The organism is Magnetospirillum gryphiswaldense MSR-1 v2 (assembly GCF_000513295.1).
GTDB lineage: Bacteria > Pseudomonadota > Alphaproteobacteria > Rhodospirillales > Magnetospirillaceae > Magnetospirillum > Magnetospirillum gryphiswaldense.
This window is the reverse complement of the sequence record NC_023065.1, coordinates 3,426,111-3,483,322: the sequence shown is the minus strand read 5'-3', so window position 1 is coordinate 3,483,322 and position 57,212 is coordinate 3,426,111. Positions and strand designations below refer to the sequence as shown.

Genomic DNA, 57,212 nt, shown 5'->3' with positions numbered 1-57,212 from the left:
GTGATCACCACACTGGCATCGGGAAAGCGGCTCAACGCGGTCACCAATTCTCGCATGCCTGCGGCGGGATCCGCCACCCCCACCGTCACCGGATGGTAGGTAACAAGCAAGTTCGTCGGACGCAAAGCCATGCCCAAACGGGCCTCCACTTCGGCCCGCGACAAGGGCGTCAACTTGCGGATGACTTCGACGCCAGGTGACCCGACATTCCAAACTTTGGCCGCATTCTCGCCCATCTGGACAATACGGTCAGCATGGTCTTGGGTTGTGGCGAAGTGCAAATGACTCATCTTGGTGACGGCATGCCGGATCGCGTCATCGATGGCGCCCTCGGTGACCTCTCCCCCATGGATATGAGCCACGGGCAGCCCCAGAAGCATAGCCCCTTGGGCCGCTGGCAGAATTTCGTAACGATCACCCAGCAACACCACCAGATCCGGTTCCAGGCGCTCAAACGCCTCGGTGATGCCGATGCCGGCAAGGGCCAGGGATTTGGCGATGGCCACCGGAGTGTCGGCGGCAAGCAGCATATCGACACGAGCATCGACGGTAAAACCATCGGCCTCGATCATGTCCACCGTCATGCCAAAAACCGGGCTGAGATGTGCGCCAGTCACCACTAATTGCAATTGCGCGCGGGGATCAGCCGCCAAGCGGCGCAGAGTCCAGTACAGCAGACCGTATTCTGCGCGAGTGCCGGTGACGGCACAGATTTTTCGCTTGGGGGCAGTCATCGTGGATCAACCAGAAAAGGGCTGCTGGGAATGTTGATCAGGCGGTCATAGATATCTTCGGCGACCGACACATCCATCCGCGGTCCTTCGGCATAGGGCGGCAGGCGAGACATCAATACCCAGGCGGGTCGGCTCATGTAGCCGGCATCGTTCAACATTTCCAATAGCGTATCGCGTTTGTCGGCCTGAGCCCGATCCAGCAGGATGACATTCAGCCAATAATTGCTGCGGGCGAAACCGGGTTCGGTAAAGAAGCGGACGCCGCCCAGACCGGCAAATGCCTGGTCATATCGCGCCGCCAAAAGGCGTTTAGCCTCTACGATCTCGGGCAAACGTTCTAATTGCGCGCAGCCCAGGGCCGCGTTGATGTTCGGCATACGATAATTGTAGCCGACCATGTCGTGGCTGAATTCCCATCGATGCGGCAGCTTGGCCGTAGTTGTCAAATGTTTGGCTCGCCGCGCCAAATCGGGGTCGTTGGTGAGGATCACCCCCCCCCCACCGGTCGTGACGATTTTATTGCCATTAAAGCTGACGGCCGAGACCACACCGTAATTGCCGGTATGGCGTCCCTTGTAAGTTGTTCCTAAGGATTCTGCGGCATCTTCGACCAACGGCAGACCATGACGATTGCACACTTCAACCAAGGCATCCAGGTCCACCGGATGCCCATAGGTGTGCATACACACCACGGCAGCAATACGGCGTTCGGTTAACCGGTTGACTAGCTTACCGTCTTGGCGTCGACCGACATCGCTCAGCCAAGCGTCCAGTTTCGCCGGATCGAGGCCTAGAGTGTTGGGGCAAGAATCGGCAAAATGGGGAATGGCGCCGCAATAGGCGACCGCAGCGGCGGTCGCAGCGAAAGTCAGAGCCGGGATCACCACCTCATCGTCCTGTCCCACACCGACCAGCATCAGGCAGGAATGCAAAGCGGCCGTGCCGTTGACGACCGCGATCGCATGGCCTACGCCGGTCTGCTCCACCAGCATGTCCTCGAAACGCTCGACGAACTTGCCGGCGGTGGAAATCCAGCCGGTGTCGATGCATTCCTTAACGTAATCCCACTCGCGACCAACAAAACGTGGCTCGTGCAGGGCGGCGGGACCACCGACCACCCGGCTGATGGCATCGACGACGCATCGAGGATCAAAGGCTTGGATCAAACCCGTGGCTCCCAATTACCGTAATAGCTGGTGGGTTGAGCGATGTCGTGGAAGAGACCTTGGCGGATGGCCGCAATCAGCTCCCGCACGCCGTCGGCGACAGTGAAGCGCGGCTGGAAGTGCAAGACTCGAAACACCTTGCCGAAATCGACCCGGTAGTTACGCGGATCGGCGCCATGTTCTTGATAGCGGACTTTGGCATCCGGCAGTTGTTCGAGAATCTGGTCAACGATCATCTGCTTGGTGTTGTTGTTGGAATCACCTCCGGCGTTAAACACCTGGAAGGCGACGCGGGCCTTCGGGGCTTCGATGGCGCAGCGGATCAATTCGGAAAAATCCCGGACATGGCAATAAGGACGCCAAGTATGGGCATCGAATACCAGCAGGTCCTCACCCAAGGCCAGGGCGCGGGTGAATTCGCTGACCGTCAAGTCGAAACGCATGCGCGGGCTGAGACCGAAGGCGGTGGCGAAGCGCAAGACCACTGGCGTGTAATCCACGTCCTTTTGCGACAGTAGCGCCTTTTCCACTGCCACCTTCGACTTGGCGTACAGGGACAACGGCTTCAGCTCGAAGTTCTCGTCGGCAAATTGATCGCCTTCGATCAAGCCGTAATTGGAGCAGGTGGAAACGAAAATAACCCGATTCAATCCCCGCCCATTGAGCAGCTTCAACATGGTTTCATGGCCGGCATCGTTGATGCGGGCTGCCGCCTCGGAAAAGTTCTTGGTGACCGGGTCACCCACCAGACCGGCCAGCAGAACCACATCGGTGATTCCCTCCAGTAAGGATACGAACTGCGCCTCGTCGCTTAGGTCGGCATGCACGAACTCGTAGCCGGGACGGGACAGATAAGGCACCACGGTCAGGCCGTTGCCGTATACCAGCAAGTCGGCGCAGCGAACCTGATAGCCGCTGTCCAACAAATGTCCGGTCAACACCGAACCGATATAGCCCGCCCCGCCCACGATCAGCACCTTTCGCTGCTGGAGACCGTGCTTTTCCAGAATCTCCGAGGTCATGCGCAAAGCTTCATCGAAGATTTCGGTCTGATACGAGTCCGGCAAATGGGCGTTCACGCTGAAAGCGACATGATGGGCGGTCTGGTATTGATGGGAATCAGCCATATCCTGTTGGTTTCCCTAGGTATTCATCCTTACGGATGAGGTTGGCATTGGAATTGGAAGGTTATCGAAGAGAATCCACTACTTTAACCCGGCTTGCCGCACAATCGAGTTCGAGCACTTTGCCTGAAGCCAGGACGGAATACAGTCGTTCACCACAGCCGATGGCAGCGGGCAAGCCGAATTCCGCCGAACGAATAGCCATATGGGAATTGGCCCCGCCGTACTTGGTCACCAATCCCACAATATCGTGCGAGAAAATCCAGTCGTAACCAGGATCCGCCGCCTCGATCAAGACAATATGCCCGTCAATGTCCACGTTGGACGCCACCCCTAATTGGATAGTCGGGGCGGTAACGCTTTTCCCGGTGATGAAGGTGGGGCGCCCTAGCGGTATTCGTACCACGTCGATATCGTCGGGTTCACACAGCAGGTGGGGCAATCGAATCATCTTCGTCAGTTCATAGAACTCACGCCCCCGCGCCACTTTGTCGCGCAACAGACCCAGGTCGGCGGAATTCAGGATATCCGATATTTCCAGGAACGACAGGTCGTCACGCGACAGCCCCAGACCAGCCCCCCATCGGTCGATGGCGGCTAGACCGTTGCTGACATTGCGAGTGAAGTTGAATTTCGCTTCCTCGCGCGCGGCAACGCCCGCCGTCACATAGTGCAGAAGGTGACCGCAATCCACCTGATAGCCGGCCTCGGACAAAAGCTGGTCGATGGCCTTGCGTTCTTCGCCGGTGGGTTGGAATGGCTCGACCTGCTCGGGGGCGTGGCTGTGACGCCCCAGATAAAGGTCTGGCGATTCGTCATAGCGAGCTGACAGAATATCGTAGGTTCCAGGCCGCAGATGACCGTAACGGGTCAGGAAATCGCCGCGCGATTTCTCGCCGATACTGACTTGATGGAGATCCGCGACGAACTCGCCGGCAACGGTCTCAATGTTGTGCATGAAAAGGTCGGCCCGATACTGGCTTAACGCGCCACGGGCAACCAAACTTTTCAAAAACGTCATCCCGATGAATGCGTGTCGCGCCAATTCCGAGAACGGGATCGTCCCCTCATTGCGGCAATCGTCCAACATCTGGGCCAAGTCACCGTGACCCGCCAACCCCCGTGTCCGCTCCAGCAAGTGCGCCATCCGCGGAACCGATGTCAGGGCGCGGGCGGTGAGACCCTTAAGGTGATACTCAAATTCCGCGATTTGGCCGTGGGAAAGCCCGTCCTCAGCCAGACGATCGGTCGGAAATGCCAAATCACGGCAGGTGACCGCCACCTCGAATTCGATCTTGTCATGGCTTTCCGGTTTGGCGGCTAGGCGCGCTAATTGACCGTTCACCAGCATTTCCGCAAGCTCATCCGACACCGACTGAGGCAGAAAGGAATTGAGCGACAGGCGCACGTCGATATAGGGGCGGCCATGCAGATCAAGCAGCAGTGGATGAGGAACCGCGCGGTAGCCCATGTTGACTCGGGCCCGCCACCAAGCACCGTCGGTGATCAAGTTCTTGTAAAGGGACAAGGACAACGGCCGTGGAGCATTACCGATCATCTCGGCGGGGTTCCAGTCCGGCATCTCACCCAAAACGGTGGTGCTTCCGCAAACCCCCGCGGCCGGCTTCATCAGATCGGTCAGCCGTATCCGCACTTCGTCAAGGCTTGCCGAGACCTTGGACGTGTCGATGTTCTGCCATTGCTTGCTGGCGGCCAAAGGTCGCGCCTGCAAAATATAAAGCTGACCGCCATGGGTCATGCAAAACTCTACATCCAGGTCGTCGCATCCAGTGGCGACAACAAGTTCAGAGACAGTGGCGATAATCCTGCGAATACGCGGGCTGTGGACTGCTTGCGGACGAGCATGGTGCACCAGGACGGTCTTGCTCTCCCCACCGCCGGTAACCGTATCGGTTCGCCCGGTGAGGTCGTCGTAATTGACGACGTAATATGGCCCCCCCGCTTCGATATCGCGGCTCAACGCCACGCCGGACAAAGCCACATCTTGGACCATCGGCTGAACCAGAACTTGGTCGCCGGACCGCCCCCCACCATAGCTACCGAAAACCTCAGTGATCGCCTGATGTACTCCCTGATGTTCGGCGGCGACGTTGGCGATACTTTTAAAGGCGCCGGCCATTGAGTTGTCCCAACCGTCCTCGCAAGCCGCACTGGAACGAACAACCAGCAGAACACCGGGAAACTGCTCAATAATTAAATCAATTAACTTCTTTGGATTCGCCTGCCATTCAGAAAAATTAACAATAATCTGTGGACAAAATAGTGCGTCCTTAAATGGCATGACCTGAAGTCGCGCCAAAGTCTCGGCTTTTGTCCCAAATTCGAAGACTATATTCTGTATATCCATATTATATTTTTTGTATACCTCAGGTTAATAATTCGATAATTTGGCATCATCGAAGGCATTTGACACAAGCAATACTTATCCGTGACGACGCCTATCCCAGGCCACCCTGTCCGCACAAGTCATCTTCCGACATACCCAGCATCTTCGGCACATGGATCCGACTGGCTTCAAACCGTCGTTGAAGCGCCTCATAGGCCAGAAGCGGCGCCTTCAGATCGGTCAACACCACCGCATCGATATCGACCGCGTCATCCAAAGACGAAACCCGCGGTCGTCCATGAAAACGTCCGGGCTCCATAGATTCATCCACCAAGCAGATAACCGAAACGTCCAAATCGTGGATGCAAAGCATGAATACGTCAGCTAATTCACTTGCCCCAAACAACGCCAGACGGCGATGACCCGCGACTTGGCAATTTTCCACCACCACTTCGCATTGCCGCCGAGCTGCACGGAAAAATCCGAATGACTGCGTGAGATACTCGATACTCAGGCGGCTTTTTTCAGCGAAGCCGGTGAGAGTCAGATAATACATATACCGGTTGGCGGGAACCTGCTCGATCTTGATCAAACCCTTGGTGACGCAGCGGCGCAAATATGCGTTGGCCATGCCAACGGCAATCCCCAACTCGTTGGCAATTCGTCTTTGCGTCAAGGCGCTGTTGGAATGCACAAGCCTCAACAAGCGCAAGATGACCTCTGCCTCCGAATTGATACCAGAAGTCTGGTCAGGATGAGCGTTCATACCGCGAACACTACCCCCCTCACTGACTAGTGTCAATTGGCGGCTTGACCGGTAAAGACCCCAGTCAAACCGACACCTCAAGGACCCGGCGCAGCGCGTCGATCACCTTGGACACCGTCTCGCCATCCATTCTTGGCAGCAGCGGCAAAGTCAGGCTTTGACGTTGCGCCCGCCACGAATGGGGCAACGCCCCGGCGGCGTATCCAAATCGGATAAATGCCGGATGAGCATGCTGGGCATAGGTACCTAAAGTCGTTTCGACGCCAGCCTGCCGCATGTCGCCGACCACCCGGTCACGGTCGATGTTGTCGCCCAGCATAACGACGAAGGATTGGAACGTGCCGCTGCCCACGACGTCGAATTGCGGCAAGGCCACATCTGCCCACCCCGCCAAACCCTGCCGGTACAAAGCGGCGGTCCGGCGACGATCGGCCAGGATGGCGTCCAGCCGCTTCATCTGGGCGATGCCCAGGACCGCCTGAATTTCCGACAGACGGTAATTGTAGCCGTTCTCGACGAACTCCAGCCCGACCTTGGGACCGGCTTGGCCGCCATGGCTCCGCAACAGACGCAGCCGCGCCGCCAAAGCGTCGTCATTGGTGGTCACCATTCCGCCTTCGCCGGTGGTGATCAGCTTGCGCGGATGGAAGCTGAAGCACCCCACACCAGGACCACCACCACAGCGGATCTCGTCGCGTTCGGCACCGATAGCACAGGCGGCGTCTTCCACCACGAACAAGCCATGCCGATCGGCCATGGCGGCGATGGCCTTGACGTCGGCGGGCATGCCGAAGGGATGGACCGGCATGATCGCCTTGGTCCGCGCCGTCACTTTGCCGACCGCGTCGTCTACATCCAGATCGAAACCTCCGGGGCGACAATCGACGAAGACCGGAACCGCACCGGTCTGGATGATGGCGTTGGCGCTGGCCGGAAACGAGAAATCGGACACCAGCACCTCGTCTCCCGCGCCGATGCCTTTGGCGGCCAGAGCCAAGTGCAAGGCGGTGGTCGCTGAAGTGGTGGCGACGGCATGTTTCACCCCGACGGTCCGAGCGACCAGCGATTCGAATTCAGCGACCATGCGACCGCAGGTCAGCTGTCCCGACTCAATCACGGCCCGCAGATTCTCGGTGACCTCATCGTAGCTCAGATCAGGGCGGATGATGGGAATCACGATGCATGGCTCCGATACCAAGCGATGGTCTGCTTCAGCCCCTGTTCCAGACTGGTGGTGGCAATGGGACCGATCAAGGCGGTGGCGGCTTTGACATCGCCGCAATGACGGCGCACGTCGGCGACGCGCGACGGTTGCCAGTCGATGCCGCCTTGGTAGCCCACTTCGGCGCAGATGCCGTCGACGATGGCCTTGATGGTGGTTTCACAGCCCGAACCCAAATTCAGCACCCGACCCTTGATGTCGTCGTGCTGGGACAGTTTCAAGGTGGCTTCCACCGTGTCGCCCACATAGATAAAATCGCGGGTCTGCAGGCCGTCACCCTGGATCATCGGCTGGCCGCCTTCGCGAATCTTGCGTAGCGTCAAGGGGATGATGGCAGCCAACTGGCCGTCGTTTTGACGCGGGCCGTAATTGTTGAACGACCGGATCATGGTGATGTCGGCACCAAACATCTTGACATAGGATGACAACAGTAAGTCGCCCGCCGCCTTGCCGGCGGCATAAGAGGTTTCCGCCAACAACGGATGATTTTCATCCATGGGCACGTACTGGGCGGTACCGTAAACCTCGGATGACGAGAAATGCACCAAACGGCCAAAGGCACCTTGGCGCTGCAACTCGGCCAGTGCGATCGCGATGTCCAGATTGACCCGACAGGCACCAGCCGGATTGAAGAAGGAATAAAGCAGCGCCTTGGTGGCCAAGTTGAACACCAAGTCAGGCTTAACCTTGTCCATCACTGCCGCCATAGCGGTCAGCTCGCCGGCATCTTCGCGCAGCACCGTCAGCCGGTCGCCGTGCAGGCGGCAGGCCTGGTCCAGATTCTCCTCCTTGCCCAGGAAGAAGCTATCGACCACTGCCACATGGGCGGCATTCTCGGCCAACAATGCGTCCACCAGATGACTGCCGATGAAGCCGGCGCCGCCGGTGACGACAACCCGCTTGCCTGCGAAACGTCCCGCCATAATCAGGCCCCCGCCTTCAACGCGTCCTGAATGGCCCAGGCCAGCCGCAACGAGCGCAGAGCACTGGCGCCGTCGGTCTTGGGCTTGCCGCCATTCTTGACCACCTCGACGAAATGGCTGATCTCGCGCACCAGCGGTTCGGAATGGCGCACATAGACACGATCCATGGCCAAGTCCATGACGTAGCCCCCAGCCGAGCCCGACGGCAGATCGGACGCCCGGCTCTGGCGGTAGATCATCATTTCCTGGCGCAGGTAATCGGCCTCGACGAAGCCAATGTCGGCGGTGATGTGCAATTGGCGGATTTTGTTCTGAGTGATACGGCTGGCGGTGAAGCTGGCCACCATGCCGCCGGCGTAGCGCACCAAGGCGGTGACGAAATCGTGGCCAAAACCCTGCACATCGATGCCCTGGGCCTGGACGCTGACGACGTCGTCGGTGATCAACCCGTTGGCGACATCGAGATCATGGATCATCAGATCCATCACCACATCCACGTCGGTGATACGCGACGACACCGCGCTCATCCGGCGGGCGTCCAGAGCATATATCTTGTGGCTGCCGGCCAGGAACTGCCCCAACTGCTCGACCGCCGGATTGAATCGTTCAATATGACCGACCATCAGCACGGCACCGCTTTTTTCCGCGGCGCTGATCAACGACTGGCATTGTTCCTCGGTAACCGCCAACGGCTTTTCCACCAAACAGTGAATGCCGTTCTGCAGCAGCAGAGTTCCGATCTCGCCATGGGTCACCGATGGGCTGGCAATGGTCACAGCGTCAACCTTGCCCACCAGATCTTCCGCGCGCTCGAACACCTGGCAGCCATATTGCTTGGCTAAAGCCTCGGCCCGGTTGCGGTCGGGATCGACCAAACCAACCAGTTCCGGCCCCTGCAGTTGACTGTAAACCCGTAAATGGTTAGAGCCCATGTTCCCGGAACCGACCACGGCGACGCGCATCAGATTACCCTCCGAATTAAGATCGGACTTTGTTCCACGCTAGGCGCATGCGGGTCAAGGACGATGGTTGGTCGAAAAGGCCGCGCAGGCCGGCGGCGCCGCATCGGCGGGACGCCTCGGGACCAGCAGAACAACCTTACCATAGACGATTTTGTGCTCGATCCAGTCCGCATCGTGCAAGCCTAACACCTCGGTCGCGAATCGCGACCAGATCTCGGGGTAATAGCGGCTGTAAAGACCAGGATCGGGAAAGCTGAAATAAATGCTGGGGTAACCCAAGCGTGCGACCACTTCGCGCAAGGACGAGACCTCGGCCATGGCCTGATGCACTGTCGGGCCCCAGAAATCCAGGTCGCAAATCAGATGACCACCGATGAAATTCCGCAAGGCCAGACCCGGTTCGTAGTGCAGGTACAGGATCGGGCGATCGACCACCTCGTCGAACTGTTCCGGTGTCAGCTCAACACGCATTCTTTCGGCGATATTCAGATCAACGTTGTGTTGGCGGTAACGATCGAAAGCCGCCTCCAGCACCGCATTCGGTCCCTTCCCGAAGTCCAGGCCGGCCTTTTGCCCCTGACGGACCAGGACCACCCCCCCCACGCCTGCCATCACCAGCAACACCGTCAGCGCTGCCCGACACCGACCCGTGCGCCAAGGCGGCGACCACCTCGTATGGGCCAGCACATAGGCCGGGTACCAGCTGAACATGTGCAAGCTGATAAGAGCCGCCTTGCTGTAAGGCGGGCTTGAGCGATAAAGCGTAAGGTATTGAAGCAATTGCGGGAGCAGCACCAGACCGAACGGCGCCAAACCCAATGCCAACCATGCCTTCCCCAGATACCGGTTCCGGAGCCAAAAGACGATCAAGCCAATCCCGGCGAGCAGGTAAATATTGCGCCAATCAACCCAAAATCTGGCCAGAACTCCGTCGGTCAAGATACCAAGGTCGTTCAAGGTTCCCTGCAATAACAGGTTTTTGGGTGGCGCAGCCACGTCGATCAGTTTGGAGCCGGGGTAATAAGGACTGGGCGGAACCAGGAAGCACGCGATGTCGCGCACCGAAAGCACTACCAACAACAGCCCTATAACCACCCACGGCGTTAAATCCCACCGCTTTTGATGCGACCAAACCAAGCCGTACCCGACCAGCATGATCATACCTGCGTAGAAAGCGCCATAATGCCGACCGACAACCATGAAGATGGCAGCAGCAGCCGTCCACAGCGCCCGGGTGCGCAAATCGTCTTCACGGGTCATGGTCACCAGCATGACCGCGCCAGGCAGGAACAGCAGGGCGTCGCCCCAATTGCGCGCCAACGTCGTCCGGTACAAGAAATCAAAGGCCAATAAGGCCAGAACCAGCCCCGCATACGCCAGCAAAGCGGGCCGTGAGCGGGCCAAGCCCTCGGCGAGCACGCCAATACTGAGAATGGCCGCAAGGATGGACGCCGCGCTATAGGCCTGCCAGGCGGAGAACACGCCCAAGCTCTTACCCAGAACCGATAGCCCCATGAGATCGAGGTTGAAAAAGATACTCGCCAGATAGCCGTTTCCGAAGGCGAAATCTTCGATCCGAGCGAAGCGGCCTAATTGGAACGAATCCTCGATATATAAGGGATACCAGCCATGATGCGACGATAGGCTGGCGGACGGATCCAGTTGGATCATGCGCAGGACCCAAATCACCAAGGCCAGCATGATGACGATCAGCATCGCCGAGTATCGACCGCCAAACTGCGGCTGGGGCGCGGGCAAAGCCAGCCTCAATACGCCGCCGCCAATAACGGCGATCAACGCCGACAAGGGGATAAACCAATTTATCGAGGCGCCGAACTGGCGCAGAACCAATAAGGCCAGAGTACTGGCTGCGGCCCAAACCATAAAGCCGAACGCCGTGCCCAGAACACCACGTTGGCGCAAAATCAAGCCGGAAAGCCAACACAATCCTGACAACAGAACAATATACCCTAAAAAAGCCCGTTGCGGTGGGGCGACAAACAGGATGTCTAACAAAGGCATGATACGATCCACCGGCAGAGGAGGCGTCTATTGTCGTGCGTTAGGTTTCCGTTTCCCTGCTCCGACGAGCGGCACTATGGGACGTGGTCATGGCATAGCTGTCTGGTGGACGCAATAGAGTTATAGTGCGGCTCCGCCACGCCCATAATTGACAAACACTAGCCGGGACCGCTAGGTTCGTGTGCTTTCCAAAAGGCTAGGTGCTCCAAAGTGAAAGTCGTCATTCTTTGCGGCGGTCAGGGCACGCGTATCCGCGACGTCGCCGACAACATCCCAAAGCCGATGATCCCCGTGGGGCCGGCACCCATCCTGTGGCATGTGATGAAATCCTATGCCGCCCACGGCTTCACCGAGTTCGTGCTGTGCCTGGGCTATAAAAGCCACACCATCAAGGAATTCTTCCTGAACTATCAGGCCTTCACCAGCGACTTCACCCTGACGCTGGGGCGCGAGAAGGCCATCGACTATCATGGCGATCACGACGAAAGCGGTTGGAAGATCACCCTGGCCGAAACCGGTCTCGATTCCCTGACCGGTACCCGGGTCAAGCGCATCGCCAAATATCTGGGCGACGACCAGGACTTCCTGCTCACCTACGCCGACGGCGTCGCCGATATCGACATCAATGCCCTGGTCGATTTTCATCGCGGCCACGGCAAGCTGGTCACCGTCACCGGCGTACGTCCGCCCGGCCGCTTCGGCGAATTGGGGGTCGAGGCCGACGGCAGCGTGCGCGAGTTCAACGAAAAGCCCCAGGCCACCGGCGGCTGCATCTCCGGCGGCTACTTCGTCTGCAACCGCAAAATGCTGGATTACATCGGCGACGACAATGTCATGCTGGAACAAGATCCTATGCGCAAGGTGGTGGCCGACGGCCAGTTGATGGTCTATCGCCATGACGGTTTCTGGCAATGCATGGACACCTATCGCGACTATACGCTGCTGAATGATCTGTGGAACGCGGACCGGGCTCCGTGGAGATGCTGGTGATGGAAAAACTGTTCGCCGCCTTCAAGGGCAAGCGGGTGCTGGTCACCGGCGACACCGGCTTCAAGGGGTCGTGGCTGTGTCTGTGGCTGACCGAACTGGGAGCCGAGGTCACCGGCTATGCCCTGCCGCCCGAAGGTGAGCGTCCGCTGTTCGACCTGCTGGGCTTGCGCCAGTACATGCGTCATGTGGATGGCGACGTCCGTGATCTCGATCATATGTCCCAGGTCTTCGCCGAAACCCAGCCCGAAGTGGTCATCCATCTGGCCGCCCAGGCCCTGGTGCGGCTGTCCTATGAACAGCCCAAGCAGACCATCGACACCAATGTGGGCGGATCGCTGAACCTGCTGGAATGCCTGCGTGCCAGCGATTCGGTGCGGGCGGCGGTCTACATCACCTCGGACAAGTGCTACGAAAACAAGGAATGGGTGTGGGGCTACCGCGAAACCGACGAACTGGGCGGACGTGACCCCTATTCGGCATCGAAAGCGGCGGCGGAAATCATTTTTTCCGCCTATTGCTCCAGCTATTTCGACTCCCGCCCCGGCTTCGGCATCGCCAGCACCCGTGCCGGCAACGTCATCGGCGGCGGCGATTGGGCCCGCGACCGCATCATCCCCGATTGCATCCGCGCCCTGGAAGCCGGACAGCCGGTACCGGTGCGCAACCCCCATGCCACCCGCCCATGGCAGCATGTGTTGGAGCCGCTGTCGGGCTATCTGTCCGTCGCCGCCCAGCTGCTGCACCAGCCGAAGAAATTCGGCGGCGCCTGGAATTTCGGCCCGCCCGTCGGTTCGGTCCGTACCGTCGGCGAATTGGTGGCCGAGGCGGTCAAGGTCTGGGGCGAAGGGTCGTTCCAGGTCTCGCCCGAGGCCAACGCCCCGCACGAAGCCCGGCTGTTGCAGTTGAACACCGACCGCGCCGCCGTGGATCTGGCCTGGCGGTCACGCTGGGGAGTGGATGAAACCATCGACCGCACCATCGGCTGGTATCGTCAGGTCATCCGTGAAAACGCCTCGCCCCGCGCCGTCTGCCAGAACCAGATCAACGATTACATGGGCACAAGCCGGTGATCGACGGTGTCGTCCTCACCCCGTTGCGCCGTATCGCCGACGACCGGGGCGCGGTGATGCATATGTTGCGCGTTGATTCTCCGGTTTTCCAGCAATTCGGCGAGATTTACTTTTCCTCGGTCCATCCTGGCAAGATCAAGGCCTGGCACTACCACCACCGCATGAGCCTGAACTACGCGGTACCGGTGGGCCGCATCAATTTCGTCCTGTTCGATCCTCGCCCACACAGCCTTACCCATGGTCAGGTGCAGGAAATCGCTTTGGGCGATGATGATTATGCCCTGGTCAGCGTACCGCCGGGCTTATGGACCGGCTTTCAATGCGTCGGCGGAGAAACCGCCCTGGTCGCCAATTGCGCCACCCTTGCCCATGACCCGAGCGAGGGTGAACGCAAGGATCATGACGACCCGTCCATCCCCTATGTCTGGCGGGAGAGGCCATGACCGCCATCCTGATCACCGGCGGCAGCGGCTATGTGGGTGGGCGTCTGGCCCGCCATCTGCTGACGCGGGGCCATGATATCCGCTTGGCCAGCCGTCGCCCGCTTTCACCCATCTGGGCCAAGGATGCCCGAACCATCGTGCTGGATTGGGACGATCCGGCCAGTGTGGCGGCGGCGTGCGCCGGCTGCCGGACCGTGGTGCATCTGGCCGGCCTGTCCGATGCCGAATGCGCCCGTGATCCGATACAAGCCCTGCGCATCAACGGTGAATACACCATCCGCCTGCTGGAAGCGGCCATCACCGCCGGCTGCCGGCGCTTCGTCCTGTTTTCCACCGCCCATGTCTACGGCGCCCGCCTGAACGGCGTGGTGGACGAAACCACGCTGCCGCTGCCCCGCCATCCTTACGGCATCAGCAACCGGGTAGCCGAGGATTTCGTCTTGGCCGCCCACGCCCAGGGCCGTATCGGCGCATTGGCCCTGCGCCTGTCCAACGCCATCGGCGCCCCGGTCCATGCCGATATCGATCGCTGGGGCTTGCTGGTCAACGATTTATGCCGGGCGGCGGCGGCGGGCGGACCGTTGGTGATGCGAAGCAGCGGTCTGGTCAGCCGCGATTTCATCCCACTGGCCGATGTGGAAAACGCCTTGGCCCATCTGCTGACGCTTCCGCCGGACGCCTGGGGCGACGGCTTGATGAATTTGGGCAGCGGACACAGCACGAGTGCGGCGGCCATGGCCGATCTGGTGCTGGCCCGCGCCCGTGCCAAGGGTCTGATCGTCGCCTTGCAGCGCCCCGCCCCCGCCCCCGGTGAAACGGCGGCACCGTTGGAATACCGGATCGACAGGCTGCGTGCCTGCGGTTTCACCCCGCAAGCCGATCTGGCGGCGGCCATCGACGAAACCCTTGATTTCTGTCTGGCCCAGGCCAAGGCTACGCCATGACCCATGTTCCCCTGATCACGATCATCATCCCCACCTACAATCAGGCCGACTGGCTGCGCGAGGCCTTGCACTCCGTCCTGGCTCAACGGGTGACCGATTGGGAAGCCATCGTCATCAACAATCACTCCGCCGACCATACCGAAAGTGTGGTGGCGGAAATCAACGATCCGCGCATCCGTCTGATCACCTTCGCCAATCACGGCATCATCGCCGCCTCGCGCAATATCGGCATCACCGAAGCCCGGGGACAATGGGTGGCCTTCCTTGATTCCGACGATGTCTGGCACGCCGACAAGCTGGAAACCTGTCTGCCGCATCTGACCGACGACACCGATATCGTCACCCACGGGGTGCATTTCTGGGACGGCAGCCGCATCCTGCGCGATTGGCTGCCGGGGCCGGAACGGCAGGCACAATTGCGCAATCTGTTGTTCGAGGGCTCGGCCATGTCGCCATCGGCGACCATCATCCGCCGCTCGCTGCTGCAACAGGTCGGCGGTGTCAGCGAGGATGCCGCCCTGCGCAGCGCCGAGGATTATGAATTGCAGCTCAAGCTGGTCAAGGCCGGGGCGCGCATCCGCTTTCTCCCCCTGATGCTCAGCAAGTACCGCATCCATCCCGGCCAGCAAAGCAAATCGGCGGAACGTCATATGCAGGCATCGCTGCTGGCGGTGCGAATGCATTATGATTCCCTGACGGACCGTTCGTGGCGCGACGCCCTGCGCTTTCGCCGCCGCCTGGCCAGCCTGCATTATGGGGCCGGGCGGCTTTATCAGGAAGCCGGCGACCAGATCAGCGCCCGCCGGTTCTTTACCCGATCCCTGCGCCAATGGCCGCTGCTGCCGCGAAACTGGGTCGCCTTGGTCTTGAGCCTGATCCCGCGTGGCCCCACCAAGGCGCCCCATGACCGTCTGCCGGTACTGATCAACGGCCTGCATGCCAAAAGCGGCGGCGGCGTCACCTATCTGCGCAACATCCTGGGCGATCTGGCCGATGACCACCGGCTTGAGATCCATCTGCTGCTGCACGAAGACCAATACACTTTGTTCGGCGAACCGCCAGAAGGCGTGCGCCTGCATCTGTTACAGTTCAAGACCGGTTTCCTGCGACTTTTATTGTGGGAACAGTTCGCCTTGCCGATCCTGGCCCGCGAAATGCTGGCGGTGGTGACCTTTTCCCCCGCCAATTATGGTCCCTTCGCCGCCCCCAATCCGGTGATCCTGTTGCGCAATTCGCTGGCCGTGGTGCAGCGGGACAAGCGTCTGAGCAAGCGGGTCTATTGGGGCATGCTGGCCTTGGCCACCGCCCTGTCGCTGATCACCTGCCGCCGGGCCATCGCCGTGTCCGATTACGCCCGCCGCTCCCTCAGTTTCGGCCTGCCGGATTCCATCGTCAAACGCGTCGAGATCATCCACCACGGCATCGCCCCGGCCTTCACCCCCGATGCTTCGGTGCGCCGCGAGCAAAGCACCTTGCTGGCGGTCTGCGACATCTATGTGCAGAAAAACCTGCACACCCTGATCAAGGCCATGGCCTTGCTGCAAGCCCATCAGCCTTCGGCCCGCCTGCTGATCGCCGGCCGCATCATCGACCCCGATTATCATGGCGAATTGCTGCGACAGATCGAACACTTGAACATGGGGGCCATGATCACCTTCCTGGGCGGCTGTTCGCAGGAACGCCTGATCGAGCTTTATCGAAGCTGCACCGTGTTCGTCTTCCCCTCGACCATCGAAACCTTCGGCAATCCGCTGGTCGAGGCCATGGCCTGCGGCGCCCCCATCGCCAGTTCCAACACCTCGGCCATGCCGGAAGTGGTGGGCGACGCCGCCCGCCTGTTCGACCCGCTCGATACCCAGGCCATGGCCGAGGCCATCAGCGGCCTGCTGGACGACCCGGCGGCCCGGGCCGAACTCAGCCGCCGCGGCGTGGAGCGGGCACAACAGTATTCCTGGAAACAGACGGCCGCCAAGACCGCCGATGTTCTGGTCGATGCCGCACGGCGAGATTGATCCACCGTCATGGCCCAGCGCACCCTGATCATCACCCTGCCCCCGTTCGAGGGCGGCGTTCCGGCCAAGACCCGGTTGCTGGCGCAGGAGCTGGCCGCGCGCGGACATCAAATCACCATCGCCTATTACGCACCGCTATCCAGCCACCGCCATCTCAGCCCGCCGCCCTGGAGCCTGCGCTGCCCACGGACGGAGGCCGGGCGGTGCTTCGACGACGAATGCGCCGCAATCGCCGTGGGCTGCCGCTGGGCCGAGCTGGAATTTCCCTATTATCTGGATTCGCCGCGCTGGCGGGCATTGATCGACGCCCATGACCGTCATGTGGCGGTGGGCGGTACCGTTTTGGTATCCAATCCCCTGCGGACCGCCGAAGTGCCGCATCTGGTGTGGTGCGCCAGCGACATGCTGGGCGACCGATTGGACCGCCGTCGGGCCATGGCCTGGCCGCGCCGCCTGATCGACCGCACAATCGTCGGCCCGGTGCAGGCGGCCATGGAGCGGCGCATCCTGGCCGGAACCGGCCACATCGTCACCGTCGGCCATCATGCGCTTGGCATATTCCGCCGCCTGGGCTTCCCCATGGACCGGGCCGGGATCATGCCCATCCCCACCGATCCCGATCTGTATCGCCCCGCCACCACCGAGGCGGAAGCCGGCATCATCGGTTTCGCCGGGCGAGCCAACGATCCGCGCAAGAATCTGGGGCTGCTGGTCCGCGCCATCGTCATCGCCCATGGCCGTGACCCGCGCATCCGTCTGCGCCTGACCGGACAGCCCGATCCCTCCACCGCCGCCATGATCCGGTCCCTGGGCGCCCACGCGCTGGTGCAATGGCAAGGGGTGCTGCCGCGCCGGGATCTGCCCGGCTTTTACGCGGGACTGGACGTTTTCGCCCTGCCATCGGCGCAGGAAGGATTCGGCATCGTCGGCATCGAAGCCATGGCCTGCGGCGTGCCGGTGGTTTCCACCCGTTGCGGCGGCCCGCAGGATTATGTGCAAGACGGCGAGACCGGCGTGCTGGTGGATTCCACCGCCCAGGCCATGGCCGAAGCCCTGTTGCGTCTGGTCGCCGACCGTGCCTTGCGCCACCGCCTGGGGCGCGCCGCCCGGCACTTGGCGGAAACCCGTTATTCTCCCGCCTGCTTCCGCAAGGCTCTCGAGGAAAACTGGCACGCCGTCTGGGGGGAACAGCCATGATCCCGCGCCTGCTCTATCTGGTCAGTCACCCCATCCAATACCAAGCGCCGCTGTTGCGCCTGATCGCCGCCGATTCCGGCCTGCATTTACGGGTCTTGTTCGAACGGGTCGACACCGTGGCCGGCTATCATGATCCCGGGTTCGGCACCCATGTGCGCTGGGACGTGCCCTTGCGCGATGGTTACGACAACATCGCCCTGGCGGAAACCGACCTAGCCGCCGAAATCGCCGCCGCCGATGTGATCTGGCTGCACGGCTGGGCCAGCCCGGTCATGCGCCGGACCTTGCGGCTGGCAGCGCGCTTGGGCAAGCCGGTGCTGATGCGGGCAGAGAACTGGGATGGCGCCATGCCCGACGGCATCGGCCCGCGCGGCTGGCTGAAGCGGCTTTACCTGCGCTGGATCTTCGCCCGTTGCCGGGGATTCCTGGCCATCGGATCGGCCAATGGCGCCTATTACCGACGTTTCGGCATCAATGACGACCGTATCATCACCATGCCCTACGCGGTGGACAACGCTTTCTTCGCCGCCCACGCCGCCCAGGCCGACACCGCCTCCTTGCGCCATGAGCTGGGCATCGAACCGGAGCAACAGGTCATTCTGTATGCGGGCAAGTTCCAGCGGCGCAAGCACCCCGAACAGGTGGTCGCCGCCTGGAAATCCCTGCGCCAACCGCGCCCGGCACTGCTGATGGTCGGTGACGGCGAGATGCGCGCCGAACTGGAAGCCATGGCCGAACCGGGGATGATCTTCGCCGGTTTTCGCAATCAGACCCAGTTGCCGGCCTTTTATGCCCTGGCCGACGTCTTCGTGCTGCCGTCGGAACACGAGCCCTGGGGATTGGCGGTGAACGAGGCCATGGCCTGCGGCACCGCCGTGGTGGTCAGCGATCAGGTCGGCGCCGCCTTCGATCTGGTCGATGACAGCACCGGCGCGGTGTTCGCCGCTGGCGATATCGCCGCCCTGACCGTCGGCTTGGCCCATGTTCTCGATCAAAGCGAAATCCGTGGGCAAGCGGCGGCATCCCGCATCGCCACCTGGGACTTCCGTGCCGATCTGGCCGGATTGCACAAGGCGGTGGCCCATGTCCTTGGATAGGCCGCTTTCCATCGTCGTCGTCGGCCAGACCATCGCCGGCAGCCGGACCCCGCAACGGGTAGCGGCATTGCGGCGGCTGGGCCACCGGGTCGGGGTGGTGCCCATCAACCGCGACGGTGCCACCTATGAGGATCGGCCCAGCCTGATGGACCGGCTGCGCTATCGCCTGCGCCTGCCCGCCGATCCGGCCAGTTGCAACGACGCGGTCTTGACGGCTGTCGCCCGGGATTGCGATCTGGTGTGGATCGAAGCGGTGCCGATGATCCGTGCCGCCACCCTGAACCGATTGCGCCAAGTGGCGCCCAAGGCGCTGCTGGCCTGGTATTCCGAAGACGACATGATGAACCCCATCCATCGGTCGCGTTGGCTGGAGCGGGCCATGCCCGTTTTCGACTGGTGGCTGACCACCAAATCGTTCAACCTCGACGCTGACGAGGTGCCGTCCTGGGGCGTACGCCGCATGCTGTTCGTCAACAACAGCTTTGATCCCGATTTGCACCATCCGACAGCATTGAGCGAAACCGAACGCCGGGAAGTCCAGGCCGACATCACCTTCATCGGCACCTTCGAAGCGCCGCGTGCCGCCAGCCTGTTGCGGCTGGCCGAAGCCGGCATGGCCGTCAGGGTGTGGGGCAATGGCTGGGGCGGCTGGATCGACCGCCACCCCAATCTGCGCATCGAGAACCGCCCGGTCTATGACCGCGATTACGCCAAGGTGGTCGGCGCCGCCAAGATCAGCCTGGGCTTTCTGCGCAAGGGCAACCGCGACCGCCAAACCTGCCGCACGGTGGAGATTCCGGCCTGCGGCGGCTTCATGCTGCACGAATATTCCGACGAAGCCGCCGCTTTGGTCCACCCCGACAGCGAGGCCGGTTTTTTCCGCGATGACGATGATCTGGTGACCCAGGCGAAACGCTGGCTGGCCGACGACACGGCGCGAATCAAGGCGGCTCAGACGGCGGCACGGGCAATGATTGAACGCGGCCATAGCCACGATGCCCGCCTGCATGGCATCCTGAACCGGCTGTTCGGGGAATCTAAGACACCATGAAAATCCTGATCAACGCCATTTCCGCCCGTATGGGCGGTATCGTCACCTATACGCGCAATCTCATGGACAGTCTGGCAGAGCGTAGCGGCACCGCTGAATTCGCCGTGTCCCAGCGCTTTCCCGGTACCGACCGACCCAACATGCTGCGGGTCGCCGCCAGCGATTTGCGCCCCGCCCTGCGCCTAGTCTGGGAACAGACGCAATGGCGCCGGATCGTCAGCCGCCGTAAACCAGACGTATTGTTTTCATCGGCCAATTTCGGCCTGTTGGCCTGTCCGGTGCCGCAAGTTCTGCTGGTGCGCGAAGGCGGCCTGTTCGATCCATTCTATCTGGCCAATGTCTCCCCCGAACAAGGGGTGTGGTCGGCGCTGCAGCGCAAGGCCCGCCGCCGCCTGATCATCGCCTCGGCCCGCAGCGCCGATCAGGTGATGACACCGACGGCGGCCATGCGCGATCTGCTGTCACTGTGGGCCCCCGACCTGGAATCCAAGATCACCGTCAATCCCTATGGCACCATGAGCCATTCCTTCGTCCCGGCGACGGAAGCGCCCCGGCACTGGAGGGCCGACGGTATCCTGCGGCTGCTTTACGTGTCGGTATATTATCCGCATAAGCGCCCCGGCCTGGTCTGCCAGGCGGTCGAGGCGCTGATCGCCCGGGGCAGCCAAGCCCATGCCACCATCACTATGACCCGGCGGGAACTGGACGACTTCCAGGGCAGCGCCCATGATCGCATCTTGGTCGACAAGGCCATCGCCGCCCAGACCGTGACCTTGGGCCGCCAGCCTTATGAATCCCTGCCGGCCCTGTACCAGAACCACGATATCTTCATCTTCCCGTCCATTTCAGAAACCTTCGGCCACCCCATGGCCGAGGCCATGAGCAGCGGCATTCCCGTTCTCGCCGCCGACACCCCGGTCAACCGCGAAGTTTGCGGCGACGCCGCACTTTATTTCGATCCGCTGTCGCTGTCGTCGCTGCTGGACGGCATCGACCGGCTGGAGGGCGACCCGCATTTGCGGGCCGAACTGGTGGATAGGGGCCGCAAACGGGTGCTGTCCTCCTACACCTGGGAGCAGCATGTGGAGCGATTGATGGAAATCCTTTCCGACACCGCCCAGCGCAAGCCGGGCTGAGTTCCCATGCCGAGAACCCCACGCTTCGCCATCTCCAGCCTGATCCTGGTGGCCAGTGCCGTGGCCCAAGCGGTCGTCGCTTTTGGCGCCAATCTGATCATGGTCCGCCACCTCGATCCGGCCCAGTTCGGTCACTTCGCCGTGGTCCAGGCCTCGGCGGCGTTGGTGCTGTCGGTTCTGTCCATCCGAGCCAACACCTTGATTATCCGTACCCTTGAAGCCGAACTCGATGCACCGCGTCGCGATCTGCTGTTTTCGGTCATCGGCTGGGAAACCATTTTAGCATCGCTGCTGATCACGGTGCTGATGGTGAGCGCCGGCAACACCCAGTGGACCGATTGGTGCCTGGTCCTGGCCCTGGTGATCGGTCATTGGACCAACCAGAACCGGGCTTTCTTCGAACGCGGCTTGCGTTTTGGCGCCTTGGCCGTCATTGAAACCGCGGTCCAGATCAGCGGGCACGGCTTGGCCGTGATCCTGGTCCTGACCGGAATCGGGGCGGGAAGTCTGTATTTGCGCGAATTGTTTTTCACCCTCGGCGGTTTGGCCGCCTTGATCGGCATCGGTGCCATTTCATTTTATCGATTCCACTGGGTCGGTTGGTCGCAATGGCGCGCGGTATTGCGGGACGGACGCGGCGTCTGGCTGGACGCCATGCTGGAAAACAGCTTTTCCCGCCTGACTCTGTTGCTGGTCAATGCCAATACCGGCCTGAGCGGCGCCGGACTGTTCTTCCAGGCACAACGTCTGGCTATGGTACCGCAACAAGTGCTACAACCGATCAGTGGACGGGTGGCGGGTGCTTGGTTCGGGCAAACCGAATGCCATGGTCAACGCCGCCTGATGCGCCGTCGCCTCCTGCTGGTCACCGCCCCACCTTTGGCCTTGGCCGCAATCCTTGCTTGGGCATTGGCCGATCCGGTGGTGCCGTGGATCTTCGGCGCACCTTGGGCGCCGGCGGCGCCGATCCTGGCGGCACTGGCCGGCATGATCCTGTTTCTGCCTTTGTTTGAAACCTTGCGCTCGGAGGTGGTGGCTTCCAAACGGGTCCGTTGGCTGCTGGTCGCCCGTCTGGCCCAGTATGGCGGCTTGCTGATCCCGCTATGGCCCGTGCTCATGGGGGAAAGCGTCGATGCCACCCATCTGGGTCTGGCCCTGTCGGCGGCCTATGCCGGGGCTTTCGTCGTGCTGGCGGCCTTGGTGCTGCGCTTCGACGCCAGGGCATAGGGGTTGCACCCGCCGCCAAGCGGACCGATGATGCCGCCATGATCACCACAGCCCCCCTACCCACATGGCAAAGCTTGCTTGGCCGGCACCGAACTACCGATGCCGCCGCCCTTTGGCGGCGCGCGGGTCAACAGGCCATGGTGACCCCCAGATCCAGTTGGTCGCTGGCCTGGCTGGCCAGCCTGCGCGGGACCACGCCCACGGTCGCCCTGCCGTCCTGGTTCTGCAACGCATCCCTGGCTCCGCTGCGGGCCATGGGGGCGCGGCTGATTTTCGTCCCGGTGGATGGTAACGGGTTGGCGGATTGGGATCATCTGACCCAAGCCGATCTGGTGGTGGCCGTCCACACCTTTGGTCGCGCCGTGTCGCTGGACGGCGCCCGCGTCGCCTGCGCCCGCACCGGCGCCCTGCTGGTCGAGGATGCCGCTCATGTCCTGGCCCCGACGTCAGGCATTGGCCAAGAGGGGGATTACATTCTTTACAGCCCACACAAGGTGCTGGCCCTGCCCGATGGCGCGGTGCTGGTGTCCAACGGCGCACCGCTGCCGCCATGCCCGTCCATGGTTCAATCCTCACCCTGGCCGTGGGTGTGGCGACGCCTGCTTCAGCGGAGTCTTCCCGATATTGTGCGCCCCCGCTTGCCCCAGGGCGGCCAAGCCGATTTCCTGACGGATCCGACGGACGGGGACGTACCCGCCCCGCTCTACCCATCCCCCCTGGCCCAGGGCCTTATGGGCGACGCCGATCTGGCCGCCGAGGCAAGCAGGCGCCGCATGAATGCCGCCGCCTTGCGCCATGCGGTGGGGGGACTGGCCGGCTGGCATCCCTTGTTCGCCGATGACGGCCCGGCTCCTTACCGTCTGACCCTACGCTGCGACGACACCGACATCGCCATTGCCCGCTATGCCGCCTTGCGACAGGCCCATCTGCCGGTGGAAAGCTGGCCCGACCTGCCACCGGAAGTCAGCGATAGCAATGCCATCGGCCTGCGCCGGTCGGTGATCCTGCTGCCGGTGCATGGCGCGCTGCCACCAGGATATGAACAGCTTTACGCCAAGGCCCTGGTCCATGTTTGACTTCACTTTCGACAGCCTGACCCGCTCCCAGTGGGAAGATTTGTTCACCCAGGCCGGCCAATCCGCCCTGGTGCAGAGCTGGGCCTACGGCGAGGCCAAGCGGGCCGAAGGCTGGAGCCCCCGTCGTCTGCTGATCAGCCAAGACGGCCAGCCGCTGGCCCTGGCCCAGGTGCTGGAAAAGCGCGTGGCCGGATTGGCCCGTATCGCCCGGCTCAATCGCGGCCCGGTGTGGCTTGGCCCGCTTGCGCTCGAAGACCAACTGGAGATCATCACCGCCTTACGCCGTCCGTGGCGGCTGTGGCGGGCGGCGGCCTTGTTCATCGCCCCTGAACTGGGGCAGGACCATGCCCCCCGCCTTGGCCTGATCCGCCGCAAGGCACCGTGTTGGGGCTCGGCCTGGATCGATCTGGCGCAACCGTTGGACGTCTTGCGCAAGCGGCTGGACGGCAAATGGCGCAACATGCTGGTGGGGGCGGAAAAAGCCGGCCTGTCGGCGGATGTCTCGGCCAGCGCCGAATCCCGGCTGTGGCTGATGGGGCATTATGCGGCGCTGATGCGCGACAAGCATTTCACCGGCATGCCGCCGGCCCAGATCGCCGCCCTGGCCCAATCGCTGTATCGGCCCGAAGACCTGCTGGTCATCCGTGCCCTCGCCCCCGACGGCGAACCCGTGGGCGGCATCCTGCTGGCCCGCCATGGCGCCAGCGCCACCTATCTGGTCGGCTGGAACGGCGATATGGGCCGCAAGCTGAAAGCCAACAACTTCCTGCTGTGGCAAGCGGTGGTGACGCTGAAGGCGCAAGGCTGCCTGTGGCTCGACTTGGGCGGCATCGACGCCGACCTGACCCCCGGCATCGCTGCCTTCAAGCGCGGCATGAAAGGCGAGGAATACTGTCTGGCCGGCGAGTTCCTAAGCCTTTAGGCCGGCGGCCAGCCCGTCCAGATGGGCACGGGCCTTGCGGTACAGCGGGTCAAGTCCCCCTTCCACCGCCAGCCGGCGCCAGGCATCACCACCGCCCAACTCCACATGATCGGCGCGCAGGGCAAAGGGGCTGACAGCAGCGTGATTGGCCCCGCGTACACCACTGCGGCAAAACCGGTGCAAGGCGGCGATGGCGGCCAGGGACGGCGCGTCTACCGACCAGGCATCGCCGAAAGTATAAGCGAACCAGTCGGGCACCGCCCCCAAACGCTGGCGAAACGCCTGCGCCGCCCCCTCGATCTGTTCTGCCCGCGCATCGGGACTTAAGGCCGTCAGGCGCTTGTGGTCCAGGGTATGGCTGCCGATTTCCTGGCCCAAGGCCTTCAACCGCTCGACCCCATCCCAGTCCAGGATGCGCAAATCCCCCGCCGCCCGCTTGCCGTCGAAGACATTGGCGGCGATGGCGGCGCTTTGGGCCGCGCCCGACAATTGGGTCAGACCGGGGCAGATGAAGAACAGCGCCTGGATACCCAAAGGGGCAAGGATGGTCTCGGCCACCTCCAGATTGGACTGAAAGCCGTCATCGAAGCTGAGAAGGATGCCACCGGGTCGAGGCGAGGCGGCGGCCTGGGCCGGGGTGATCAGCCGGCCATCGGCAAGCAGGCGCCGCACCAGCGCGGCGAAGACCGGACGCTGCGGCGACGGCACGTCATGAAACAAAAGCGTGCGATAGCCCCTGGGCGGAACCACGGCGCACACGCCGCGCCATGCGGCCAACCAGACGGGAGCGATCAGGGAGCGAAGGTCGGACATGGCCTTTCCATAGCACAAGCACCGACAGCGACGCACGGATGTTGTATCCCGGACCCGCTTCGGCTATTGCTGCCGCATCCGATTGCATGGGCTGGGCCGATGACTTTTCCGTTTCACAAATACGACGACATCGCCGCTTTCTACCGTGACTACCGCCAGCAGATCGCCGAGGCCATGGCCTCGGTCGATGAAGCGGCATTGGCCGCCGCCGGCGCCTTGATCACCCGCACGGTGGCTGCCGATGGCGTCGTCTATTCCTGCGGCAACGGCGGATCGGCGGCCATCGCCAACCATCTGGTGTGCGACCATGCCCGCGGCGTATCCGCCGACACCGGCCTGCGTCCGCGTATCCACAGCCTGTCCTGCAATGTCGAGATCATGACCGCCATCGCCAACGACGTGAACTACGCCGAGGTGTTCGCCCACCAACTGGCTCTGGCTGGTCGCCCCGGCGACTTGCTGATCACCATTTCGTCGTCGGGCGATTCGGAAAACGTGGTACACGCCATCGCGCACGCCAAGGAAAACGGCATCGCCAGCATCGCCATCACCGGCTTCGCCGGCGGGCGGTCCGCTGCCCTGGCCGACATCAACCTGCATGTGCGGGGCGACAATTACGGTGTCATCGAGGACGTGCACCAAAGCCTGATGCATGTGTTGGCCCAATATCTGCGCCAGGCCCGCATGGACCCGGCACTGGTGGCGGCCCGCAAGTTCTAGCCATCCTGGCCCGCGACGATCTGGCCGACCTTATCGCGGATAGCCGCTCCCAAGGCCTGGTAACCCCAAGGCGTAGTGTGTGAACCCAAGCCCCAAAACACCGGTTGACGGGCTTCGGCCGAGCGCAGGATGGCTAAACCATCCACATAGGGCAGGTCGAGTTGGGCCACCGTCCGGGCAAAGTCCTTTTGCAACATGTCGCTGATGCCATCGAAGCGATTGAAGCCGATAAAGGAGTAGGACGAGGGCTGGAAAACCACGATCATTCGCCCGCCCCAAGATTCAGTCAGCACCTTGGCCTTGGATAAGACGTCGCCAACGCCTTGATAGTCGCGTACCGGCCATGAAAAGTATACACCGAGTAATCTCCGCAGAGATGCCAGTGAAAAGAAGTCTCGTATGCTGCCTATTTGAGTATCTATATGTACTGCCTTGGCCGGAGATACAGGTTGAGCTTGAGAAATCAGGCGCTCTACCATAACCTTACGGAAATAGCTCTTCAGACCATCGTCGATCTCTGCTTGGCGAGACAGCAATTTCTGGCTGAATTCTCCATCGAGATAAGCACGCAGGACCGAATTCTGGCTTTCCCGCTCGAAATCGCTGAAATCGTTGTCGATGGTGAAAACCCAGACCACCACCTTGGGCCGGAGCGTCGGCCCGTATTCGCGCAATCCTGCCAATTCCAGGATCGGGCCGTTACCTCCAATACCGATGCTGATCGTTTTTGGATAAACTTGCCGGATGGTGGCGGCAAAAGTGTCTTCGCGTTCGACACAAGCGCCGTGGGTGTACGAATCACCCACCAACAACACATCCAACGGGGCTTGCGACCACAAACCCTGCGGATTGTTGAAACCATGCTCGTCAGCGTCGTAAACGATCAGGCCCGATCCTTCATTGCAAAAGACCGTGCGGACACCCGAAATCCCCCCCAGTGGAACGACACGGCCAGACCGGACCGGAAGCAGCGCTGGATGGTCGGATGGACCCGGCTCCACGTAATTACATCGCGGATGGGCAAAGGAACAGCCTGCGGTATAGGGCCACTCCTCACCCTGACTTCGATATGCCATTCCCTGTTGAGCGAGAAGAGTGGAGCGTTGGTTCACCAGCTCGCGTAGTTCGGCTTGCTGCCGTGGCAGGAACATGAAATCGAGGAACGCCTCCGCTGCCACCACGGCAACAGCCGTGGCAATCATGGACAAGGCATAAGCCAGCTGCCAGTCCCTGCCCGCCCGCAGGGCGACAAATCCTGCCACCGCCATCGTCACCGGCACGACCACCGTGACCACGATGGCACTGGGAGAAGGCGGCAATCCCTTCCATATGATCAGCACTGCGGCGGCGGCGGCCAAAGCGGCGGATGCCAAAGTAATGGCCGAAAAGCGAATCAAACGTGTTGTCATTCTGGTGTCCATTTTCCGCTGACATCATGCTGTATCCGCCTGGCCCAGCCGCGCAAATGCGGCTGGCCCATCCATTGGGCGATGGGGACGAAAAAGCCAGTCTTACGCCGGGCTAGTACCGCGTCGGGTAAGGCCGGGCGGGCACAGGTGGCCATATCCAGTTTTGACGCTGGCTTGCCGGCTTTGACCAGCCCTACCACCTGCGACAGCAACACGGTATCGACCAGCGGCACCCGGATTTCCAACGAATGGGCCATGCCCGCCCAATCGGCGTCACGCAGAAGCTGATTGCGCATATAGAACGCGCTTTCCAAGGCGCTGATCGCCAGACGCGGATCATGAATACCCTGGATGGTCTCGGCCAAGGCCAGACGCGGCTGCAAATCGCGCCAGCCGGTCCGCGCCATCTCGGGGTCCATCACCCGGGGCAGTTCCCATGGCATGAACAGACCGCGCCGCAACAGATAGGCGTCGGAGAGATTGGTACCGTATTCCAGCAATCCCGCCCATTTGGGCGAGGTGAAACGGGACAGCCACGGCGCACTGACCGCGCGGAAGCCTCGTCCCAGGACCGGCGCCCAACCGAAGACCCGCAATCGCTCGACCAGACGCGGTAATTGGCGGAAGGAATCGTAGCCGGCGAAGATTTCATCACCGCCCAAGCCCGACAGGGCCACCTTCAGCCCGCGCTGGTGGGCGGCGCGGGCGACGAACCAGACATTGACGCCATCAATGGACGGCTGGTCCATGTCGGCCAGGATTTGCCCGCGCGCGGCGGCGAAATCACCGGCGGGAATGCGGCAGGTGGCGTGGTCGGCTCCGTAATGGGCGGCGACCTGTTCGGCCAGCGGCGCTTCGTCGCCATCGGTCCCGGCCAGTTCGTCGAAAGCCAGGGTGATGGTCTTCAGCCGTTCCGACGGCATGGCCTGGGCCGCCAGGGCAGCAATGGTGGTGGAATCCAGCCCCGCCGACAGAAACACTCCCACCGGCACGTCGGCGATCAGATGATGGCGCACCGAATCGGCCAAGGCGGCCCCCAGATCGATGCCGGCATCGGCGGGGGCGGAAGCGATGGTCCGGGCCACGTCGAAGAACCGGCCCTGGGTGTGGTTGCCGTCTTCCCCCCACCACATCCAGCCGCCGGGAGCGACCGCGCGGATATGGCGGTACAGGGTATGCGGTTCAGGGACATGGCCCCACAGCAGAAAGCCCACATGGCCGGCGGGATCGGCGGTGGTATCGATGGCGCCACCGGCCAGCAATGCCTTGACCTGCGAGGCGGCGCGGACGCAGCCGCCCTGGTCGGCGTAATAAAGCGGCTTGATGCCATAGCCGTCGCGGGCCAACAGCAATCCGTGGCGGGCGTGATCCCACAGGGCGATGGCGAACATGCCGCGCAGCCGCGACAATCCCTCGACCCCATGGCGGGCATAAAGCTCCAGCACCACCTCGGTGTCGCCGTGAGAGCGGAACACCGCCCCCGCCAGCTCCAACTGATGGCGCAATGCCTGGAAATTATAGATTTCACCGTTGAAGACGATGGTCAGACGGCCATCGGCACTGGTCATGGGCTGAGCGCCGGCCTCGGACAAATCCAGAATGGACAGACGACGATGGGCCAGCCCGACCCGCCCCGACGGCGCCAGCCATTGTCCGGCGCCATCGGGGCCGCGTGCGGTCATGTGGTCGCGAATGCGCTGCAATTCGGCGGCATCGACCGGCTTGGCATCGGCGTGATGGGCGAAAATGGCGGCAAGACCGCACATGGTACTGGCCCCCTCGGGGATTGGCTGTGGCGGCGAGACATACCCGATTTTCACCCCTGGCGCCAGCCGCGGCGCCGGGGGGCTTGCCCAAGGTCTTGCAACACCTGGGCGGACCTGCCACCATCCGGGCCGATCCTCAGGATGGGTTAAGGACATTTCCTTGGGTATTTCCTGGTCTTTGGGCGCTTGGCGCCCGGTGTTGCGGCACGTTGCCGACGGGCGCGCGGTGGCCATCACCATCGACGACGCCCCCACCCCCGAAACCATGCCGGCCATGCTCGACCTGTTGGACCATCACCGGGCCAAGGCCACGTTTTTCATGTCCGGCTGCCGGGCGGTGGAGCACGACGCCCTGGTCGCCGACACCATCGCCCGCGGCCATGCCGTCTATGCCCATGGCTGGGAGCATATCCGCCTGGACCGCGCCGGCACCCAACGTCTGGTCGCCGATATGGAACGTTGCGAGGCATTGCTGGCCCGGCACCGCCCGACCCCAAAGCCCTATCTGGTGCGCCTGCCCTATAACGGCGGCTATCGCAACGCCAAGGTGCATCGGGCGCTGCAACGCTGGCAGCCCGGGTGCCAGATCGCCCATTGGGGCCCTAGTACCGAGGACCACCTGATTTCCACCCGTTGCGATACCGATGGCGATGTGGGGCCACAATGCGCCGCCGAGGTGGCTCGCATCCTGGCCGACCCCCGCTTGCCCGGCGCCATCATCCTGATGCACGACCAACCCATCAACGAACGCCCCGGCGCCCAGTTCAAGGCGGCGGTCACCATCGAGTTGATGCGCCAGTTGCTGGAAGGCCTGAGCGGCGCCGGCTATGCCTGCGTCACCATTTCCCCCGCGCCTTCCGCCCCCTGGTGGTCGCGCTACGCCCTGGTCTAGACATGCGCATCCTGCACACCATTCCCGGTCGCAATTGGGGCGGCATGGAACACCGGACCATCGAACAGGTGCGTTGGCTGGTCGCCCACGACCACCCGGTCTGGCTGGCCGCCCCCGCCGACGGCGAGCCCTTCGCCCGCGCCCAGGCCCTGGGCCTGCCGGTCATCGCCTTCAATTTCGACCGGCCCTGGCGGCTGCCGACCATGACCGCCCTGCGCGCCATCGTCAGACAGCACCGCATCGACATCATCGACACCCATGTCACCCGTGACGCCAAGGCGGCCATGGGCTGCATGGATCTGTGCGCGGTGGTGCGCTCGCGCCACGTCAACCAACCGCTGAAACCGTCGCTGGTGCGCCGGCTGCAATGGCGCATGGGGGCTGATCACATCATCACCGTGGCCCAATGCACCCGCGATCATCTACGCGACATCGGTCTGGCCGATCCGGCCCGCAGCACCGCCATCGGCGGCTGGGCCGACGAAAAATTCTTCCAACTGCCCGACCCGGCGGCCACCCGCGCCCAGGTGCGCGACGAATGGGGGGTGAGCGCCGACGATTACGTCATCGTCTGCGTCGGCATGATCCGCCCCGACAAGGGCCAGGACCATCTGATCGGTGCCTTGGGCCTGATGAAACAACAGGGACTGACCCCCCGATTGGTCATCGTCGGCAGCGCCACCGCCGAGGCGCTGGACTATGAACGCGGCCTGACCGCCCAAGCCCGCGACCTGGGGGTGGATGGTCAGATCAGCTTCACCGGCTATCGCGACGACGTCGCCCGCATGATGATCGCCGGCGATCTGATGGTCATTCCATCCTTGACCGAGGCGCAGCCCCGCGTCGCCGTCCAGGCCTTCGCCACCACCCGCCCGGTGGTGGCCAGCGCCGTGGGCGGCGTGCCGGAGATCGTGGTCGACGGCAAGACCGGCTGGCTGGTGCCCCCCGCCGACCGCCCGGCCCTGGCCGCCGCCATCACCAAGGTGATGAACGATCCCGCCGGCGCCGCCGCCATGGCTACCGGTGCCCGCGCTTTGGCCGAGAACTCCATGCGCTTCGATCATCGCATGGCCGAAACCCTGGCGACCTACCAGACCGCCATTAGCCGGGCCAAGGCTCGGCTGATACCGCCATTCCGGGGTCTGGCATGACCAATCCGCCCCCCCGCCTGTCGGCCCTGGTGGTTGCCCACAATGAGGAAAAGCGGCTGCAAGCCTGTCTCGAGCGGCTGACCTTCGCCGACGAGATCGTCGTGCTGTTGGACAAATGTACCGACGGCAGCAAGGCCATCGCCGCCCGCTTCACCGACCGCCTGCTGGAAGGCCGCTGGGATATGGAAGGCGAGCGCCGCAACACCGGCATCGCCTTTTGCACCGGCGACTGGGTGCTGGAAGTGGATGCCGACGAACACGTCACCCCAGAGCTGGCGGTGGAAATCCGCGCCACCATCAACGCCACCGCTTTCGACTGGCACGAAATCCCGGTGGACAATTACATCGGCGAGCGTCTGGTGCGCCATGGCTGGGGCGGATCCTTCGGCAAGGCGGCCTATCCCGGCCTGTTCCGCAAAAACGCCAAGACCTGGGGCAATGACCGCGTTCATCCCAGTCTGATCTGGCGCGGGCGCAAGGGGCCGATGCTGAAACACCGGATCAACCATTACGTCGATCGCAATATCTCGGACATGATCCGCCGCCTGGACAGCTATTCCACCGCCAAGGCCCGCGACCTGCGCGACCGCGGCGAAACCTGGGGCTCGACCGCCAGCAATGTGCGGCGCATGGTGTCGCGGTTCTGGAAATGCTATGTCTCGCGCAAGGGATACCGCGAGGGCGGCTATGGCTTCATCATCGCCGTCTGCGCCGCGCTTTATCCCATGTTGTCGCACCTGAAAGCCCGGCTGGAGAAAGAATGATGGCCCATATCGTCATGGCCGACGACGGCATCGTCTTCGATGGCCGCACCTTGGACGAACGCCCCTTGGGCGGGGCCGAAACCTCGTTCATCGAGATGGCCAACGCCCTGGCGGCGCGGGGCCACGACGTCCACGTCTATAACAAGTGTACCCAGGCGGTGACCCATCGCCGGGTCCATTGGCACCCCATCGCCGAAGGCCTGCCGGAAACCGCCGACCTTTACATCGCCAATCGCGGCGACAAGCTGATCCGTCAGGTGCCGGGGGCGAAGAAGACCATCTTCTGGATTCACAATCCCGCCGGCTATCTGCTGAAATGGCGTTATCAGTGGAAACTGGCATTGCGCCGCCCGACCATCGTCTTTTCCGGCGCCAGCCATGCCGGCACCTATCCGGCCTGGGGTTTTGCCGGTGGGCGTGAAATCGTGCTGTACGGGCTGACCGATCTGTTCTGCCACGCCAGCCAACGCCCCGCCCCGCCGCCGCCGCGCGCGGTTTTCACCTCGAACCCACTGCGATCCCTGGATTGGCTGCTCGATATCTGGGAAAACGCGGTCCACCCGGCGATCCCCGCCGCCCAGTTGCACATCTTCGCCGGCATGGCCACCTATGGCGCCGCCGGTCAGGCCAAGGCCGGCAAGATGGGGCCGGTGCTGGAACGCGCCGCCGGATTGGCCGACAAGGGCGTGGTGCTGCGTGGACCAGTGCCCAAGGCGCAATTGGTGGAGGAACTGACCCAGGCCCGCCTGCTGATGTATCGTGGCGACATGGGCGAGACGTTCTGTTCGGCGGTAGCCGAGGCCCAGGCCATGGGCGTGCCGGTGGTACTGGAAGACATCGCCTGCATGAAGGAACGGCTGATCCACGGCCAGACCGGCTTCGTCACCCAAGGGGCCGAGGATTTCGCCGCGCGTTCAGTGCAGTTGCTGACCGACGATTGCTTGTGGACGGCCCAGCATCAAGCCTGCCTCGACCATCAGCGTCGTTGGCGCTGGGACGACGCCGCCCGCGGATTCGAGCGTATCGCCGGTTGGTGACCGGCGATACGCCCGCTTTCTTTTTAGTGACGAAAGTGCCGCATGCCGGTGAACACCATGGCTAGGCCCTTTTCATTGGCGGCATCGATCACTTCCTGATCGCGCATGGAACCACCCGGCTGGATGATGGCGGTGGCGCCCGCCGCCGCCGCCGCCAGCAGGCCGTCGGCGAAGGGGAAGAAGGCGTCGGACGCCACCACCGAACCGACGGTGCCGGCCTGAGCCAGACCGGCGGCATCGGCGGCTTCCTTCGACTTCCAGGCGGCGATGCGCGACGAATCGACGCGGCTCATCTGGCCCGCACCGATACCGACGGTGCAGCCGTCCTTCACATAGATGATGGCGTTGGACTTGACGTGCTTGCAGACGCGGAAGGCGAACAGCATGTCCTTCAGCTCCTGCTCGGTCGGCGCCCGCTTGGTCACCACCTTCAACCCGTCCAGAGTGACGCGGCCATTATCCTTGGATTGCAGCAGATAGCCGCCCGAGACGTTGCGCAGCGTCATCGCCGCCGAGGCCGGGTCGGGCATGCCGCCGGTGACCAAGAGGCGCAGATTCTTCTTGGCGGCGAAGGCGGCGATAGCGGCTTCGTCGGCTTCGGGGGCGATCACCACCTCGGTGAACAGCTTGCAGATTTCCTCGGCGGTGGCGCCGTCGAGCTTGCGGTTGATGGCGATGATGCCGCCGAAGGCCGACACCGGATCACAGGCCAAAGCCGCCTTGTAGGCGCTGACGATATCGGCGCCGCTGGCCACGCCGCAGGGATTGGCGTGCTTGATGATGGCCACGGTGGGTTCGTCGAACTCGGCCGCCAGCTCGAAAGCGGCATCGGTGTCGTTCAAATTGTTGTAGGACAGTTCCTTGCCCTGCAACTGCTTGGCGGTGGCGATGCCCGGACGCTGGACGCCGTTGACGTAGAACGCCGCCTGCTGGTGCGGGTTCTCGCCATAACGCAAGTTCTGCTTCAATTCGCCGGCCACCACCACGCGGCGGGGGAAGGTGTCGCCCAGTTCACGGGCGAACCACTGGGAAATGGCCGCGTCATAGGCACCGGTGCGGGCATAGGCGGTGGCGGCCAGATGCTTGCGCAGGGAAAGCGTGGTGGCGCCGCCATGGGCGCTCATCTCATCCATGACGCGGGCATAATCTTCCACGTCCACCACCACGGTGACGGCGTCGTGGTTCTTGGAGGCGGCGCGGATCATCGCCGGGCCGCCGATGTCGATGTTTTCCACACATTCGTCATAGCCGGCGCCCTCGGCCACGGTGGCTTCGAACGGATACAGGTTCACCACCAGCAAATCGATGGGCGCGATGCCGTGTTCGGCCATGGCGGCTTCATGTTCGGCATTGCCGCGAATGCCCAGCAGACCGCCATGCACCTTGGGGTGCAGGGTCTTGACCCGGCCATCCAGCATTTCCGGGAAACCGGTGTGATCGGCCACTTCCACCACCGGGATGCCGGCATCGCGGATCGCCTTGCAGGTGCCGCCGGTGGACAGCAATTCCACATTGCGTTCGGCCAGGAAACGGGCGAACTCGATCAGACCGGTCTTGTCGGATACCGACAGCAGGGCGCGGCGGATGGGGCGAAGGTCGGACATGGCTGGTGGCTCCGGAAAACGAATTGCAGGGGGTATAACGCCGCCGGGGCGGCGAAGAAAGATCAAAGTGCTCAACCCAACTGGGCGGCACACGCGGACAGGATGTCGGTGACCGTCACCGCCAGCTCCAGCGGGGCCAAATCCCGGTCCCGCGCCCGGATACGGCGGACGAAATCGTCGATGACGCAATCCAGCGGCTTGGCCGGGTCGATATCCACGCCTTTACCGTCCAAAGTCAGCTTGGTTGTGACGAGATCGTCATAGACCAGCACGCCATTGTCACCAACGACCTGGAAACGGCGGGTCTTGTCCATCAGCGTACCGATGACGAAATCGGCCCGCACCGTGCCGAAACGCAGATCCAAGGCCACGTTCTGGCCGATGCCATCGGCCTCCGGGCGTTGATCCATCAGCCGCGCCGTCACCCGGTCGGGCGGCGATCCCAACAGGTCCACCGCCATGGCCACGTCATGCGGTCCCCAATCCCATAACACAGAAGCATCCCGGCGATAGGGGCCATGATTGCCGGCCCGGCCTTCCACCGACCGGATGGGACCGATCCGCGGCAGCAATTGCTTAAGGCGCTGAAATGCCGGAGCAAAGAGATGGATATGGTCGACGGCGACCACCGCCCCCAGGCGCCCGGCCTGATCGCGCAGGCGGCGGGCCTCATGCGGGTCCAGACACAGCGGCTTTTCCACCAAGGCGGCCAAGCCTTGCGCCACGACCGCCAAGGCCATGGGCACATGCGTGTGCGGCGGTGTGGCGATGACGATGCCGTCAAGACCGGGATGGGCCAGCATCCGGCGCCAATCGTCGTACAAAACACAGGCGGGCGGCAGCAGGGCGGCGGTTTCCGCCTTGGCGCTGGCCACCGCCGCCAAATGCACGCCCGCATGGTCAGCCATGGTGTTTACGTTCGCACGGCTGGCCATGCTGTGCAGATAAACCCGCCCCCAGCGACCGGCGCCGATCAGACCCAGCCGGACCGGGGGCGTCATCGGTTTATTCCTGACCGGTATAGACCTTTTCGGCCCAATTCAGGAACCGCTTGAGACCGTCGGCCAGATCCACATTGGGTTCGAAGCCCAGTTGCAGACGGGCCTTCTTGATGTCGGGGCAACGGCGGTTGGGTTCATCGGCCGGGTAGGAATCCGGGTATTCGATGACGTTGTACTCGACCTTCTTGCCCTGCGCCTTCTCGATGCTCTTGACCAGCTCGACCATGGAGATTTCCGGCTTGGGATTGCCGATATTGTAGGGCTCGCCCGGTACGCCCTTCAGCACCACCAGGGTAAAGCCGACCATGGCGTCGGTGATGTAGCAGAAGGTGCGGGTCTGGTTGCCCGAGCCATAGACGTTGAGCGGACGGCCCGCCTTGATGCGGTTGGCGAAATTGGGCAGCACGCGGTAATCGGTTTCCTGCATGCCGGGGCCGAAGACGTTGAACGGACGGATGGTGTTGGTCTTGGTCCCGTGCTTCTCATGGAAGATGTGACACAGGGTTTCACCCACCCGCTTCGATTCGTCATAGCAAGCGCGGGGCCCCTGGCAGGACACGTTGCCGCGATAGCTTTCCGGCGTCGGCACGTGCTTGGGGTCGGGATCGCCATAGATTTCCGACGAAGAAAAGAACACCAGCCGGGCGTTATGCTCGGTGGCCAACTCCAGCATGTTGCGGGTGCCGCGCACCGCCACTTCCAGGGTTTCCAGCGGATAGGCGCGGTAATAGAACGGGCTGGCGATGCCGGCGGCATGGATGACGTAATCCACCTTCTCGTCCAGCTTCACCGGCTCGATGACATCGTGCTGGATGAAGGTGACGTTGGGGAAATCGGGGATTTCCGATCCTTCCTTGCCGGCGGTGATCAGATTATCCATGGCGATCAGGCGGCACGGCTTTTCCAGGATGTGTTCGTTCAGATGGGCGAACATTTCCATGAAATAGCGGCCCAGGAAGCCACGGCCGCCGGTCAGCAGCACGGTCTTGCCGGTGAAATCGTGGGCGGGCTTGCCCAGGCGTTGGCAGATCTCGGCGATGTCGGATTGCAGCAGAAATTCGGTCATGACTTACACCACCTCGACCTGGGGGAGCGGAACGATGAATTTGCCGCCGGCTTCACGGAAGCCAGCGTTCTTTTCCATGATCGGCTGGGCGAAATTCCACGCCAGCACGACCAGATAATCGGGTTTCTTCTCGGCGATGGCCGATCCGGGCAGAACCGGAATATGCATGCCCGGCGTGAACAGACCCTGCTTCAGCGGGCTGTCGTCGATGATGAAATCGATGATGTCGGGGCCGAGATCGAAATGGTAAAGCAGCGTCGTCGCCTTGGCCGGGGCGCCGAAACCGGCGATGCGTTTGCCGCAGGCCTTGAGGCCGCGCAGCAGATCGCCCAACTGGCGCTTGCGCTCGTCGATGTCGCGGGCGAAATCCAGGAAGGTTTCCGCCTTGTCCAGACCCAGGCGGCGCTCCAGCGCCACCGCATCGGCCACCGACTGCCCCACCGGATGCGGGCCACCTTGCAATTGGGCGACACCGCGCAAGGAGCCGCCATGGCTGTCGACACGCAAGGCCTCGATCAGCTCCATGCCGTTGGCGGCGAGGAAGCGGATCAGCGGCTGCACCGAGTGATAGGCCAGATGTTCGTGATAGATGGTGTCGAACAAAGTCTTCTCGAACACGTCCACCAGATAGGACACCTCGAAGACGAACACCCCGTCATCATCCAGCACGGCGCGGATGCCATCGACGACGCCGGTCAGATCATCCACATGGGCGAAGACGTTGTTGGCGGTCACCACCTTGGCCGCGCCCTTGGCCGTGCGGATTTGGGCGGCCAGGGCCGGAGTGAAGAAATCGGCGATGGTGGGAATGCCGCGCGCCGTGGCATCGGCGGCGATATCACGGGCGGGGTCGATGCCCTGCACCCGCATCCCCGCCTTGGCGAAGCACGACAACAACGTACCGTCGTTGGAGCCCACATCCACCACCAGGGAGCCGGCGGGCACCCGGAAGCGGGCGATGACGTCGTCGGCATAGGCCTGGAAATGGCGGACGAAGACCGGCGAGGTGCCGGAGACATAGACGTAATTCTCGAACAACACCCGCGGATCGACCACGTCCAGCAACTGGACATGGGCGCAATCATGGCAAAAGAACAAATCCAGGGGAAAACGCTCCTGCGGCTTGTCCAGATCGGCGGCGGGCACGAAGGCGTTGGCCGGCGGCGTCGGCGCCAGACCCAGCACCATGGTCAGATGGGTGCCGCCGCACAGGCGGCAGGTGGACCGCCGATGATGATGGCGGCTCATTTGTCGCCCGGTTTCCACGAGGTCAGGCCTTCGGTGGCCAGCAGGTCGATGCGCACCACATCGGCTTCATAGGCCGCCTGATCGCGGGAATTGCGCGACAGGGTCAGGAAGGTGGTGTCCTCGGGGAAGACCATGCCGTGATCGACCATGGGCGGCGTGAACACCATCTCGCCCGCCTTGATCAGCATCTGGGTCGGCGGCGCATCGCTGCCGGTGGGGCGGTGCCAATATTCGATGCTGCCCGAGATGACATAGCAATAATGCCAGTCGGTCTTGTGATAGTGGTTGGCGCGCAGCGAGCCCTTGACCGATTCGATCAGCACCGCGCTTTTCATCAGCCGGTCGACCAGCGGCTGGATTTCGCCGCGGGCGTCGGTGAAGGCTTTCTCCAGCTTGACCACCTTGTCGAAGGGCGGCCAGCTGGCCTTCTCTTCCTCGGTGACCGGTTCGATGTCGTGATAATGATCGTGGGGCATGATCGACTCCGTTAACGGAACAAGGCGCAGCGAGCCATCATCAGGATGACGGCAATGGCGTGATAGGCCTTGATCTTCTTGCCTTCGTCATAGGACCGACCGTGATAGCTGATCGGCACCTCGTACAGGCTTTTCGCCTTCTTCACCGCCAGGGACAGGATCTCGGCGTGCTGTTCCCAGCCTTCCGAATGCAGATCCCCGACCGCCACCAGATCGCGGCGGTACATCAGATAGCAGCTGTAGGTATCGGTGAAGGTGGTGTTGTTGAGGATGTTGAAGATGAGCGAGATCAGCCCGTTGCCGACCTTGTGCCAGAAATAGAACACCCTGGTGTATTCGGGCGCGATGAAGCGCGAACCCATGACCACATCGGCGCCGAATTCCAGCACCGGCTTCAGCAGTTTGGGATATTCGGCCGGGTCGTATTCCAGATCGGCGTCCTGGAACAGAACGAAATCGCCGGTGGCGGCGCCCAGCGCGGTCTTGACCGCGCCGCCCTTGCCGCGATTCTGGGCATGCTTGATGAACTGGCTGTACAGATCGGGGCGGGAATCGAGGATCTCACGGGTGCGGTCCTTGGAACCGTCGTCGACGACGATGACTTCGAAGGTCACGCCGGGGACCGAAACCGCCTTGACCCGTTCAAGGATGGAAACAATGGTCCGTTCCTCGTTATAGACGGGGACGACGACGCTGACCGAAACCATGGCTTGAATCCCACTTTACCCAGGCGCTATGCCCCATGGCGCAAGGTTCTAACCGGCTCAAGGCCCTGGCGCAACTCATTGATGCGCGGTGCGGCCTTGTTGTCGGTGCGGCCATCGGGTACACCCAAGGGGAAAAGCTTCCCAACATGGGGATTCCCGGACCTTGTGCGGTATCGCAGGCATTCTTTCCGCCGCCCGAACGGTCAATGCGGGCGCGGTCCAGGCCATGACCGGCCTGATGGCCCATCGCGGCCCCGATGGCGCCGGATTGTGGGAAAACCCCAATGGCCGGTTGGTCCTGGGACATCGCCGGCTGGCCATCATCGACCCCAGCCCGGCCAGCGCCCAGCCTTTCGTCGCCGGCTCCATCGTCCTGACCTTCAACGGCGAGATCTATAATTACCGCGAAATCCGAGCCGAACTGATCACCCGCGGCCATGTCTTCGCCACCGAAGGCGATGCCGAAATCATCGTCGCCGCCTGGCGGCAATGGGGCGAGGCCTGCGTCGAGTTCTTCAACGGCATGTTCGCCTTCGCCCTGTGGGATGAAGACAGGAACCTGCTGTTCTGTGCCCGCGACCGTTTCGGCGAAAAGCCGTTCTTGTATGTGGAGGGCGACGGCTTCTTCGCCTTCGCCTCGGAATACAAGGCGCTGCTCACCTTGGACGGCGTGTCGGCGGCGGTGGAAGATGGTCGGCTGGCCCGCTTCTTCGTCGCCCCCGCCGACGGTCTGGACCGCGATGAACGGACGCTTTTCCCCGCCATCCGCCAAGTACCGCCCGCCCAGGTGATGATCGTCGATGGCCGCACCCTGGAACGGCGCAGCGCCTGTTACTGGACCGGCCGGCCCGCCAGAAAGGGCCGCCGCCCGTCGCTGCCCGAGGCCGCCTTCGCCTTTCGCGATCTGCTGGCCGATGCCGTCCGCCTGCGGCTGCGCAGCGATGTGCCGGTAGGATCATGTCTGTCGGGCGGACTTGATTCCAGCGCCATCGTCTGTCTGGCCCGGCGCGAGTTGGGCGAGTCCACGCCCTACCACACCTTTTCCGGTCGTTTCCCCGGCACCAGCGCCGATGAAGGCCCTTATATGGATGCGGTGGCCGCCGCCACCCACCCTGTCCGCCACGAGGTCGAGCCCAAGCCGGAGAATTTGCTGGCGGAACTGGCCCAATTTTCCTGGGCCAACGAGCTGCCGGTGGATTCGGCCAGTCAATACGCACAGTATTGCGTGTTCCGGCTGGCCCGCCAGAATGGTGTCAAGGTGCTGCTGGACGGCCAGGGCGCCGACGAGATCATGGGCGGCTACGAGCAATATTTCTCCGCTTATCTAAGGGGCGGCGGCACCGATTCGCCCCTAATCCACAGCCGCTATGGCGATGCCTTGACCCAGGTCCAACCTTGGCATACCCGTCTGCCCCCCGGTTTGCGCCGGCTGCTGGCGCGCACTGTGCACAAGGGCAGCGACATCAGCTTCGGCCTTACCGGCGATGTGCGGATCGAACGCCGCCCGCCGCCGGCTAATCTGCACGAAGCGCTCTGCCGCGATTCGCTTGACGGCTTTCTCGGCACCTTGCTGCGCTATGGCGACCGCAATTCCATGGCCCATTCGGTCGAGGTGCGCCTGCCCTTCACCGATCACCGCATTTTGGAATTCGTCCAGGGCCTGCCGGTCGAATATCTGATGGGCGACGGCGAAACCAAACGGCTGCTGCGCACCGCTATGGACGGCATCCTGCCCGACATGGTGCGGTTGCGCTGGCGCAAGCATGGTTTCGTGCCGCCACAGGTCGCCTGGCTGCATCAAACATTGCTGCCGGCGGTGGAGCAGGCGGTGGAAGAGTCCAGCCTGTCGCCCCTGTGGGACCGCGCCTGGTGGCGCTCCGCCATTCGCCGCTTCCGCGCCGGCGACACCAGCCAGGCGGCGGGGTTGTGGAAGCTGCTGGCCTGCGAATCATGGCGGGTGCATTTCCTGGCGGCCATGGCGTCCCGCCACAAATTCCAGCCGTTGCTGTGACCATGCGTCTGGTCTTCGTCAACCACTGCCACCCGCAAACCCCGCATGTCTGCGCCACCCGTGTCGCCCGCATGGCCGAAGCCTGTGCCCGCGCCGGTCATCAGGTGGTGCTGCTGACCGCAACCCTGGACGGCCAGCCGCCCCGGTTGGCACCCGGGGATGTGCGCACCGCCCTGGACCGCCATGATTGGACCACGCCGTTTCTTCTCGATTGCCCACCCCAAGGCGGCCATCTGGCGGCAGCCTTGCGGGAAGGCCGGGGGCCGCGCCTGTTGCGCCGTCCGCTGCTGGCGGTCCTCTATCTGTTCCGCTTGGGCCTGTTCACCGACTGGCGCAATGGTGCCGGTGCTTATCTGCCGGTGCTGGCCAAGTATTTTCGCCCCCAGTCCTGCTGGGCCACCTTCGGCAACACCGATGCGTGGCTGATCGCCCGCAGCTTGGCCCGTCAAGCCGGCGGCAAATGGGTGGCCGACATCAAGGATCCCTGGAGCATCTTCATCCCGGCGCCGCTGCGCCGTATCCTGGCGGCGCGCTTCACCGACGCGACCGCCTTCACCGCCTTGTCCGATCAGCACGGCGCCGAGGTGCGGCACTGGTTCGGACGCGACGCGGTGACCGTCTATTCCGGCATCGACGATGCCTTTCTGGCGGTGCCGCCGGCCCCGCCGGGGGGCGATATCCGGCTGCTGCTGCTGGGCGGGCTGTACGACCCCAAGCATCTGGGCCAATTGGCCGACGGCCTGCGGCAATGGGGCGGCAAGGCCACCTTGGTCTATGCCGGATCGGAAATCGCCAAGCTGCGCGCGGCTTTGCCCGACTGGCCGCTGGAAACCCCCGGTTATGTGGATCTGGCGCAGTTGCGGCACTTGGCGGCGGGCTGTCACGCCAGCCTCTATGTGCGCAACCCGCGCGCGCTTTACCAGCACAAGCTGGTGGAATTGCTGGCGCTTGACCGCCCCACCCTGTGCCTGCCCGAGGAAGCGCCCGAGGCCATGACCATCGCCGACGACCTGGGGGCGGAGTTCCGCTCCTGCGCCGATGCCGACGCTTTGGCGCGGGGACTGACCGAAATGCTGGGCCGGGTCACCCCGGTGGATCGCACCATGCTGGCCGCATACACCTGGGATGCCCAGGCCAAGCGGCTGCTGGAGGTGCTGGCATGAAGGTCGCCGTCGCCGTCCATGGCCGCTTTCACGCCTTCGAGCTGGCCCGGCATCTGAGCGCACAAGGCATGCTGGCGCGGCTGGACACCACCTATCCGGCCTTCGCCGCCCCCAAGGACTTGCCGCTGCGTACCCTGCCCTGGCTGGAACTGATCCGCCGGGCCTGGCCGCGGCTGCGCCTGCCGGGCAATCCCGATCTGTACATCGCCCAAAGCTTCGCCCGTTCGCTGGCCGACCATCTGCCCCAGGCCGATATCCTGGTCGGCTGGAGCGGCGCCAGCCTCGAGGCCATTGCCCCGGCCCAAGCCCAAGGCATCAAGGTGGTGTTGGAGCGCGGCTCCACCCACATGGCCCACCAGACCGAAACCTTACGCGATGCCCATGCCCGCTTCGGCCTGGACTGGCGCGCCACCGACCCGCGCCTGATCGAACGCGAACTGGCAGAATACCAACAGGCCGATCTGATCTGTACCGGCTGTTCCCACGCCCGCCAAACCTTCATCGACCGCGGCATCGATCCGGCCAAGGTGGCGGTCAATGCTTATGGCGTCGACCTGTCGCACTTTTCCCCCGGCAGCGGAGAACGGCGCAACCGTGTCCTGTTCGCCGGCCAAGTGGGATTGCGCAAGGGCATTCCCTGGCTGATCGAGGCCTTCCGTAGCCTGCCACCCCATTGGGAACTGCATCTGGCCGGACCGTTGGAACCCGGGTTCGACGCAGTACTGCGTCGCCATGACCTGACCAGGATCATCCTGCGCGGCCCGCTCGGCCGCGATGTCCTGGCGCAGGAATACCGCCAAGCCGCCATATTTTGTCTGCCCTCCATCGAAGAAGGCTTCGGCATGGTCATTCTGCAAGCCATGGCCTCGGGCTGCGCCGTCATCGCCTCCACCGCCACCGGCGGTCCCGATGCCGGCACCGACGGGCGGGATTTGCTGCTGGTTCCCCCCGCCGATACCCCTGCCCTGGCCCTGGCCCTGAACCGTCTGGTGCATGAGCCCGCGTTGCGCCAAAGCCTGGGCGAAGCGGCCAGAGCCCGTGTCGCCGATGGTTTTTGCTGGAATGATTACGGCCAAAGGGCCGTCGCCCTGTACCAGATGTTGACGAACCCGAAGCCAGTATGTTGAAACTGCCCGCCATTGCCTGATGAAAGAAGCATTTCAGCCATGATCAAGACTCCGAAAATCGCCGTCATCGGTCTTGGGTATGTGGGCCTGCCCCTGGCGGTGGGGATCGCCCGTCATTTTCCGACGGTGGGTTTCGACATTTCCGCGCCCCGCGTGGCTGAATTGCACCAGGGCTTCGACCGCACCGGCGAGGTGGATCAGGCCAAGTTGCGCGCCAGCACCATCAAGCTGAGCGCCAAGGCCGAGGACATTCGCGGCTGCGACGTCTTCATCGTCACCGTGCCGACCCCGGTGACCGCAGCCAACACCCCCGATCTCGGCCCGGTGATGAGCGCCTGCCGCACGGTGGGCGCCATCATGGCCAAGGGCGCTGTGGTGGTGTTCGAGAGCACCGTCTATCCCGGCGTCACCGAAGACATCTGCGGCCCCGAGCTGGAACGGGTGTCGGGGCTGAAATGCGGCACCGATTTCTTTTTAGGCTACAGCCCCGAGCGCATCAATCCCGGCGACCGCGAGCACACGGTCGATCGCATCACCAAAGTCATCGCCGGCCAAAACGCCGAGATCACCGAATTGCTCGCCCGCATCTACGGCGCGGTGACCAGCGGCGGCGTCTTCCGCGCTACCTCGATCCGCGTCGCCGAGGCGGCCAAGGTGATCGAGAACGCCCAGCGCGACATCAACATCGCCTTCATCAACGAAATCACCCAGATTTTCCAGAAGCTGGGGATTTCCGTCTACGACGTGCTCGATGCGTCGGCGACCAAGTGGAACTTCCTCAACTTCAAGCCCGGTCTGGTCGGCGGCCATTGCATCGGCGTGGATCCGTTCTATCTGGCGCAATGCGCCCTGGACAACGGCCACCACCCCGAGGTCATTCTGGCCGGACGCCGCATCAACGACGGCATGGGACCGTGGATCGCCGAAAAGATTTCGGATTTGCTGACCGGTCCGTCGCGGGTGCTGGTGCTGGGCCTGACCTTCAAGGAAAACGTGCCGGATTTGCGCAATTCCAAGGTCATCGACGTCATCCGGGGCCTACGCGACAAGGGCCATCAGGTGGATGTGCACGACCCCTTCGCCGATCCGGCGGAAGCCAAGCACGAATACGGCGAAACGCTGATTCCGTCCCTGGATGGCCTGACCGGATACGACTGCATCGTCGGTGCCGTCCCCCACGATCCCTATTGCGCCTTCACCGACGAGAATTTCGACGTTTTGCTGAAGCAAGGCGGCCTGATCGCCGATGTCAAGGCGCTGTGGCGCGGCAAGACCCTGCCCGCCGCCATGCGGCTGTGGAGGCTGTAACCCTTGCGCATCCTGTTCGTCACCGCCAGTCGTATCGGTGACGCGGTTCTGTCCACCGGACTGCTCGCCCATCTGGCGGCAACCTATCCGCAGGCCCGGTTCACCGTGGCCTGCGGTGCGCCGGCGGCCTCCCTGTTCGCCGCCGCCCCCTTCGTCGAAAAAGTCATCCCCATGGTCAAGCGCAAGCGTGCCGGCCATTGGCGCGATCTGTGGAAGCAGAGTGTGGGGACCTGGTGGTCACTGGTGGTGGATCTGCGCGGCTCGGCCCTGGCCTATGTGGTGCCCACGGCCCGGCGTGCCGTGCTGAAATCATCGTGGGAACCGAAACACCGGCTGTATCACCTGTCCTCGGCCCTGGGACTGGATCAGGCCTTTGCTCCGGTTTTGTGGAATACCCCAGAACAGATAGCCCGGGCGGAATGCCTGCTGCCCGCCGGTTCTCCCATTCTGGCCCTGGGCCCCACCGCCAATTGGGGGGCCAAGCAATGGCCGGCGGAACGCTTCGCCCAGGTGGCCCTGGCTTTGACCGCCGACAATGATGGTCGTATCGCCGTTTTCGGCGCCGAAAACGAACGCGCATCGGTGCAAGCCCTGCTGGCCGCCATACCCACCCAGCGCACCATCGACCTGATCGGCAAGGTCGATCTGGCCACGGTGCATGCCTGTCTGAAGCGGGCCAGCCTGTATGTGGGCAACGATTCCGGGCTGATGCACATGGCCGCCGCCGCCGGCATTCCCACCTTGGGCCTGTTCGGCCCATCATCGGAAATATTCTACGGCCCCTTCGGCCCCCATTGCGCCCATGTGCGCGGTCCGCGCAGCTTCGAGGATATTTGCCACGCCCCTGACTACGATTACCGCAGTCAAGAATGCATGATGCTGGACCTGGAAGTAGACACGGTCATCGCCGCCGCCCGAACACTTCGAGATGAATGCGAAGCCGAATGTTGAAGCGCCACATGCTGAGCAATCTGCTGACCCTTTTGGCCTCGGTGATCTTGTTCCTGGCCATAAGCGAAGCTGTGTTGTGGGCCGTGGCCCCGCCACCCAAATCCCCCTTTCCCAAGGGCATGTTCGAATGGGTTCCCAGTGGCTGGCGGCTGACCCCAGGCTTTACCGGTATCACCGACAACCGGGCTGATTTCAGCGGCAAGCGCGTCACCGCCGATGCCTTGGGCCGCCGCATCGTCCCCGCCGCCCCTGCCGAGGGCCCCAAGCGGCTGTGGTTGTTCGGCGACAGCCAGACCTTCGGTCATGGATTGGCGGACGAGGAAACCTGGGCCAACCGTCTTCAGGAAGAGTTCAACGACCAAGGCCGCGCCATCAAGGTGATCAACCTGGGCGTGCCGGCCATCAACGTGGACCAGTACATAACTCGCCTGCGCCACACCATCGGCGAAATTCAGCCCGGCGACCACATTCTGGTTGGACTGAGTTGGAACGACATCATCACCCCGCAGCAGGTGGAACGGGAAAATATCCAGGTGGTCGATGGCTATCTGGTCAGTGCCGCGCCCAATATGTCGCAAGCCGCGCTCAAAGCCCGCGTCGTTCTTTTCGACGCCACCGGGATCGCCCTGCCGCCGTTCCAGGATTTGAAATCCTTCGCCGAATCCCTGTCCAATATATCGGCCCTGATGCATTTCCTCTATCCACGGGCCAAAGCCATCTATTATCGCTACCGTTCGGTCCGCCCCTTGGATGCCATCATGGACGGCAAGGTGCCCGAGGCCAATTTCTATCTATTATCGGAAATGGCCGCGCTGGCCCGCGACCGAGGCGCTTCCTTTACCGTGCTGTCGCTACCCGACAAGATTTTCTTTGAAGATCAGGCCTATGCCGTCTATTCCGTCAATGGTCGCGATTTTCCTCAGCAAAACTATCCGGGTTATCTGATCCAGCCGCTGTGCCAGCAGAACAATATCGCCTGCCTGGACGTTTTTGATGTCCTGCACCGGCACCAATTCGATCCCGTGGCTTATGGTCAAGACGGCCATTATAATCCGCAAGGAGCAAGGGTGATCGCCGCTTGGCTAGCGACGCAGCCGCTTTTTCAGAGCCGTTAGATCATGAAAACCCGCCTGCTTAACCTTGCCCTGCTGTTCAGTGTTCTGATCGCTGGTTTCGCCGCCATGGAATGGCTGGTGCGCCGTCTGCCGGCAGCCGAGCGGCTGGGCTGGAATCTGGTGCAGCCAGTGGCCCAACGGGTGGAACAATTTGCCGCCAAGGGGCAAAGTCATCGCATCATCGTTGCCGGTGATTCCTTTGCCGAATGGATGGAGCAATCAGGCGGCAATTTCGCCCGCATCGCCGAATCCAGCCTGCGCCGGCAAGGCCGTGACGTCGCGATGCTCAACATGGGGGAAGCCGGCAGCGGTCTGGCCGATTATTACCGCAATCTGGTCACCTATGGCCCAGATATCAAACCCGGCACCGTTGTCATCGCCGTCTATCTCGGCAATGATCTTTCTCCGTTCCCCGGTGGATTACCCGCCCCCGACCAGCTGCATACCCGGTTGCCACAGCCGAATGTTCCGCGTGGCTGGCGGGACCTGTTGAAACAGTCGGTGTTGCTGAACTTGGTTTATCGTCAGGCCAAGCTGCATATCCCATGGATACAATCCGGATTCACCGCCCATGTATTGGACTATTCCCGCTCAAGCGCCGGCAAGGACCAAGCCTTCGTCACCGAGCGCTTGGCCCGAGTCGATCCGCAATTGCTGCGAGACGCCAATAGCGACGCCATCAATGGCTGGGATCTGGCCGCCGCCATCTTCCGGCCCGATTACTACGACAATCTGGCCAAGGCCGACACGGCTACCGCCGAAGGCGAGGCCGCCCGCGCTGCCCTGGTTGATCTGCGGGTCCTTTATGGCTATGTCCGATCCCTGGGGGCCACGCCCGTATTGGTGCTGATTCCCCCTAGTCCCTGGGTCGACAGTCGTTATCACGATTATTTCCAACGCCTGGGTTATGGCCGCCTGGGGCTGGCCGCTGGTGCCCCTCTCATTACCGGCGAGATCATGGCCATGGCCCAGGGCGATGGCGTTGCCGTACTCGACCTGTTGCCGGTGTTGCGCGCCAGTGACCAGCCGGCCTATCTGGAGCGCGACATTCACTTCAACTCCCATGGGCAAAAGCTGGCCGGACAAGCCCTGGCGAATTTTCTCCGCAGCCTCCTGCCTTGAACAAGGGTCATTCCCCGCTTATTCCTTATACGCTGAATGTTTGACACGCCTGCCCGAGGTTGAGCCATGTCAATTGCCCGCACCGCGCTTCTGCTTGCCGCCATGACCGCCCTGTTCCTGGCCATCGGCGCTTTGATCGGCGGTCAAGGCGGCATGATGATCGCTTTGGTCATGGCTTTGGCCATGAACGCCTTCGCCTATTGGAATTCCGACAAGATGGTGCTGTCCATGTACGGCGCCCAGCAGGTCGATCGCCATTCCGCCCCCGGTCTGGTGACCATCGTCGAGCGTCTGGTCACCCGTGCCGGCATGCCTATGCCCAAGGTCTTCATCATCAATTCCGACCAGCCCAACGCCTTCGCTACCGGGCGCGACCCCGAGCATGCCTCGGTCGCCGCCACCACCGGCCTCTTGGACCGTCTGAGCCCGGAAGAGGTGGAGGGCGTCATGGCCCATGAACTGGCCCATGTGAAGAACCGCGACACCCTGATCATGACCATCACCGCCACCATCGCCGGGGCCATCGGCATGATCGCCAATTTCGGCATGTTCTTCGGCGGCGGCCAGCGCAGCGACGAGGAAGGCAATGGCGGCAATGGTCTGGGGCTGATCGGCGGCATCCTCATCGCCATCATCGCCCCCATGGCCGCTATGGTGGTGCAGATGGCCATCTCGCGCACCCGTGAATACGCTGCCGATGCCGAAGGCGCGCGCATCTGCGGCAACCCTTTGTGGCTGGCCAACGCGCTGGAACGGCTGGAACAGGCCGCCCATGTCATCCCCAACCGTCAGGCCGAGAACAGCCCGGCCACCGCCCATCTGTTCATCGTCAATCCGCTGTCCGGGCGCGGCATGGACAATTTGTTCTCCACCCATCCCAACATGGCCAATCGGGTCGCCGCCTTGCGCGCCATGGCCGCCCAGGCCGGCATGACCTGGGACGCTCGCGCCCAGCGTCAAAACCCGGCTTCCGGCCCTTGGGGCAAGCCGCCCCCGGCCAAGGGGCCGTGGGGGTAATGGATTCTTGAGCGGGCTTGGTGTATGGGAGGGGCATGGCTAAAGCATCCTCCCCCCCCTCGCGGACCGCTGACCCCCGGTCCATCGTCCTTGACCTGCTGGAGTGCGTCCTGGCGCAAAAGCGCCTGCTGGACGAAACCCTGGACAGCGAACCGCGTCTGACCAAGCTGGCCGAACGCGACCGCGCCTTCACCCGCATGCTGGTGGCCACCACCTTACGCCGGCTGGGGCAGATCGACGCGGTGATCGCCCGTTGCATCGACCGTCCGTTACCGGCCAAGGCCGGGCGTGTCCGCAACATGCTGCGCCTGGGTGCGGCGCAATTGCTGTTTTTGGATACGCCGCCCCATGCGGCCATCTCCACCACCGTGGATCTGGCCAAGAATTCGCCGCTGGCCGGTTTCGCCAAACTGATCAATGCCGTGCTGCGCCGTCTCGACCGTGAAGGCCGGGCCTGGGTGGCGGAACAGGATGCCGGGCCGCTGAACACGCCGGCCTGGATGTGGCAATCCTGGCTGGACACCTATGGCCCCGATACCGCCCGCCTGATCGCCCAGGCGCACCAGACCGAGGCGCCGGTGGATATCAGCGTCGCCGGCGATCCCGCCTTGTGGGCGGAACGGCTGGAAGCGGACATCATGCCCACCGGCACCTTGCGCCGTCAGGCCGGCGGCGATGTCACCCAATTGCCCGGTTTCGCCGAAGGCGCGTGGTGGGTGCAGGATCTGGCGGCATCGCTGCCGGCCAAGCTGATGGGGGCGGTCAAGGGCAAGCGCGTCGCTGATCTGTGCGCCGCCCCCGGCGGTAAGGCCCTGCAATTGGCGGTGGCCGGGGCCGAGGTCACGGCAGTGGACCGTTCGGCCAAGCGCATGGTCCGCTTCCGCCGCAATCTGGAGCGGCTGAAGCTGGCCGCCACCATCGTCGAAACCGACGTGGCCGGCTGGCAGCCCCCCGCCCCCTTCGATGCCGTGCTGCTGGATGCGCCGTGTACCGCCACCGGCACGCTTCGCCGCCATCCCGACGGCGTCCATCTGAAGGGACCGGGCGACGTCGCCTATCTGGCCGACCAGCAGCACGCTTTGCTGAAGGCCGCCGCCGCCATGGTCAAGCCCGGCGGAATCCTGGTCTATTGCGTCTGTTCGCTCGAACCCCAAGAAGGTGAAGCCCAGATCATCCGCCTGCTGGAAAGCGGTGCGCCCTTGGTGCGCGACCCCATCGAGCCGTCGGAAATTCCCGGCCTGGACTTTGTCCTGACCAAACAGGGCGAAATCCGTACCCTGCCCCATTATCTGGCGGAAAAGGGCGGCATGGACGCCTTTTTCATCGCCCGGCTGAAGCGAATGGACTGATGGTCGCGCAACGGGCACCTGCATCCTGGTCAGCCTGGACCACCGCCCTGGCGTTGTTCCTGGTTCCGGGTTTTGGCCTCTATCTGCCCAACGCCCTGGTCATCACCTTGGCCGTTTGCGCCGTGGTCAGGCTGGCCGAATGCATCCGCCATGGCGCCGTACCCCACTGGCGACAAACACCCTTTCTGCTGATTTTGGCCCTGGCCCTATGGGCCGCCGGCTCGGCCTTGTGGGCCATCAATGCCAGGGCCGCGCTGGAAGGGGCCGCCAGCCTGTTTGGATGCGCCCTTCTGCTGCTGTTCAGCCTTGATGCTGCCGCTGCTCTTGACCGGAAAGGACGGCGTCGGGCCATCGCCGGCTTTTTTGCCGGCTGTGCTTTGGCCACCGCCATGCTGTTGACCGACATACTCAGTGGCGGCCACCTGGCCGGATGGTTCCGCGGCTATGACGTCAGCCACGTCCTGCAACAGGAACTGGCCTTGCGCTCGCTCAATCGCGGCGTCACCTTGCTGGCCATGTTCTCGGTCTTGGTGGTCCTGGCGGCATGGCGGTTACGCTCCCCCTCGCACCGCTGGGCGGGGCGGGGAGTAGCCGCCGCCAGCTTGGCTTGTGCCTTGTTCTGGGGCAAGGATGCGGTGGTCCTGGCGGTGGTCGCCGGTACTGCCGCCGCTGTGCTGGCCTTACTGCCCGGACGTTGGCCCTGGCGGCTGCTGGGCAGCGGCATGGCGATCATGGTGCTGCTGTGGCCGCTGGCCGTGCGCCCGCTGCCCGGACCGCAGCAGATATGGGAGCAGTGGCAAGGCTGGCCGCAATCGTTGCAGCACCGCCTGTTCATCTGGAAATTCACCACCGACACCATCGCCGACCGACCGTTTTCGGGCTGGGGCATGAACAGCGCCAAATATATTCCCGGCGGCAATCAGGACGTCATCGTCGGCCCGGAAAATCGCAGCACCCAATGGCGCCCGCTCCCCCTGCATCCGCATAACGCCATCTTGCAATGGTGGCTGGAACTGGGCGCCATCGGCGCCGTTTTGGCCGGCTGCGTGGCCGTTTCCGCCATTCGCGCCCTCTGCCGCCTGCCCGACCGACCACGGCGGCTGGTCAGTGCCGCCATTTTCGGCCAGGCTTGCGTCGTCTCCTTGCTCAGTTTCGGTGCTTGGCAAAGCTGGTGGCTGGCCGGTCTGATCCTGTGCGTGTGGCTGATCAATATCCTGGAGCCGCTTGACCAAGCTTAAGTCTGGCTGGTGCGGCGCACCCTATATTAGGATCGTTCCAGCACGGTCCCTGAGGTAGGCCATGATTGATCCGTTCGGACGTTCCGTCAGTTATTTGCGCGTGTCGGTGACCGACCGCTGCGATCTTCGGTGCGTCTATTGCATGGCCGAGGACATGAGCTTCCTGCCCAAGGCCGACATATTGTCGCTGGAAGAACTGGAACGCCTGTGCACCGCCTTCGTCCGCAAGGGAGTGCGCCGTATCCGCCTGACCGGCGGCGAGCCCTTGGTCCGCCGTAACATCATGACTTTGGTCGATGGGCTGGGCCGGCTGCTCCAGACCGGCCAATTGGACGAACTGACCCTGACCAGCAACGGCACCCAATTGGCCAAATATGCCGACGGACTGGCCAAGGCCGGCGTCCGCCGCATCAACATCTCGCTCGATACCCTGGATGCCGACAAATTCGCGGCCGTCACCCGCTGGGGTCGGCTGGATCAGGTGCTGGAGGGCATCATGGCGGCCAAACGGGCCGGGCTGGCCATCAAGATCAACACCGTGGCGCTCAGGGGCGTCAACGACACCGAATACGACCGGCTGATGGAATGGTGCGGCCAGCATGGCTTCGACCTGTGCCTGATCGAGACCATGCCCATGGGCGAGATCCATGCCGACCGCATGGAACAATACCTACCGCTGTCGGATGTGCGTGCCGGTCTGGCCCGGCACTGGACCCTGACCGACACCGACTACCGCACCGGTGGTCCCGCCCGCTATATGCAGGTGGCGGAAACCGGGCGGCGGGTGGGCTTCATCACCCCGATGACCCATAATTTCTGCGAATCCTGCAACCGTGTGCGCATTACCTGCACCGGTACCTTGTTCATGTGCCTGGGCCAGGACGACGCCGTCGACCTGCGCGCGCCGTTACGTTCCAGCGAGGCCGATATCAATCTCGATCAGGCCATCGACCAGGCAATCGCCCGCAAGCCCAAGGGCCACGATTTCATCATCGACCGCCAGACCGGCCCCGCCGTGTCGCGGCATATGAGCGTGACGGGGGGCTGATCCCTTCCTATACTGGTTGTCCCCATCGCCGCCGCCAGTTGCCGCCATGCCCTTTGCCAAGATCGCCTTTGTCGCTTCCGACACCCAAGCCGGTCAGGCGGCGCTGGCCCGCCTGATGGACCGTTATCCCCATGTGCCGCCCGATCAGGCCGACGTCATCGTCGCCTTGGGCGGTGACGGTTTCGTGCTGGAAACACTGCATTGCTGGATCGACCGCAAGGTGCCCATCTATGGCATGAACCGCGGCACCGTCGGCTTTCTGATGAATTCGTTCCGCGAACACGGGCTGATGGAGCGTCTGCACCGGGCCCAGGGCGTGGTTCTGCACCCTTTGCGCATGAAAGCGCGTCTGGCCGATGGCAGCGAAGTCGAGGCCCTGGCCATCAACGAGGTGTCGCTGTTCCGCCAAACCCGCCAAGCGGCCAAGATCCGTATCCGCATCGACGGCAAGGAACGCCTGGACGAATTGATCTGCGACGGCGTCATGGTCGCCACCGCCGCCGGCTCCACCGCCTATAATCTGTCGGCGCACGGCCCGATCATTCCGCTGGGGGCCGACATCCTGGCCTTGACCCCCATTTCCGCCTTTCGCCCAAGGCGCTGGCGCGGGGCGCTGCTGCCCCAGCACGCCCGCGTGTCGTTCGAGGTGCTGGAAGCGGGCAAACGCCCGGTTTCGGCGGTGGCCGATTACACCGAGGCCCGCGACGTCATCGAGGTGGAAGTGCGCGAGGACCGCAGCGTCAGCCTGACCTTGCTGTTCGACCCCGAACACAATCTGGAAGAACGTATCCTCGCCGAACAGTTCCAGTCGTGAGCATCCGCCCGGTGATCCTGGCCCTGGCCCTGGGCGGGACCGGCGGTGCGCTGTTCTTTATGGCTGATCTGCCGCTGCCATGGATGCTGGGCGCCATGTCCGCCTGTATCATTGCCGCCCTGTCGGGGCTGCGTCTGGCCATGCCCACCCCCTTGCGCGCCGTCATGCTGGCGATTCTGGGGGTGATGCTGGGCAGTGCCTTTTCCCCCGATCTGCTGGATCAGCTCAGCCGCTGGAGCCTCAGCCTGTCGGTGCTGTTCGCCGGTATGATCCTGGCAACCTTGCTGGTGATGGCCTATTTCCGCCGCGCTGGCCACATGGACCTGCCCACCGCCTATTTCGCCGCCGCCCCCGGCGGCGTCAACGAAATGGTGATGACCGGCGGCGCCCTGGGTGGCGACGAACGCACCATTGCCCTGATCCATTTTCTCCGTATCCTGCTGATCGTCTTCACCATCCCCATCGGCTTCCGCCTGGTCACCGGTATCCATGGCGCCCCCATCAGCCAATCCATGGGATCGCTACTGGATTTATCCTGGCTTGATGGCGCCGTGCTGCTGGCCTGCGCTGCCGGCGGCGCAATGGCCGGGCGATTGCTGCGCTTTCCCGCCGCCAGCCTGACCGGCCCCATGGCGGCCAGCGCCATCCTTCACGTGCTGGGCCTGACCGCGTCACACCCGCCGGCGGAACTGGTCATCCTCGCCCAGGTGGTTACCGGTGCCGGGCTGGGCTGCCGCATGGTCGGGCTGAAATGGCGCGATCTGGCTACTGCGGCCCGCATCGCCAGCGGCTCGACCATGATTTTGATCACCATCAGTGCTGGTTTGGCGGCGATTCTGGCTTGGTTGGCCGACTTGCCGTTTTCCATGCTGCTGCTGGCCTTCGTTCCCGGCGGTATCGCCGAGATGTGCCTGATCGCCCTGGCCCTGGGCCAAGACGTGGCCTTTGTCTCGACACACCACGTGTTGCGCGTCATCCTGGTCATCGCCTGCGCGCCGCTGGCCTTTCGTCTGTTCAAGCCATGGTTCCGCCCATGAAAACCGTCACCCACGCTACCCTTGCCGATCTTGCCGCCGAGGCCGCCGCCGCACCGAGGCGGCGCAAGAACCGGAACCTGCATGAGCATCTGGATGATCCCATCCAGCGACTGTTGAACGCGCTGGAACCGGGTACCTATATCCGCCCGCACCGCCACCCCGATGGCGTATGGGAATTGTTCACCCTGTTGTCGGGCGCCTGTTCCATTCTGGTGTTCGACGCGCAAGGGGTGGTGACCCAGCGGGTGGATTTGGCCCAAGACGGCACCCTGGCGGCGGAAATCCCCGCGGGCGCCTGGCACGGCGTGGTAGCGCGCCGACCCGGAACGGTGGTTATCGAGGTCAAGCCCGGCCCCTACGTCCCCGGCAGTTTCGCCGCCTGGGCACCGGAAGAAGGCAGCGACGGCGCCGCCACCTGCCTGGATTGGCTGCAACGGGCGCAGGTGGGGGAAAGCTTCGGCCATGACTGACCAGCCCTTTCTGCCCTATGGCCGTCAAAGCATCGACGAAGACGACATCCGCGCCGTCGCCGAGGTTCTGAACAGCGACTACCTGACCACCGGCCCGGTATCGCAGCGCTTCGACCATATTCTGGCCCAAACCACCGGGGCCAAGCACGCCATCGGCTGCGCCAACGGCACCGCCGCCTTGCACATGGCCGCCCTGGCCCTTGATCTTGGTCCCGGCGACTGCACCATCGTGCCGGCCATTACCTTCACCGCCACCGCCAATGCCGCCCGCTTCGTTGGCGCGGAAGTGGAATTCGCCGATGTCGATCCCGACACCGGGCTGATGCGGCCCGCTGATGCCGAGGCCGCCATCGCCCGCGCCCGTGCCAAGGGCTGGCGCCCGCGCGCCGTGTTCCCCGTGCATGTGGCCGGTCAGGTCTGTGCCATGGCCGAGATGGCGGAAATTGCCGCCCACCATGGACTGAGCGTGGTCGAGGATGCCTGTCACGCCATCGGCGGTCACCATCATGGCCATAAGGTGGGCGATTGCGCCCATTCGGCCATGGCGGTGTTTTCCTTTCACCCGGTGAAGACCGTGGCCATGGGCGAAGGCGGCGCCATCACTACCAACGACGATGCCCTGGCCGCCCGCCTGCGACTGCTGCGCAGCCACGGCATCACCCGCGATGCCAGCCTGTTTCGCCGTCCCGATCTGGCTTTGGCCAGCGATGGCAGCGTCAATCCCTGGCATTACGAGATGATCGAACTGGGCTTCAATTACCGCCTGTCCGATATCGCCTGCGCCCTGGGCCTGTCGCAACTGGCCAAGCTGGATCGTTTCGTCGCCCGCCGTCAGGCCTTGGTCCAGCGTTACGACCAGGCTTTCGCCGATCTGGCGCCGCTGATTCGCCCCACGGCGCGCGTGTCCCAATGCCAACCGGGTTGGCACCTTTATGTGGTGCTGATGGATTTCCCCGGCCTGGGCCACAGCCGCGCCGAAGTGATGGAGATATTGCGCCGGGCCGGTATCGGCAGCCAGGTCCATTACATCCCGGTGCCGGAACAGCCCTATTACGCCGAACGCTATGGTCGGCCCGAACTGCCCGGCGCCAGCCGCTATTTCAGCCAATGCCTGTCGCTGCCGCTTTATCCCGGTCTCGACGATGACAGCCAAGACCGGGTCATCGCCGCCATCCGCGCCTTGGTGGAAAAGTCATGATCGTCGCCCTGCACGCCGATGCCGGCCCCGGGATCGGATTGGGCCACGCCATTCGCTGCTGTTCCCTGGCCCTGGCCTTGGACCAACAGGGGATGACACCGATCATTTTGAACGCCGCCGGCAATCATCTGCGCCCGCTGTTGCGGCAATACGGCCTGCAAGAGCGTGAATGCGGCCCCAGCCCGGTTTCGGTGGCCGCCGCCGCCCACCAAAGCGGCGCCCGCTTGCTGGTGGCCGATTCCTACCGCCTGGATCGTCCGGACCTGGCGCTACAGGCCCAGGGGATGAAGCTGGCCTGGTTCGACGATACTGCTGAACGAACCATGGCCGCCGATATCATCATCAATGGCGCCCCCGCCGCCCTCGACCTGCCCTATGACTTGCCGCCGGGCACCATCGGCCTGCTGGGGCCGGACTATCAGGTGGTCAGGCCGGGGATGAAGTTCCGGCAACGCTGCGGCGCGGTCAGGCGATTGCTGGTGACCTATGGCGGGGCCGACCCACGTCAGATCGGACCGGTACTAGCCTCGGTGCTGCCCCCAGGACTGGCCTGCGATTTCGTCGTCGGCCCCTTTGCCCCGGTGCCGGTCAATCTGCCGGGCTGGGCTACCTTGCACAAGGCGCCGCAGAACATGCCGGAATTGATGGATGGGGCCGATCTAGCCATTTCCGCCGGCGGCCAGACCTTATACGAGTTGGCGGCCTCGGCCCTGCCGACCATCGCCATCGGCATCGGCACCGATCAGGGACCGAATTTGCGCAGTCTCGAACAAGCCGGCGCCTTGGTCTTCGCCGGCTGGGCCGGTGATAACGGTTTGGCCGACAGCTTGAAGGCTGCCTTAAGACGGATGCTGGACGACGAAGAATCCCGCACCGCCCTGGCGATCAAGGCTCATGCCTTGATCGACGGTGACGGCGCCAACCGCATCGCCGCCGTCCTTAAAAACCTGTTGAATTAGGAACAGCCACAGCCGCCCGCCTTGCCGCCGCCACAGCCACCTTGGGGGGCTGGAGCCGCATTGGTGGCGTTGGGATGCCGCGACAGCCCGGCAGCCTCCATGGCCGCCAGATACTCGCCCCAGATGCGGTCCTGCTCCGCCCCCAGGGTATACAGGTAATCCCAGGTGTAGATGCCGGAATCGTGCAGATCGTCGAAGAC

General features: G+C 63.2%; 52 protein-coding genes (2 of these 52 cut by a window edge). 33 read left to right on the top strand and 19 right to left on the bottom strand.

The window, feature by feature from the left end; genetic code table 11:
• The 9 genes from neuC to MGMSRV2_RS16735 form a co-directional block, all read right to left on the bottom strand.
• Window positions 1–734, bottom strand: partial view of a UDP-N-acetylglucosamine 2-epimerase gene (gene neuC / locus MGMSRV2_RS16775; protein WP_024081552.1) — the 5' portion only. Its footprint begins 448 nt before the window's first position; 734 of the gene's 1,182 nt are visible here — the first part of the coding sequence; its start codon is at window positions 732–734; its stop codon lies beyond the left edge, outside the window.
• A complete protein-coding gene (locus MGMSRV2_RS16770) occupies window positions 731–1,900 on the bottom strand; it encodes a LegC family aminotransferase (RefSeq protein WP_041633709.1) in 1,170 nt (389 codons plus the stop codon). The genes neuC and MGMSRV2_RS16770 overlap by 4 nt, the downstream gene beginning before the upstream one ends.
• Window positions 1,897–3,027, bottom strand: coding sequence for an NAD-dependent epimerase/dehydratase family protein (locus MGMSRV2_RS16765; protein ID WP_024081550.1), 1,131 nt, complete (start codon window positions 3,025–3,027; stop codon window positions 1,897–1,899). Before MGMSRV2_RS16765 ends, MGMSRV2_RS16770 begins: the two co-directional genes overlap by 4 nt.
• A gap of 61 nt (window positions 3,028–3,088) precedes the next feature.
• Complete coding sequence (locus MGMSRV2_RS16760) at window positions 3,089–5,392, bottom strand: PEP-utilizing enzyme (protein WP_041633708.1); 2,304 nt, start codon at window positions 5,390–5,392, stop codon at window positions 3,089–3,091.
• Between the two features lie 91 nt (window positions 5,393–5,483).
• Window positions 5,484–6,137, bottom strand: coding sequence for a winged helix-turn-helix transcriptional regulator (locus tag MGMSRV2_RS16755; RefSeq protein WP_024081548.1), 654 nt, complete (start codon window positions 6,135–6,137; stop codon window positions 5,484–5,486).
• 64 nt (window positions 6,138–6,201) lie between these two features.
• Entirely contained in the window at window positions 6,202–7,314 is a 1,113-nt protein-coding gene (locus MGMSRV2_RS16750; protein WP_041633706.1) for a DegT/DnrJ/EryC1/StrS family aminotransferase, read from the bottom strand.
• Window positions 7,311–8,282: a GDP-mannose 4,6-dehydratase gene (locus MGMSRV2_RS16745; RefSeq protein WP_024081546.1), complete on the bottom strand. Its 972-nt coding sequence runs from the start codon at window positions 8,280–8,282 to the stop codon at window positions 7,311–7,313. Before MGMSRV2_RS16745 ends, MGMSRV2_RS16750 begins: the two co-directional genes overlap by 4 nt.
• A gap of 2 nt (window positions 8,283–8,284) precedes the next feature.
• On the bottom strand, window positions 8,285–9,244 hold the full coding sequence (locus tag MGMSRV2_RS16740) for a Gfo/Idh/MocA family protein (RefSeq protein ID WP_024081545.1): 960 nt from the start codon (window positions 9,242–9,244) through the stop codon (window positions 8,285–8,287).
• Window positions 9,245–9,298: 54 nt separating this feature from the next.
• The gene (locus tag MGMSRV2_RS16735) at window positions 9,299–11,266 is read right to left on the bottom strand and encodes a hypothetical protein (RefSeq protein WP_024081544.1); all 1,968 of its coding nucleotides are present in this window, start codon (window positions 11,264–11,266) and stop codon (window positions 9,299–9,301) included.
• Window positions 11,267–11,476: 210 nt separating this feature from the next.
• Between MGMSRV2_RS16735 and rfbF the strand changes: the two genes are divergently transcribed.
• The 12 genes from rfbF to MGMSRV2_RS16675 all read left to right on the top strand — a co-directional run bounded on the left by rfbF (window position 11,477) and on the right by MGMSRV2_RS16675 (window position 24,431).
• Window positions 11,477–12,256, top strand: a complete 780-nt coding sequence (rfbF, locus tag MGMSRV2_RS16730; RefSeq protein ID WP_024081543.1) for a glucose-1-phosphate cytidylyltransferase — start codon at window positions 11,477–11,479, stop codon at window positions 12,254–12,256.
• Window positions 12,256–13,326, top strand: a complete 1,071-nt coding sequence (gene rfbG / locus MGMSRV2_RS16725) for a CDP-glucose 4,6-dehydratase (protein WP_041634738.1) — start codon at window positions 12,256–12,258, stop codon at window positions 13,324–13,326. Before rfbF ends, rfbG begins: the two co-directional genes overlap by 1 nt.
• Window positions 13,323–13,769 carry a dTDP-4-dehydrorhamnose 3,5-epimerase family protein gene (locus MGMSRV2_RS16720; RefSeq protein WP_024081541.1) on the top strand — a complete coding sequence of 149 codons (447 nt, stop codon included), beginning with the start codon at window positions 13,323–13,325 and terminating at the stop codon, window positions 13,767–13,769. The genes rfbG and MGMSRV2_RS16720 overlap by 4 nt, the downstream gene beginning before the upstream one ends.
• Entirely contained in the window at window positions 13,766–14,713 is a 948-nt protein-coding gene (locus MGMSRV2_RS16715; RefSeq protein WP_024081540.1) for an NAD-dependent epimerase/dehydratase family protein, read from the top strand. Before MGMSRV2_RS16720 ends, MGMSRV2_RS16715 begins: the two co-directional genes overlap by 4 nt.
• A complete protein-coding gene (locus tag MGMSRV2_RS16710; RefSeq protein WP_024081539.1) occupies window positions 14,710–16,725 on the top strand; it encodes a glycosyltransferase in 2,016 nt (671 codons plus the stop codon). The genes MGMSRV2_RS16715 and MGMSRV2_RS16710 overlap by 4 nt, the downstream gene beginning before the upstream one ends.
• Window positions 16,726–16,734: 9 nt before the next feature.
• A complete protein-coding gene (locus MGMSRV2_RS16705; protein WP_024081538.1) occupies window positions 16,735–17,922 on the top strand; it encodes a glycosyltransferase family 4 protein in 1,188 nt (395 codons plus the stop codon).
• Window positions 17,919–19,019 (top strand): glycosyltransferase family 4 protein, encoded by a 1,101-nt coding sequence (locus MGMSRV2_RS16700; protein ID WP_024081537.1) that lies wholly within the window; start codon window positions 17,919–17,921, stop codon window positions 19,017–19,019. The genes MGMSRV2_RS16705 and MGMSRV2_RS16700 overlap by 4 nt, the downstream gene beginning before the upstream one ends.
• Window positions 19,006–20,070, top strand: coding sequence for a CgeB family protein (locus tag MGMSRV2_RS16695; protein WP_024081536.1), 1,065 nt, complete (start codon window positions 19,006–19,008; stop codon window positions 20,068–20,070). The genes MGMSRV2_RS16700 and MGMSRV2_RS16695 overlap by 14 nt, the downstream gene beginning before the upstream one ends.
• Window positions 20,067–21,206 (top strand): glycosyltransferase family 4 protein, encoded by a 1,140-nt coding sequence (locus tag MGMSRV2_RS16690; RefSeq protein WP_024081535.1) that lies wholly within the window; start codon window positions 20,067–20,069, stop codon window positions 21,204–21,206. Before MGMSRV2_RS16695 ends, MGMSRV2_RS16690 begins: the two co-directional genes overlap by 4 nt.
• A gap of 6 nt (window positions 21,207–21,212) precedes the next feature.
• A complete protein-coding gene (locus MGMSRV2_RS16685; protein WP_024081534.1) occupies window positions 21,213–22,433 on the top strand; it encodes an oligosaccharide flippase family protein in 1,221 nt (406 codons plus the stop codon).
• Between the two features lie 137 nt (window positions 22,434–22,570).
• Window positions 22,571–23,509: a DegT/DnrJ/EryC1/StrS family aminotransferase gene (locus tag MGMSRV2_RS16680; RefSeq protein WP_024081533.1), complete on the top strand. Its 939-nt coding sequence runs from the start codon at window positions 22,571–22,573 to the stop codon at window positions 23,507–23,509.
• Complete coding sequence (locus MGMSRV2_RS16675) at window positions 23,502–24,431, top strand: lipid II:glycine glycyltransferase FemX (RefSeq protein ID WP_024081532.1); 930 nt, start codon at window positions 23,502–23,504, stop codon at window positions 24,429–24,431. The genes MGMSRV2_RS16680 and MGMSRV2_RS16675 overlap by 8 nt, the downstream gene beginning before the upstream one ends.
• Here MGMSRV2_RS16675 and MGMSRV2_RS16670 read toward each other — a convergent pair.
• Window positions 24,420–25,244: a polysaccharide deacetylase family protein gene (locus tag MGMSRV2_RS16670; RefSeq protein WP_024081531.1), complete on the bottom strand. Its 825-nt coding sequence runs from the start codon at window positions 25,242–25,244 to the stop codon at window positions 24,420–24,422. The two genes, MGMSRV2_RS16675 and MGMSRV2_RS16670, sit on opposite strands and share 12 nt — an antisense overlap.
• Before the next feature lie 99 nt (window positions 25,245–25,343).
• On the opposite strand from MGMSRV2_RS16670, the gene MGMSRV2_RS16665 reads away from it, so the two are divergent.
• A complete protein-coding gene (locus MGMSRV2_RS16665) occupies window positions 25,344–25,964 on the top strand; it encodes an SIS domain-containing protein (protein WP_024081530.1) in 621 nt (206 codons plus the stop codon).
• Here the strand turns inward: MGMSRV2_RS16665 and MGMSRV2_RS16660 are convergent.
• Complete coding sequence (locus tag MGMSRV2_RS16660; protein ID WP_024081529.1) at window positions 25,961–27,373, bottom strand: hypothetical protein; 1,413 nt, start codon at window positions 27,371–27,373, stop codon at window positions 25,961–25,963. The two genes, MGMSRV2_RS16665 and MGMSRV2_RS16660, sit on opposite strands and share 4 nt — an antisense overlap.
• Window positions 27,370–29,139, bottom strand: coding sequence for an asparagine synthase (glutamine-hydrolyzing) (asnB, locus tag MGMSRV2_RS16655; protein WP_024081527.1), 1,770 nt, complete (start codon window positions 29,137–29,139; stop codon window positions 27,370–27,372). The genes MGMSRV2_RS16660 and asnB (MGMSRV2_RS16655) overlap by 4 nt, the downstream gene beginning before the upstream one ends.
• A gap of 160 nt (window positions 29,140–29,299) precedes the next feature.
• Between asnB (MGMSRV2_RS16655) and MGMSRV2_RS16650 the strand changes: the two genes are divergently transcribed.
• The 4 genes from MGMSRV2_RS16650 to MGMSRV2_RS16635 are packed head-to-tail and all read left to right on the top strand — an operon-like array spanning window position 29,300 to window position 32,983.
• Entirely contained in the window at window positions 29,300–30,031 is a 732-nt protein-coding gene (locus tag MGMSRV2_RS16650) for a polysaccharide deacetylase family protein (protein ID WP_024081526.1), read from the top strand.
• A 2-nt stretch (window positions 30,032–30,033) separates the two neighbouring features.
• The gene (locus tag MGMSRV2_RS16645) at window positions 30,034–31,182 is read left to right on the top strand and encodes a glycosyltransferase family 4 protein (protein ID WP_024081525.1); all 1,149 of its coding nucleotides are present in this window, start codon (window positions 30,034–30,036) and stop codon (window positions 31,180–31,182) included.
• Window positions 31,179–31,946, top strand: coding sequence for a glycosyltransferase family 2 protein (locus tag MGMSRV2_RS16640; RefSeq protein ID WP_024081524.1), 768 nt, complete (start codon window positions 31,179–31,181; stop codon window positions 31,944–31,946). Before MGMSRV2_RS16645 ends, MGMSRV2_RS16640 begins: the two co-directional genes overlap by 4 nt.
• On the top strand, window positions 31,943–32,983 hold the full coding sequence (locus tag MGMSRV2_RS16635) for a glycosyltransferase (protein ID WP_024081523.1): 1,041 nt from the start codon (window positions 31,943–31,945) through the stop codon (window positions 32,981–32,983). Before MGMSRV2_RS16640 ends, MGMSRV2_RS16635 begins: the two co-directional genes overlap by 4 nt.
• Window positions 32,984–33,006: 23 nt before the next feature.
• On the opposite strand, the gene purH is transcribed toward MGMSRV2_RS16635, so the two are convergent.
• The 6 genes from purH to MGMSRV2_RS16605 form a co-directional block, all read right to left on the bottom strand.
• Window positions 33,007–34,587 (bottom strand): bifunctional phosphoribosylaminoimidazolecarboxamide formyltransferase/IMP cyclohydrolase, encoded by a 1,581-nt coding sequence (gene purH / locus MGMSRV2_RS16630; protein WP_024081522.1) that lies wholly within the window; start codon window positions 34,585–34,587, stop codon window positions 33,007–33,009.
• A gap of 71 nt (window positions 34,588–34,658) precedes the next feature.
• Window positions 34,659–35,588 carry a Gfo/Idh/MocA family protein gene (locus MGMSRV2_RS16625; protein ID WP_024081521.1) on the bottom strand — a complete coding sequence of 310 codons (930 nt, stop codon included), beginning with the start codon at window positions 35,586–35,588 and terminating at the stop codon, window positions 34,659–34,661.
• A 4-nt stretch (window positions 35,589–35,592) separates the two neighbouring features.
• Window positions 35,593–36,654, bottom strand: a complete 1,062-nt coding sequence (locus tag MGMSRV2_RS16620) for an NAD-dependent epimerase/dehydratase family protein (RefSeq protein WP_024081520.1) — start codon at window positions 36,652–36,654, stop codon at window positions 35,593–35,595.
• 3 nt (window positions 36,655–36,657) lie between these two features.
• Complete coding sequence (locus MGMSRV2_RS16615) at window positions 36,658–37,902, bottom strand: class I SAM-dependent methyltransferase (protein WP_024081519.1); 1,245 nt, start codon at window positions 37,900–37,902, stop codon at window positions 36,658–36,660.
• Window positions 37,899–38,378 carry a cupin domain-containing protein gene (locus tag MGMSRV2_RS16610; protein WP_024081518.1) on the bottom strand — a complete coding sequence of 160 codons (480 nt, stop codon included), beginning with the start codon at window positions 38,376–38,378 and terminating at the stop codon, window positions 37,899–37,901. The genes MGMSRV2_RS16615 and MGMSRV2_RS16610 overlap by 4 nt, the downstream gene beginning before the upstream one ends.
• Before the next feature lie 11 nt (window positions 38,379–38,389).
• Window positions 38,390–39,085: a glycosyltransferase family 2 protein gene (locus MGMSRV2_RS16605; protein ID WP_024081517.1), complete on the bottom strand. Its 696-nt coding sequence runs from the start codon at window positions 39,083–39,085 to the stop codon at window positions 38,390–38,392.
• Between the two features lie 163 nt (window positions 39,086–39,248).
• Between MGMSRV2_RS16605 and asnB (MGMSRV2_RS16600) the strand changes: the two genes are divergently transcribed.
• The 16 genes from asnB (MGMSRV2_RS16600) (at window position 39,249) to MGMSRV2_RS16525 (ending at window position 57,012) form a co-directional block, all read left to right on the top strand.
• Window positions 39,249–41,096, top strand: coding sequence for an asparagine synthase (glutamine-hydrolyzing) (gene asnB, locus MGMSRV2_RS16600; RefSeq protein WP_024081516.1), 1,848 nt, complete (start codon window positions 39,249–39,251; stop codon window positions 41,094–41,096).
• 2 nt (window positions 41,097–41,098) lie between these two features.
• A complete protein-coding gene (locus MGMSRV2_RS16595) occupies window positions 41,099–42,259 on the top strand; it encodes a glycosyltransferase family protein (protein ID WP_024081515.1) in 1,161 nt (386 codons plus the stop codon).
• Complete coding sequence (locus tag MGMSRV2_RS16590; RefSeq protein WP_024081514.1) at window positions 42,256–43,386, top strand: glycosyltransferase family 4 protein; 1,131 nt, start codon at window positions 42,256–42,258, stop codon at window positions 43,384–43,386. The genes MGMSRV2_RS16595 and MGMSRV2_RS16590 overlap by 4 nt, the downstream gene beginning before the upstream one ends.
• Window positions 43,387–43,425: 39 nt before the next feature.
• The gene (locus MGMSRV2_RS16585; RefSeq protein ID WP_024081513.1) at window positions 43,426–44,694 is read left to right on the top strand and encodes a nucleotide sugar dehydrogenase; all 1,269 of its coding nucleotides are present in this window, start codon (window positions 43,426–43,428) and stop codon (window positions 44,692–44,694) included.
• 3 nt (window positions 44,695–44,697) lie between these two features.
• Window positions 44,698–45,645, top strand: a complete 948-nt coding sequence (locus MGMSRV2_RS16580; RefSeq protein WP_024081512.1) for a glycosyltransferase family 9 protein — start codon at window positions 44,698–44,700, stop codon at window positions 45,643–45,645.
• A gap of 8 nt (window positions 45,646–45,653) precedes the next feature.
• Window positions 45,654–46,760: an SGNH/GDSL hydrolase family protein gene (locus MGMSRV2_RS16575; protein ID WP_158497780.1), complete on the top strand. Its 1,107-nt coding sequence runs from the start codon at window positions 45,654–45,656 to the stop codon at window positions 46,758–46,760.
• 3 nt (window positions 46,761–46,763) lie between these two features.
• Window positions 46,764–47,882 (top strand): hypothetical protein, encoded by a 1,119-nt coding sequence (locus MGMSRV2_RS16570; protein WP_024081510.1) that lies wholly within the window; start codon window positions 46,764–46,766, stop codon window positions 47,880–47,882.
• 66 nt (window positions 47,883–47,948) lie between these two features.
• Window positions 47,949–48,899 (top strand): zinc metalloprotease HtpX, encoded by a 951-nt coding sequence (gene htpX / locus MGMSRV2_RS16565; protein WP_024081509.1) that lies wholly within the window; start codon window positions 47,949–47,951, stop codon window positions 48,897–48,899.
• 35 nt (window positions 48,900–48,934) lie between these two features.
• Complete coding sequence (locus MGMSRV2_RS16560; RefSeq protein ID WP_024081508.1) at window positions 48,935–50,248, top strand: RsmB/NOP family class I SAM-dependent RNA methyltransferase; 1,314 nt, start codon at window positions 48,935–48,937, stop codon at window positions 50,246–50,248.
• Entirely contained in the window at window positions 50,248–51,486 is a 1,239-nt protein-coding gene (locus MGMSRV2_RS16555; RefSeq protein WP_024081507.1) for an O-antigen ligase family protein, read from the top strand. Before MGMSRV2_RS16560 ends, MGMSRV2_RS16555 begins: the two co-directional genes overlap by 1 nt.
• Window positions 51,487–51,547: 61 nt before the next feature.
• Window positions 51,548–52,534, top strand: a complete 987-nt coding sequence (gene moaA, locus MGMSRV2_RS16550; protein WP_024081506.1) for a GTP 3',8-cyclase MoaA — start codon at window positions 51,548–51,550, stop codon at window positions 52,532–52,534.
• A 46-nt stretch (window positions 52,535–52,580) separates the two neighbouring features.
• Entirely contained in the window at window positions 52,581–53,348 is a 768-nt protein-coding gene (locus MGMSRV2_RS16545) for an NAD kinase (protein ID WP_024081505.1), read from the top strand.
• Window positions 53,345–54,385, top strand: coding sequence for an AbrB family transcriptional regulator (locus tag MGMSRV2_RS16540; RefSeq protein WP_024081504.1), 1,041 nt, complete (start codon window positions 53,345–53,347; stop codon window positions 54,383–54,385). Before MGMSRV2_RS16545 ends, MGMSRV2_RS16540 begins: the two co-directional genes overlap by 4 nt.
• Window positions 54,382–54,855, top strand: coding sequence for a WbuC family cupin fold metalloprotein (locus MGMSRV2_RS16535; protein WP_041633701.1), 474 nt, complete (start codon window positions 54,382–54,384; stop codon window positions 54,853–54,855). The genes MGMSRV2_RS16540 and MGMSRV2_RS16535 overlap by 4 nt, the downstream gene beginning before the upstream one ends.
• A complete protein-coding gene (gene pseC / locus MGMSRV2_RS16530; protein WP_024081502.1) occupies window positions 54,848–56,053 on the top strand; it encodes a UDP-4-amino-4,6-dideoxy-N-acetyl-beta-L-altrosamine transaminase in 1,206 nt (401 codons plus the stop codon). The genes MGMSRV2_RS16535 and pseC overlap by 8 nt, the downstream gene beginning before the upstream one ends.
• Window positions 56,050–57,012, top strand: a complete 963-nt coding sequence (locus MGMSRV2_RS16525) for a PseG/SpsG family protein (protein WP_024081501.1) — start codon at window positions 56,050–56,052, stop codon at window positions 57,010–57,012. Before pseC ends, MGMSRV2_RS16525 begins: the two co-directional genes overlap by 4 nt.
• Here MGMSRV2_RS16525 and MGMSRV2_RS16520 read toward each other — a convergent pair.
• Window positions 57,009–57,212: the 3' portion of a gamma-butyrobetaine hydroxylase family protein gene (locus MGMSRV2_RS16520; protein ID WP_024081500.1), read on the bottom strand. Its footprint extends 243 nt past the window's final position; the window shows 204 of its 447 coding nt (coding positions 244–447); the start codon falls outside the window, past its right edge; the stop codon is at window positions 57,009–57,011. The two genes, MGMSRV2_RS16525 and MGMSRV2_RS16520, sit on opposite strands and share 4 nt — an antisense overlap.

Bases quoted from the DNA above. Each gene is read 5' to 3' on its own strand.
- MGMSRV2_RS16575 (WP_158497780.1), top strand. From the start codon at position 45,654: ATGCTGAGCAATCTGCTGACCCTTTTGGCCTCGGTGATCTTGTTCCTG.
- MGMSRV2_RS16625 (WP_024081521.1), bottom strand. From the start codon at position 35,588: ATGACGCCCCCGGTCCGGCTGGGTCTGATCGGCGCCGGTCGCTGGGGG.
- moaA (WP_024081506.1), top strand. From the start codon at position 51,548: ATGATTGATCCGTTCGGACGTTCCGTCAGTTATTTGCGCGTGTCGGTG.
- MGMSRV2_RS16740 (WP_024081545.1), bottom strand. From the start codon at position 9,244: ATGCGCGTCGCCGTGGTCGGTTCCGGGAACATGGGCTCTAACCATTTA.
- MGMSRV2_RS16645 (WP_024081525.1), top strand. From the start codon at position 30,034: ATGCGCATCCTGCACACCATTCCCGGTCGCAATTGGGGCGGCATGGAA.
- MGMSRV2_RS16595 (WP_024081515.1), top strand. From the start codon at position 41,099: ATGCGTCTGGTCTTCGTCAACCACTGCCACCCGCAAACCCCGCATGTC.
- MGMSRV2_RS16635 (WP_024081523.1), top strand. From the start codon at position 31,943: ATGATGGCCCATATCGTCATGGCCGACGACGGCATCGTCTTCGATGGC.
- MGMSRV2_RS16610 (WP_024081518.1), bottom strand. From the start codon at position 38,378: ATGCCCCACGATCATTATCACGACATCGAACCGGTCACCGAGGAAGAG.
- MGMSRV2_RS16690 (WP_024081535.1), top strand. From the start codon at position 20,067: ATGAAAATCCTGATCAACGCCATTTCCGCCCGTATGGGCGGTATCGTC.
- rfbG (WP_041634738.1), top strand. From the start codon at position 12,256: ATGGAAAAACTGTTCGCCGCCTTCAAGGGCAAGCGGGTGCTGGTCACC.
- MGMSRV2_RS16605 (WP_024081517.1), bottom strand. From the start codon at position 39,085: ATGGTTTCGGTCAGCGTCGTCGTCCCCGTCTATAACGAGGAACGGACC.
- MGMSRV2_RS16560 (WP_024081508.1), top strand. From the start codon at position 48,935: ATGGCTAAAGCATCCTCCCCCCCCTCGCGGACCGCTGACCCCCGGTCC.
- MGMSRV2_RS16675 (WP_024081532.1), top strand. From the start codon at position 23,502: ATGTTTGACTTCACTTTCGACAGCCTGACCCGCTCCCAGTGGGAAGAT.
- MGMSRV2_RS16680 (WP_024081533.1), top strand. From the start codon at position 22,571: ATGGTGACCCCCAGATCCAGTTGGTCGCTGGCCTGGCTGGCCAGCCTG.
- MGMSRV2_RS16570 (WP_024081510.1), top strand. From the start codon at position 46,764: ATGAAAACCCGCCTGCTTAACCTTGCCCTGCTGTTCAGTGTTCTGATC.
- MGMSRV2_RS16585 (WP_024081513.1), top strand. From the start codon at position 43,426: ATGATCAAGACTCCGAAAATCGCCGTCATCGGTCTTGGGTATGTGGGC.
- MGMSRV2_RS16670 (WP_024081531.1), bottom strand. From the start codon at position 25,244: ATGTCCGACCTTCGCTCCCTGATCGCTCCCGTCTGGTTGGCCGCATGG.
- MGMSRV2_RS16700 (WP_024081537.1), top strand. From the start codon at position 17,919: ATGATCCCGCGCCTGCTCTATCTGGTCAGTCACCCCATCCAATACCAA.
- pseC (WP_024081502.1), top strand. From the start codon at position 54,848: ATGACTGACCAGCCCTTTCTGCCCTATGGCCGTCAAAGCATCGACGAA.
- MGMSRV2_RS16760 (WP_041633708.1), bottom strand. From the start codon at position 5,392: ATGGATATACAGAATATAGTCTTCGAATTTGGGACAAAAGCCGAGACT.
- MGMSRV2_RS16665 (WP_024081530.1), top strand. From the start codon at position 25,344: ATGACTTTTCCGTTTCACAAATACGACGACATCGCCGCTTTCTACCGT.
- MGMSRV2_RS16590 (WP_024081514.1), top strand. From the start codon at position 42,256: ATGAAGGTCGCCGTCGCCGTCCATGGCCGCTTTCACGCCTTCGAGCTG.
- MGMSRV2_RS16755 (WP_024081548.1), bottom strand. From the start codon at position 6,137: ATGAACGCTCATCCTGACCAGACTTCTGGTATCAATTCGGAGGCAGAG.
- MGMSRV2_RS16660 (WP_024081529.1), bottom strand. From the start codon at position 27,373: ATGACAACACGTTTGATTCGCTTTTCGGCCATTACTTTGGCATCCGCC.
- MGMSRV2_RS16685 (WP_024081534.1), top strand. From the start codon at position 21,213: ATGCCGAGAACCCCACGCTTCGCCATCTCCAGCCTGATCCTGGTGGCC.
- MGMSRV2_RS16535 (WP_041633701.1), top strand. From the start codon at position 54,382: ATGAAAACCGTCACCCACGCTACCCTTGCCGATCTTGCCGCCGAGGCC.
- MGMSRV2_RS16615 (WP_024081519.1), bottom strand. From the start codon at position 37,902: ATGAGCCGCCATCATCATCGGCGGTCCACCTGCCGCCTGTGCGGCGGC.
- MGMSRV2_RS16715 (WP_024081540.1), top strand. From the start codon at position 13,766: ATGACCGCCATCCTGATCACCGGCGGCAGCGGCTATGTGGGTGGGCGT.
- MGMSRV2_RS16695 (WP_024081536.1), top strand. From the start codon at position 19,006: ATGTCCTTGGATAGGCCGCTTTCCATCGTCGTCGTCGGCCAGACCATC.
- MGMSRV2_RS16735 (WP_024081544.1), bottom strand. From the start codon at position 11,266: ATGCCTTTGTTAGACATCCTGTTTGTCGCCCCACCGCAACGGGCTTTT.
- MGMSRV2_RS16640 (WP_024081524.1), top strand. From the start codon at position 31,179: ATGACCAATCCGCCCCCCCGCCTGTCGGCCCTGGTGGTTGCCCACAAT.
- MGMSRV2_RS16525 (WP_024081501.1), top strand. From the start codon at position 56,050: ATGATCGTCGCCCTGCACGCCGATGCCGGCCCCGGGATCGGATTGGGC.
- MGMSRV2_RS16545 (WP_024081505.1), top strand. From the start codon at position 52,581: ATGCCCTTTGCCAAGATCGCCTTTGTCGCTTCCGACACCCAAGCCGGT.
- MGMSRV2_RS16710 (WP_024081539.1), top strand. From the start codon at position 14,710: ATGACCCATGTTCCCCTGATCACGATCATCATCCCCACCTACAATCAG.
- MGMSRV2_RS16555 (WP_024081507.1), top strand. From the start codon at position 50,248: ATGGTCGCGCAACGGGCACCTGCATCCTGGTCAGCCTGGACCACCGCC.
- MGMSRV2_RS16705 (WP_024081538.1), top strand. From the start codon at position 16,735: ATGGCCCAGCGCACCCTGATCATCACCCTGCCCCCGTTCGAGGGCGGC.
- MGMSRV2_RS16765 (WP_024081550.1), bottom strand. From the start codon at position 3,027: ATGGCTGATTCCCATCAATACCAGACCGCCCATCATGTCGCTTTCAGC.
- purH (WP_024081522.1), bottom strand. From the start codon at position 34,587: ATGTCCGACCTTCGCCCCATCCGCCGCGCCCTGCTGTCGGTATCCGAC.
- htpX (WP_024081509.1), top strand. From the start codon at position 47,949: ATGTCAATTGCCCGCACCGCGCTTCTGCTTGCCGCCATGACCGCCCTG.
- MGMSRV2_RS16745 (WP_024081546.1), bottom strand. From the start codon at position 8,282: ATGGCGGGACGTTTCGCAGGCAAGCGGGTTGTCGTCACCGGCGGCGCC.
- asnB (WP_024081527.1), bottom strand. From the start codon at position 29,139: ATGTGCGGTCTTGCCGCCATTTTCGCCCATCACGCCGATGCCAAGCCG.
- MGMSRV2_RS16620 (WP_024081520.1), bottom strand. From the start codon at position 36,654: ATGACCGAATTTCTGCTGCAATCCGACATCGCCGAGATCTGCCAACGC.